Genomic DNA, 48,940 nt, shown 5'->3' on the forward strand with positions numbered 1-48,940 from the left:
CAGTCCCGGACCATCATGTTCCTGCCGCTGGCGCATGTCTTCGCGCGCTTCATCTCGGTCCTGGCCGTGGCCGCCGGCGTCACCGTGGCGCACACCCCCGACATCAAGCACCTGCTGCCCGATCTGCAGAGCTACAAACCGACGTTCATCCTGGCCGTTCCGCGCGTATTCGAAAAGGTCTACAACTCTGCGCTTACCAAGGCAGAGGACGGCGGCAAGGGCGCCATCTTCCACAAGGCCGCCGAGACTGCCATCGCCTACTCCCGGGCACGGCAGGCAGGCGGGGCCGGCCTGGGCCTAAAGCTCAGGCACGCGATCTTCGACAAGCTCGTCTACGGCAAGCTCCGCGCCGCCATGGGCGGCGAAGTGGCCCACGCCGTGTCCGGCGGCGGCCCGCTCGGCGAGCGTCTGGGCCACTTCTTCCAGGGCATCGGCCTGCAGATCCTGGAAGGCTACGGCCTCACCGAAACCACGGCACCCGTCAGCGTCAACACGCCGGAGCGGATCAAGATCGGCACGGTCGGCGCCCCGATTCCCGGCAACAGCGTCCGGATTGCCGACGACGGCGAGATCCTCGTCAAGGGCGCCTGCGTCATGCGCGGGTACTACCAGCGCCCCGACCTGACCGAGGAGTCGTTCGCTGACGGCTGGTTCCGCACCGGCGATATTGGCCAACTCGATGACGACGGCTACCTGCTGATTACCGGCCGGAAAAAGGAAATCATCGTCACGGCCGGCGGCAAGAACGTGGTTCCCGCACTGCTCGAGGACCAGATCCGGGCTGATGCGCTCGTATCACAGGTACTGGTCGTGGGTGATAACCGCCCGTTTATCGGCGCCCTCGTGACTCTCGATGAGGAAGCCCTGCCGGGCTGGCTGCAGCGCCACGGCCTGCCCGCGGACACATCCCTGGGCGACGCCGCCGGCAACGCGGAGGTCAAGGCCGCCGTGCAGGAGCTCATCAACCAAGCCAACCAGTCGGTCTCACAGGCGGAGGCCATCAAGTCCTTCCGGATCGTGCCGAGCGACTTCACCGAAGCCTCGGGCCACCTGACCCCGTCCATGAAGGTCAAGCGCGCCCAGGTCATGAAGGACTTCGAAGGCGTGATCGACGAAATGTACAAGTCACCGAAGCCGTCCCGCGCCTAGCCGGGCTGGATCCACGCCCGAGTTTTTGTCCACTTGTCGCGACTTCCGGGGCCTCCAGGGGCCAAAGTGGACAAAAAATCCCGACGGCGGGGCCTTAGGTCTGCTGCAGCTCGTCCACCACCAGCGCGGCCAGCTCCACGGCGGCGGCGCGGGTGGCCGGCTTCAGCTGGCCGAGGCGGATCTGCGAGCCTTCCGCCAGGTGCCGGTCGTGCGGAATCCGCACCACGTTTTTGACCCGGGACAGGAAGTGCTGCTCGATTTCGTCGATGTTGACCAGGGTGCGGTCACCGGCGGCCATGTTGATGACCACTGTTGCCTTGGCCACGAGGTCCTGGCGGCCGTGGGCTTCAAGCCAGGACAGCGTTTCGGATGCGAGCCGGGCCTCGTCCACGCTGCCGCCGGAGACCAGGACCACGGCGTCGGCCTTTTCCAAGGTGCCCTTCATGACCGAGTGCACCATGCCGGTACCCGAGTCGGTGAGCACGATCGAGTAGTACCGGCCCAGGATGTCGGTGACGGCGCGGTAGTCGGCGTCGTCGAAGGCGTGGGCAACCATGGGATCGGTGTCCGAGGCGAGCACATCGAGGCGCGAACCGTCCCGCGCCGTGTAATTGGACAGCTGTGCGAACGAGTCCACCGTGAACCTGTCCCTCACCAACTGGCGGGCGGTGAAATCAGCCTTGCCCGGCGAACGATCCGAAAGGGTGCCCCGGTCCGGATTCGCATCCATCGCGATGACCCGGTCCTCGCGCAGCTCCGCCAGCACCATGCCGAGCAGCGTGGTAACGGTGGTCTTGCCCACTCCGCCCTTGCGCGAGAGCACCGGCACGTACCGGGTCCGCTCCCCCAGGCGCATGGCGATGCGGTGCTCCATGGCCCGCTGGATGCGGACCTGGTCCGAATCACCCAGGTTCACGTAGCCGAGGGTCGCCTGATAGAGCCAGCGGCGCCAGCCTGCGACCGGAGCGGCCGAGGCCCTGGTCAGGAGCCGGTCGGCGGTCAGGGCGGCAGCCGGCTCAGGTCCCTCGATTTTTTCCCGGCGGCCGGGGAGATCCTTCGCTTCTTCAGAAGGAGGCTCTGCGCCCGGCGCGCCGGGGCTGGCAGGCTCTGCTGCTTCTGCATTAGATACCACTGTGCCGGCACGGTCTGTGCCGGCCGCCGTGCTGTCCGCCGCGGCTGGGCCGCTCGCCTCGCCGGGGGCGGTGCCGGGTCCTGCGGTCACCACGGGCATGGCCGCCGTCGCCATGCCCGGCTGCACCACGCCATTGACTGCGGAGAGCGAGCCGGCGGAGGTGCGGTCCTGGGCGTCTGACACAGTCACCACGCTGATGTCCCCCGTCGGCGCCGTGCCGGCGGCATCTGACGGAGACAAGTCCGCGGCGTCCACCGGAGACACGTCCGCAACGTCGGAGGGGGATGCGTCCGCGGCGTCCGCCGGAGACACGTCCGCAACGTCGGAGGGGGATGCGTCCGCGGCGTCCACCGGAGACACGTCCGCAACGTCGGAGGGGGATGCGTCCGCGGCGTCCGCCGGAGACACGCCGCCGGGACCGGTTCCGGCCTCCTCCGCAACGTCGGCGACGCTGTGCTCGGAGATCGAGGGGCTCCGGTCGGGGCGCGGGCCGGGCTTGGGCGTATTGGTCTGCGTCATGGCTTCCGCTCTGTCTTGTACTGGCCGCCGGTCGGGTTCCGGCTGCCGGTGTGGTTCGGAAATGGCTGTGGGGGCGGCTTGGCGCCGTCCCCACAACCTTTTTCTGTTTTCCACCCTACCTGCAGGGCAGCCACCGGCCACCCCGCGGACAGATCAGCGGTAACTACCGCCGTTTATTCAACAACGATCAGCAGGTCGCCACCCTGGACCTGTTCCACAGCGGAAATGGCCAGCCGCGTCACCTTGCCGCCCACCGGCGTCGTGATGGAAGCCTCCATCTTCATCGCCTCGATGGTGGCAATGGTGTCGCCCGCATTGACGGTGTCGCCCGCCTTGACGGTGACCGTCACGGCGCCCGCGAAGGGAGCGGCAACGTGGCCCGGGACGGACGGGTCAGCCTTCTCGGCCGTCTTCACGTTGCTGACGACGGACTTGTCGCGCACCGAGACCGGGCGGGACTGACCGTTCAGCGTGCACATGACCGTGCGCATGCCCTTCTCGTCAGGCTCTGACACGGCTTCCAGGGACGCGATGAGGCGCACACCCTTTTCGAGCTGGATCACGTGCTCCTCGCCGCGCTGCAGGCCGTAGAGGTAGTCACGGGTGTCCAGGACCGAGACGTTGCCGTACGTCTCCCTGCTCTTGAGGTAATCCTTGGTGGGACCGGCGAAGAGCAGCCGGTTCAGCGTCTGCTGGCGGGTCTTCGAGTCGCCTCGGAGGGCTGCGCTGTCCTCGGCGGACAGCTCGGCGTCGCGCACCTTGATGGCCCGGCCCTGGAGGGCCTTCGTGCGGAACGGTTCCGGCCAGCCTCCCGGAGGATCGCCCAGCTCACCGGACAGGAACCCGATGACAGAGTCCGGGATGTCGTAGTTCTGCGGGTTCTCCTCGAAGTCGGCCGGGTCTGCGTTCAGGCCCACGAGGTGCAGGGCGAGGTCGCCCACCACCTTCGACGACGGCGTCACCTTGACCAGATGGCCCAGGATCCGGTCGGCGGCGGTGTACATGTCTTCGATCGCTTCGAAGCGCTCGCCCAGTCCAAGCGCGATGGCCTGCTGGCGGAGGTTGGACAGCTGCCCACCAGGGATTTCGTGCTGGTAGACGCGGCCGGTCGGGCCCGGCAGGCCCGACTCGAAGGGTGCATAGACCCTGCGCACGGCCTCCCAGTACGGCTCGAGGGAGCTGACGGCGGCCAGGCTGAGGCCGGTGTCACGTTCCGTGTGGGCCAGGGCGGCAACCAGGGCCGACGCCGACGGCTGGCTCGTGGTGCCGGCCAGGGATGCCGAGGCGACGTCCACGGCGTCCACGCCTGCATCGACTGCCGCGAGCAGCGTGGCGAGCTGGCCGCCGGCCGTGTCGTGGGTGTGCAGGTGGACCGGGAGGTCGAAACGGTCCCGCAGTGCCGAGACCAGCTTCGCGGCGGCTGCCGGACGGAGCAGGCCCGCCATGTCCTTGATGGCGAGGATGTGGGCGCCCGCTTCGACGATCTTGTCCGCCAGGCCCAGGTAGTAGTCCAGCGTGTAGAGCTTCTCCTCCGGGTCCAGCATGTCGCCCGTGTAGCACAGTGCCACCTCGGCGACGGCGGTGCCGGTGGCCCGGACGGCGCGGATGGCAGGCGCCATCTGGCTGACGTCGTTCAGCGCATCGAAGATGCGGAAGATGTCGATGCCGGTGGCCGCTGCCTCGTTGACGAAGGCCTCGGTCACCTCCTCCGGGTACGGGGTGTAGCCCACGGTGTTGCGGCCGCGGAGCAGCATCTGCAGGCAGACGTTCGGCAGGGCCTTGCGCAGCGCGGCAAGCCGGTCCCAGGGGTCCTCGCCGAGGAAGCGCAGGGCAACGTCGTAGGTGGCGCCGCCCCAGGCCTCGACCGAAAGGAGTTCGGGCAGGAGGGTGGAGACGGCGGGTGCGGCGGCGAGCAGGTCCCTGGTGCGGACGCGGGTGGCCAGCAGGGACTGGTGGGCGTCGCGGAACGTGGTGTCGGTGACGGCGACGGCGTTCTGCTCGCGCAGGGCCTTGGCGAAGCCCTCCGGGCCGAGTTCCAGCAGCCGCTGGCGGGAGCCGGGGCGCGCCTCGGCGCCGGCGACGGCGGGGAGCTTGTCCGCGGGGTCGGTGCGGACCGGCAGTTCGCCGTTGGGCTTGTTCACGGTGACCTCGGCGAGCCACGTCAGCAGCTTGGTGCCGCGGTCGGCAGAGACGCGGGCCTTCAGCAGTTCGGGCCGCTCGTCGATGAAGGAGGTGGCCACGTTGCCGGCGATGAAGTCGGCGTCGTCAAGGACGGCCTGCAGGAAGGAGATGTTGGTGGAGACACCGCGGATACGGAACTCGGCCAGCGCGCGGCGGGCCCTGGCGACAGCGGTGGGGTAGTCCCGGCCGCGGCAGGTGAGCTTTACCAGCATGGAGTCGAAGTGCGGGCTGATCTCGGCACCCGAGTAGACGGTGCCGCCGTCAAGCCTTACACCGGCGCCGCCGGCGGAGCGGTAACCGGTGATCTTTCCGACGTCGGGCCGGAAACCGTTGGCCGGGTCCTCGGTGGTGATGCGGCTCTGCAGCGCGGCGCCCCGCAGGAAGACGGTCTCCTGGGAAAGGCCCAGGTCGGCCAGGGTCTCGCCGGCGGCGATGCGCATCTGCGCCTGGACGAGGTCGACGTCGGTGACCTCTTCCGTGACGGTGTGCTCCACCTGGATGCGGGGGTTCATTTCAATGAAGACGTGCTGGCCGGCGCGTTCGCCCACGGTGTCCACGAGGAACTCGACCGTTCCGGCGTTGACGTAGTTCAGGGCCTTGGCGAACTTCACGGCGTCCCGGTACAGGGCCTGGCGGATGCCTTCGTCCAGGTTCGGGGCCGGGGCGATCTCGATGACCTTCTGGTGGCGGCGCTGGATGGAACAGTCACGCTCGAAGAGGTGCATGACGTTGCCCTCGGCGTCGGCCAGGATCTGGACCTCGATGTGGCGCGGGCGGAGCACGGCCTGTTCGAGGAACATGGTGGGGTCGCCGAAGGCTGCGTCGGCCTCGCGCATGGCGGACTGCAGCGCCTCGGGCAGGGCCTCGCGGGTGTCGACGCGGCGCATGCCGCGCCCGCCGCCGCCGGCTACGGCCTTGGCGAAGATGGGAAAACCGATTTCATCCGCAGCAGCGATCAGTTCGTCAAGGTCCTTCGACGGCGCGCTGGACTTCAGCACGGGGACGCCGGCTTTGCGGGCGGCCTCCAGTGCGGCCACCTTGTTGCCGGCCAGTTCCAGGACCTCCGCGGGCGGGCCCACGAAGGTGATGCCCGCGGCCTTGGCTGCATTTGCCAGGTCCGGGTTCTCGGAGAGGAAGCCGTAGCCGGGGTAGATGGCGTCCGCACCGGACTCCTTCGCAACCCGCACCACCTCGTCAACGTCCAGGTAGGCGCGGACGGGGTGTCCCTCTTCGCCAATCAGATACGCCTCATCGGCCTTCTGGCGGTGGATCGAGTTACGGTCCTCGTTGGGGAACACGGCGACTGTCTTGGCGCCCAGTTCGTAGCCAGCGCGGAAAGCACGGATTGCGATTTCTCCGCGGTTGGCCACCAGAATCTTGGAAAACATACTTCTCCTGCATCATTGCGGGTGGATCGGTGAGTGGTCACAGTGTGTAAGACGGGCCGGACGAAACACAAATCATTGTGTCTACCATCACAGAATTATCCGTCATGTCCGGGCCATATTCACCGTCGTCCCGTATTTAGTGCAGTTCTTTAGCCACCCCTTGCTCCGGCGGCACTGCCGCTATTGCTTCTTTTGAACGACGACGCCGGACCGGCCGGCGGGGAAGGCATGCCCGGATCCCGATAAGAAGGGATTCCGGCCGAGGTCAACATATGATGAATGGGGCGGCGGAAGCCTGCCCCTGTTCCTGCGGCACCATCCGGCAGCACCGGAACGGAACGTACCCCAACACGGCAACCGGCGTTAGGTATTGGTTTATCAAGTGCAAGTAGTCAGCATCAGCAGCCTCAAGGGCGGTGTCGGCAAGACATCCGTTACAACCGGACTGGCGTCTGCGGCACTGGCCGCAGGCATCCCAACCCTCGTAGTTGACCTCGATCCCCATGCCGACGCCACCACCGCCCTCGGGGTGCAGCCCAGCGACAAGCTGGACATCGGCAGGATGCTGAAGAATCCGCGCAAGGCCAACATCGCCGGGAACGTGGTGCCCAGCGGCTGGATCAGCCGGGTGGCCGTCAACGGTTCCGGCCCCGCGGTGCTCGATGTCGCCGTCGGGTCCGCCTACACGGGCATCTACGACCGGCCCGACCTCGGAAAGCGCGATCTGCGCAGGCTGTCCGCGGTGCTCGCCGGCACGAATAGCTACGAACTCATCCTGGTGGACTGCCCGCCGTCCCTGAACGGCCTCACCCGCATGGCCTGGTCCGCGAGCACCAAGGTGGCCCTGGTGGCCGAACCCGGGCTCTTCTCCGTGGCCGGGACCGAACGGACCATGCGGGCCATCCAGCTGTTCAGGCAGGAATTCGCGCCGAACCTCTCCCCCGCCGGCATTGTGGCCAACCGGGTGCGCTCCGGTTCCTCCGAGCACGCGTTCCGGCTCGCCGAGATGCAGGCGATGTTCGGGGACCTCCTGCTGGCCCCGCACATCCCGGAGCAGGCCAACTGGCAACAGATCCAGGGTGCGGCGCATTCCGTCCACCACTGGCCCGGCGACTCCGCCAAGGCCGCGGCCGGGCTTTACGACACGCTGCTGGAAAACCTGATGGCCACCACCAAGACCAGCCGCAGCCGGGTAGCCCGCTAACAGCTTGCTGGTCCACCGGAACGCATGAAGGCCGCCTCCTTGACGGGAGGCGGCCTTTTGTCTGGGTCTGCTAGCCGATCTTGCGCGCTGCGCGGCGCTTGCTGAGTTCGTCGTCCGGGAAAGTCTGTTCGCCGGCGTGCTCGCTGGGCAGCGAGGCGAGGCTTCCCTCGACTTCGCGCCACACGCGGCCGACGGCGATGCCGAATACGCCCTGGCCGCCCTGGACAAGATCGATGACCTCGTCCGCGGACGTGCATTCGTAAACGCTGGCGCCGTCGCTCATGAGGGTGATCTGGGCAAGGTCCTCGACGCCCCGTTCACGGAGGTGCTCCACGGCGCTGCGGATCTGCTGCAGCGATACGCCGGTGTCCAGCAGGCGCTTGACCACCTTCAGCACCAGGATGTCGCGGAAACCGTAAAGCCGCTGCGACCCGGAGCCTGCTGCGCCGCGGACTGCAGGCTCCACCAGGCCGGTGCGGGCCCAGTAGTCGAGCTGCCGGTAGGTGATGCCGGCAGCCTTGCAGGCGGTGGGCCCGCGGTAGCCGGCGTCCTCGTCCAGAACCGGGAGATCCTCAGTGAAGAGAAGGCCCTGAGCACCGCTCGCGGGCACGGCAACGCCGGCCGTCGAGGGTTGCTTCAGCTCGCCTGCTTCGCCTTTCGGACTCACGTGGATCCTCCTTGTCATGAGCTCCCCTGAGGAAGTTGCCGCAACAGCTGCTACGCGCATGAAGTCCGGATGAAATTCATGCTTGTAATTCGGCCGGAGTAGCACTTTCCAGTGTGACTTGCGCCGCTGTCGTATGCAATGGGAACTTGGTACCTTCGACGTTAGGCCTGCCACGGCCCAAGGTCAAAGACGTTCGCATGATTAGTGGGGCGTGTCGAAAGTTTCAGCCTTAACTTTAACCTTAACGTGACCTTAGCCGTCGAAATCCTCGGGCTCGACGTCGTCCAGGAACTCCCGGAACCGGCGCAGCTCACGCTCTTCCTCCACGGTGGGGCCGGGCTCCGTGTCCTCGCCCTCGTCATGCTCGGTGATGCGCACGCCGGCCTCGTCCATGACGGAGTCGGCGCACCAGATCCGGCATTTGGCCCGCAGTGCGATGGCCAGGGCGTCCGATGCCCTGGAGCTCACCGTGGCCCCGTTGTCGAACTGGAGCTGGCCGTAGAAGATGTTGTCCTCCACGGCCACGATGTTCACGCTGACCACGGAATGGCCAAGGGTCTCCACGACGTCAACCAGGAGGTCGTGCGTCATGGGACGCGGCGGCACCACGCCCTGCTGCGCCAGCGCGATGGCGCTTGCCTCAGGAGTTCCGATCCAGATGGGAACGTGCCTTTCCCCGTGCATCTCGCGGAGCAGAACCAGGGGCTGGTTGGAGGGCAGTTCAATGCGGACGCCCACAATCTCGACTTCGATCATCAGATTTCCATCCGCGAGATACGGTCCTGGACAAGCGCCCGGTGCAGGGTGAGGCAAAGGTCGCTGATTTCCCGGGCGGCTTCCGCCGCGCGGGCCTGTGACGCAGCGTCCCTGCGCGAGGTGAGGGTGGCTACGGCGCGTTCAACGAGTCCGAACTCGCGCTCCGCGGCCGCCTGGAAGGGGCGGAGGTGCCGGGGCTCCAGGCCGTGGCTCTCCAGCTGGACGCAGGCGCGGGCCACCTGGAGTGCGTGCTCGTCGAACTTGCCGTCGGTGTGCCCGATGAGGCCGAAGCTGAGCAGGGACTGCAGCAGCGGCACGCTGGCACCCGACTCCGCGCGCAGCTGCTCCTCGCTGAGCCTGCGTGCCTTGTTCTGCAGTTCCGCGGCCAGTTCGTCCGAGACGATCCGCGGGGAGACGGTAACCCCGGGCGGAAGGTTCTCGGGCCGCTCGCCCCGGTCGATGGCGTCAAGGTAGTCCTTGATGACCTTCAGCGGCAGGTACTGGTCGCGCTGCAGCGACAGGACGAAGCGCAGCCGTTCGACATCGCTGTCCGAGTACTGCCGGTAGCCCGCGGGTGTACGCCGCGGGTTGATGAGCCCTTTTTCCTCAAGGAACCTGATTTTCGACGCCGTCATGCTCGGAAAGTCATCGCTCAGCTGAGCGAGCACTTCCCCGATGTTCAGGACCAGCGGTCCCCGGCGCTCCGGTTGTGCCATTGCCACAGGCAGCCGCTCCGAATCAGACGCGTCCTGCTGCGCGGGCAGGGCTCAGGTAGAAGGTGAGGCGGAACTTGCCAATCTGGACTTCGTTTCCGGACCTCAGTTCCACGCTGTCCACGCGGTCATGGTTGACGTAGGTGCCGTTCAGGCTTCCGGTGTCCACCACCTCGAAGCTCCGCGGCGTGCGGCGGAACTCAACGTGGCGGCGGGAGACCGTCACGTCGTCGAGGAAGATATCAGCGTCCGGGTGCCGCCCGGCCGTGGTGACATCGGAGTCAAGGAGGAAGCGGGCACCCGAGTTCGGCCCGCTGTGGGCCACGAGCAGCGCGGAGCCGGCAGGCAGTGCCTCAACGGCCGAGCGTTCCTCCGGAGAGAGCTTGGGTACGATCGTGGGCTCTTCACGAACCGGAGTGAGGTTGATCGAGGTGGTTTCCGAGGCCCTGCCCGCACCTGTGCCGTAATCGCCGTGGGTGTGGTTCTGTTCGCCGCCAACCATGGATTCCTCCTCCTTCGTTGCAGATGTCCCCCTGCAATCAACGCGTACCGTCCGGAACTGCCTGGCAGCCCCGGTATACCGCCCGCCGTCCGGCCCTTGGACTCCATTGCTGGACTCCTGTGGCCGGGCAGCGGGACCGGTTAGCTTTAGCCTACCTGTTGTTCGTACTCCGATGCACTGAGCAGGGAATCCACTGCATCAGGTTCGGCTAGCTTGACCTCGATGAGCCAGCCGTCGCCGTAGGGATCGGAGTTGATGAGTGCGGAATCGGTGTCCAGTGCCTCGTTGCGGGCCACGATCTCGCCGGAGACAGGCGCGTAAATATCGGAGACGCTCTTGGTGGATTCCACCTCACCCACGACGTCGTTTGCCTTAACAGTGGTGCCAACTTCGGGCATCTGGGCGTAGACGACATCCCCGAGGGCGTCCTGGGCGAAGTCAGTGATCCCCACGCGGACCACACCATCGGCGTTCGGTGCTGTCACCCATTCGTGTTCGGCGGTGTAGGACAGATCAGAGGGAATGTTGCTCATCAGGGGCCTTTCATCGGGTCAATCACCAATGTCAACGGAGGCGCAGGAAACAGCCACCGGTTGAAAGTATATGCACAAGTCCCTGGCCGCCGGATGTGCCATTATGCCCCGCGTGAACCGCCCAATCCGGCATCCCGTGTGGCAAAGTGGTGCCATGCCGGAACTACCCGAGGTGGCCGCACTGAGCACGTTCCTGGACACACGGCTGCGCGGCGCAGTGCTGGAGAAGCTGCAGGTGCTGTCCGTGGCAGTACTCAAGACGGCCGACCCACCCTACACGGCCCTCGCGGGCCGGACCGTCACCGGCGTGGAGCGGTTCGGGAAGTTCGTCAGCATCGACGCCAACGGCCTGTATTTCGTCTTCCACCTCGCCAGGGCGGGCTGGGTCCGTTTCACCGAAAAACCCTCGCCGGATCCGCTCCGGCCCGGAAAGGGTCCCATCGCGGCGCGCCTGCACCTTGCCGGGGCGGACGGCGGGAAAATGGGGATCGATCTGACCGAGGCCGGCACCAAGAAGGGCCTGGCCATCTACGTGGTGCGCAAGCCCGACGACGTTCCCGGCATCGCGGGGCTGGGCCCCGACCCGCTGATCCCCGCGTTCAGCCGCGAGATGTTCGCCGAGATCCTGGCCGGTCATCCGCACCAGATCAAGGGTGTGCTGCGCAGCCAGAGCGTCATCGCCGGCATCGGAAACGCCTACAGCGACGAAATCCTGCACGCGGCGAAGATCTCCCCCTTCGCCATGGCCAATTCCCTGGAGCCGGCGAAGGTCGGGATCCTGTTCGACGCCATCCACAGCGTTCTAGGAGCCGCGGTGGCCCAGGCCCAAGGGAAGGCGCCGGCCGACCTCAAGGATGCGAAACGGAGTGGCATGAATGTGCATGGCCGCGCCGGCGAGCTGTGCCCGGTCTGCGGGGACACGGTCCGCGAGGTGTCCTTCGCGGACACCGCGCTGCAGTACTGCCCCACCTGCCAGACCAACGGCAAGATCCTGGCCGACCGCAGGACATCCCGTTTCCTCAAATAACACGGGCCGCCTGAGCAGCACCCGCCCCGAAAAGCACGTACCGCCGTCGTCCGGGCAACAAAAAACCCCGCCAACCCAGTTGGGTTGGCGGGGTATTGTTGCGGTCGGGCTGACAGGATTTGAACCTGCGACCCCTTGACCCCCAGTCAAGTGCGCTACCAAGCTGCGCTACAGCCCGTCAGTTCCGCCGTTCTCCGCCAGATGATGTTCCGAAGAATTTCATCTAAGCAGTCCGGCCGAACCACCTAGAAGAGCTTACACGATTCCGGAGGGTGCCAGTGACACTTTCCGGCATTCGCCGCCGGGTGTGTCGTAATTAACGCTTCTTGCCGCGCTTTTCCCGCACACGCATGCTGACCTCGATGGGTGTTCCCTCGAAGCCAAAGGTTTCCCGCAGGCGCCGGGTGATGAACCGGCGGTAGCCGGGGTCCAGGAATCCCGTGGTGAACAGAACGAATTTCGGCGGCCGGCTGGAGGCCTGCGTGCCGAAGAGGATGCGGGGCTGTTTGCCGCCCCGGACCGGGTGCGGGTGCGCCGCCACCAGCTCGCCCAGGAAGGCGTTGAGCCTTCCGGTGGGAATGCGCCGGTCCCAGTTTTCCAGCGCAAGTTCCAGCGCCGGCACCAGGCGGTCCTTGTGCCAGCCGGTCTTGGCGGAGATGTTGACGCGCGGTGCCCACTCCACGTGCGCCAGGTCCTGCTCGATTTCGCGTTCCAGGTACCGGCGGCGTTCGTCATCGAGCAGGTCCCATTTGTTGAACGCGAGCACCAGGGCACGCCCGGATTCGATGGCCAGCTGCAGGATGCGGACGTCCTGTTCGCTAAGCACCTCGTCAACAGCAAGAAGAACGACGGCGACCTCCGCCTTTTCCAGCGCGCTCTGGGTCCGCAGCGAGGCATAGAAATCGGCGCCCTGCGCCATGTGCTGGCGCCGGCGGATGCCGGCGGTGTCCACGAAGCGCCAGGTCTGGCCGCCGAGCTCGATGAACTCGTCAACAGGGTCGCGGGTGGTGCCGGCGGTGTTGTCCACCACCACGCGCTCCGAGCCCGCCAGCTTGTTCAACAGCGAGGACTTGCCGACGTTGGGGCGGCCGATCAGGGCGATCCGGCGCGGGCCGCCGGAGCGTTCGACGCCCTCGACCGTGGAGAACTCCGGCAGGGTGTCCATGACGTGGTCCAGCAGGTCGGCCACGCCGCGGCCATGCAGCGCGGAGACGGGATACGGCTCGCCGAAGCCCAGGCCCCACAGGACTGCGGAGTCGGCTTCCTGTGCGAAGTCGTCCACCTTGTTGGCGACGAGGATGACCGGCTTTTTGCTCCGGCGGAGCATCTTCATGACGGCCTCGTCGGTGGCGGTGGCCCCGACGGCCGAGTCCACGACGAACAGCACGGCGTCAGCCAGCTCCACGGCCATTTCGGCCTGTTCCGCCACCCGGGCGTGGATGCCGCGGGCATCGTGTTCCCAGCCGCCGGTGTCCACCAGGGTGAAGTTCCGGCCGTTCCAGTTCGCCGAGTACATGACTCGGTCGCGGGTCACGCCGGGGGTGTCCTCCACGACAGCTTCGCGGCGGCCGAGGATGCGGTTGACGAGGGTGGACTTGCCGACGTTCGGGCGGCCGATGATGGCGAGTACGGGGTCCAGCTTCAGCGGGCCCTCGAGCTCGTCCTCGTCGTGCAGGCCGCTGAGGAGCACGGCGTCTTCCTCGTCGAGTTCGTAGTCGTCCAGACCGGCGCGGAGGGAGGCGGCGCGGAGCTCCGCCTCGTCGTCGTCCATGGCCGCCAGATGTTCAGCCACCTGGTCGGTGCCGGTGGGCGTGTATTCGTCTTCGCCGGCGCCGGAGTGGCCGGAGGTTTGAGTCGTATCGCTCATTGCACTTTCCTTAATGGTGGTCTGCCGGCTGTCCGGCTACTGCGGTGGAACGTTGGTGCGGATGTTCCGCGGAGGGCAATGACAGCCCGCTGAGCCGGACGGTGGTCCGGACGTGCGCGGCCAGGGTGTCACGGATTTCCGTGGCCGCCCTGTCCATTGAAGCACGCCCGGTTTCACCCGGATTCCGGCGGAGTGAAAGGGGTTGGCCAAAGCTGACATGCAGCCGGCGGCCGGGTTTCGGGATGCTGTCCAGGTGTTCGCCGCCCTGCCGTGTGCCCAGGATGGCCACCGGCACCACGACGGCGTCGGAGTTCAGGGCAAGCCATGCCACCCCGTTGCTGATGCCGGCTGCGGTGCCGCTCCCCCGGGTTCCCTCGGGCAGGATACCGACGCAGCGGCCGGCGTCGAGCACGTCCTTGCTGAGCTGCAGGACCGAGCGGTCGCCGGCCCTGTCAACGGGAAGCTGGCCCGAGGCCCTCAGCACGCGGCCGAGGAAGCCCTTGAACATCTCCTTCTTGACGAGGATGTGCATGGGCCGGGGTGAGGCGCCGAACATGACGGGCCCGTCGAGGAAGCTGATGTGGTTTCCTGCGAAGATCACCGGCCCCGAGGCCGGAACGTTGGAGCGCCCGGTGACGGAGGTGCGGTAGACGGCGTTGTTCAGGAACCGGCCGACGGGCCGGCTCCACACCATGGTCCAGGCACCCGGGAGAGGTGTCCCCCGAACCGGGGTGCCCGGCTCTCCGGTATCCGGTTTCCGAACGCCCTGGGGCCGGGTGACCGGTTTCCTGGCGGTATCACTCATGGTTGATGACCTTGGTGACGATGCGCAGCGCGGCGGCCACGGTTTCTTCGAAATCCAGCTCGGACGAATCCAGTGTCACCACGCCGTCCGCCGCCTGGGTGAAGTTGACCACGGTGGAGTCCTTCGCGTCCCGCTGGGTCACCTGGGCAGCCAGCTGCTCGGCGCTCTGCGTTCCGCCGAGCTGGATGCCGCGGCGGCGGAGCCGGGCTTCCTCACTGGCCGTCAGCAGCATGCGGACCTGGGCAGCCGGGGCCACGACGGTGGTGATGTCGCGGCCCTCCACCACCATGCGGCGGTTGTGCTTTTCGATCAGAGCGCGCTGGCGCCGGATGAGTTCCGTCCTGGCACCGAGCGTGGTGGCGACGGCGCTGACGGCCGAGGAGATGCCGGGTTCCCGAATGGCGTCGGTGACGTCTGTGCCATCGACCCGCACATACTCGAGGTGCGGGCTGGTGCTGATGTCCAGCGGGAGTTCTTCGGCGGCCAGCTCGACGGCGGAGGCGTCAGCGAGGTCCGTGCCGCGGTCGAGGCAGTACCAGGTGAGGGCACGGTACATGGCGCCGGTGTCCAGGTAGGCGAGGCTGAGGCGGCGGGCCACTTCCTTGCTGACGCTGGACTTTCCGGAGCCGGACGGGCCGTCGATGGCCACCACGAGCGGGCGGCCCAGCCGGAGGGCAGGCAAAGTTTCGGTCAGTTCCTGTGTCATTACTGCAGTACCCGCCATCCACGGTCGCTTAGTGCTTCTACCAGGAGGTCATGCGCGCTCGGCAGCACGGAGATCTCCACCATGCCCACATTCTGCCCCGAGGAGTGGTCCAGGCGGAGATCCTCGAGGTTGACGCCAATCTCGCCGATCTCGGTCAGCAGCCTGGCGATCTGGCCGGGGCGGTCGTCCACGAGCACCGTGAGCCAGGAATAGGCCTGCGGCGGTCCGCCGTGCTTGCCCGGAATCCGGGCCTGCCCGGCGTTGCCTTCGCTCATAAGCTGCGCCAGGTCAAGGCGGGCGCCGGCGGCCGCGGGGTCTTCCAGGGTTCCGATCAGCCGGTTGAGGTCATCGCGCACACCGTAGAGGATCTCCACCACCTTGCCGGCATTCGCACCCAGGATCTGGACCCACAAAGTGGGGTCGCTGGCAGCGATGCGGGTGGTGTCGCGCAGCCCGTTTCCCGCGAGGGAGAGGGCGTGCATCGGGGTGTCCTGCAGCCGGGTCGCCAGCAGCGAGGACATCACCTGCGGCAGGTGGGAGACCAGGGCCACGGCCCCGTCATGTTCCTCGGCGGTGAACTGCGAGACGAGGGCACCGAGGTCGGTGGCCAGCGCCCGCGCAGCCTGGACCGCTCCGGCCGAGGACTCCTCGGTGGGGCACACGACCCACGGCATGGACGTGAAGAGCTCCCCGCGGGCTGCAACCGGGCCGGACTTCTCACGCCCGGCCATGGGGTGGGTGCCGACGTAACGGCTGAGGTCCGCACCACGGCTGCGCAGGTCACGCAGGATCGCAGCCTTGACGCTGGCAATGTCGACGACGGTGGCGTCCGGGTAGTCTGCCAGCGCCCGTTCCACAACATCGGCCGTCACGTCCGGCGGCGATGCGACCACAACCAGTTCAGGACTTTCGTCCCCCATGGCCGCCAGCGGAAGCCCGGCTCCGATGTCGACGGCGACTGCCTGGTTGGTGGGCGACGGATCCGACAGGTACACGGCAACGCCGCGGCCGCGCAGGCCGAGGCCGATGCTGGTGCCGAGCAGGCCGGTGCCAATCACGACGACCGGCCCGTTCAGGTGTCCGCGGCCGTGCGTACGGAAAGCCGACATCCCTTACAGCCCCACGGATGCCAGCAGGTGGCCGACTTCCTGCTTGCCGAGATTGCGGATGCTTCCCTGGCGCTGGTCACCCAGGCCGATGGGACCGACCTTGACGCGCACCAGGCGCAGCACCGGGAAACCGACGGCGTCGAACAGTCGACGGACAATGCGGTTCTTACCGGAGTGCAGCACGACCTCGATCAGGACGTGGCCCGGGGTCGAGTCCACCAGACGGAAGGAGTCGACGGACGCGAAGCCGTCCTCGAGTTCGATGCCATCCTTGAGCTGGGAACCGATGCCCTGGGGGAACGGTCCGCGGACCTGGACCAGGTACGTTTTTGGGACCTCGTAGGACGGGTGGGTCAGCCGGTTGGCCAGCTCGCCGTCGTTGGTCAGCAGCAGCAGCCCTTCGGTGGCAACGTCAAGTCGCCCGACGTGGAAGAGCCGTTCACCCTGGTTGTTGCGGATGTAGTCGCTGATGCACGGCCGGCCCTCCGGGTCCTCCATGGTGGACACCACGCCCTTGGGCTTGTTGAACACCATGTAGACCAGCGTGTCATCGAGCTGGATGCGCAGGCCGTCCACGTGGATGACGGCGGTCTTGGGGTCGACTCGGACGCCGAGCTCGGTGACGATCTTGCCGTCGACCTCCACGCGCCCCTCGGCAATCATCTCCTCGCAGACGCGGCGCGACGCGACGCCGGCGGAGGCCATGACCTTCTGCAGGCGGACGCCGTCGGCGTCGTGGACTTCGGACTGCGGCACCTCGGCGCGGGGACCGCGCGTGCGGGAGGGCCTGCGGACCGGTCCCAGGTTCTGGCCAAAGCGTTCGCTGCCGAAGGCGCGCGACCCCGCGGCCTTGGGGGCGCCCGATTTGGGCTTCAGCGCGCCCGGGGTGCCGGGGGCCCTGTTGGCCCCGGGCTTCCGGGCAGCGGCGGCATTGCGCGCACCGGCCTTGGGTGCACCTGTCCTGGGTGCGGGAGCCTTGGCGCCCGGCTTCCAGTCGCCCGCGGGCCGGCGGCCGGCAGGTGCCTCGCCGGGATCGACGAATCGCTCCTCGCGGGGCTTGGCCTTGTAGGTGCGGTCGCCGAAGGGGCGGTCGCCGCCCTTGGGGAAGTCGCGCTTCCCGGCGCCTGCGCCGCGGCCCTGTACTGCCCCGCGGCCTTGTGCCGCGCCGCGCGTGGCGTTGCGCTCCGGACCTTTACGTCCGGAGCTGTTACGTGGTGAACCCTGGCGTCCCGCCTGTGTCATGACCCGTCCTCTGTGATTTTGACCGGCAAAGGTTGTCCAAAGACAACACTAGCCAGCCGTGCAGAATAAATCTGCCCTGGTAAAAACTGCGTCGCAGGCGTGCCGCCTACATTCTTCCGGCGTCGTAGAACTCTTCAATTCCTTCAAGCCCCGGAAGGTGCGGTGAAAGCTGAGGCAACTCAGCCACCGAGCCGATTCCCATGCGTTCAAGGAAATACGACGTCGTGCGGTACAGGACAGCGCCCGACTCCGGATCCGTTCCGGCGTCCTCGATCAGCCCGCGCTGGGTCAGCGTCCGCACAACAGAGTCAACATTGACTCCACGAATTGCAGACACCCTTGCCCGGGATACCGGCTGCCGGTACGCGATGACGGCGAGTGTCTCGAGCGCCGCCTGGGTCAGCCTGGCCGTCTGCCCCTCCAGGACGAAAGCACCGACGACGTCGGCGAATTCAGCCCGCGAGTAGATGCGCCAGCCGCCGGCGACGTTCCGCAATTCAAAACCCCGGGGGCTGGAAGCGGCATCAGGCTTAGGTCCGTTACTGCCAGTTTCCCTATCCGGGGCTTTAACAGTATAGCCGTCATAGTCGCGTTGCAGGTCCAGCAGCAGCGCCTCGACGGCGGCCACCGTCAGGTTGAGTCCGGCGGCCAGATCGGTGGCAGAAGTGGGCTCGTCCAGCACCATCAGCACCGCCTCAAGCGCGGCGCGTTCCCGGCCCTCAAATGGATCCGTCATTGCTGCTCCTCGTATTCCTCGCTCAGGTGCTCCGCGGTCCAGCCGGTGCCGGCCGCAGTCCACCGCACTGTCAGGTCTCCCAACGGCGCCAGCTGATCGAAGGCCACCACCTGGTCCCTGAACAGCTCCAGCAGTGCCAGGAAGCGGGCCACCACGACAAGGGTGGATTCGGCGTCGGCTATCAGGGCCCGGAAGGTCAGGGGCCTGCCGTCCTGCAGCCTCAACCCAATCAGCTCGGCCTGCTCGCGGACGCTCACCGCACTCCCGTGCAGGTGGGCCACACCTACCTCCGTCGGCGCCGGGTCCTTCGGTTTGAGCGCGGCCTCGGCCAGCGCCGCGAACTGTGCGGGGCTGTGCTTCCAGACCAGTTCCGGAAGCATGGCGGCGAAGTGTTCCTCGAGGGCGACCTGCCGCGGATAGCGCCGGGCTTCGAGTTCCAGTGTGGCGTCCATCAGCGCGGCAACCTGCTTGAAGGCCTTGTACTGCAGCAGCCGGGCAAAGAGCAGGTCCCGTGCCTCCAGGAGGGCGATGTCGTCGTCGTCCTCCACCTCGCCTGCGGGCAGCAGGCGCGCTGCCTTCAGGTCCAGCAGGGTGGCTGCGATGACGAGGAACTCACTGGCCTCGTCAAGGGCCCACTCCTCCCCCAGCTCCTGCAGGTTCCGGATATACCGGATGAACTCGTCGGTGACCGTGGCAAGCGCCACCTCGGTGATATCCAGCTGGTGTTTGGTGATGAGCCCCAGCAGGAGGTCGAAGGGGCCGCTGAAGTTGGCCAGGCGTACTTCGAAGCCGGACCGCCTGGCCTCGGCGGGGGGCGTTGCCGGCTCTGCGGTCATTCCAGCTAGGGCGCGCCGCCGCGCGAAATGAGTTCCTTGGCCAGGCGGCGGTAGGCATCGGCACCGACGTGGTTTCCGGCGTAGCTCGTGATGGGCTCGGCGGCCACGGTGGCGTCGGCGAACTTGATGGAGCGCTTGATGACGGTTTCGAAGACTTTGTCCCCGAAGGCTTCCACCAGCCGGCTGATGACCTCGCGGCTGTGCAGGGTCCGGGCGTCGTACATCGTGGCCAGCACGCCGTCCACCTGCAGCCGCGGGTTGAGGCGGTCCTGGACTTTGTCGATGGTTTCGACCAGCAGGGCCACTGCCCGCAGGGCGAAGAATTCGCAGATCAGCGGGATGATCACGCCGTGGGCCGCGGTGAGGGCGTTAACGGTGAGCAGGCCGAGGGAAGGCTGGCAGTCGATGAGCACGACGTCGTACTCGTCCTCGACCTTCTTCAGCGCCCGGTCAAGGACCTGCTCGCGGGCCACCTCGTTGACCAGCTGGACTTCGGCCGCGGAGAGGTCGATGTTGGCGGGCAGCAGGTCCACGTTCTCCACGCCGGTCTGGTGGATAGCTTCGCGGATGTCGGTCTTGCGGTCCATCAGGACGTTGTAGACGGTCAGATCCAGTTCGTGGGGGTTGATGCCGAGGCCGGCGGACAGTGCGCCCTGCGGGTCGAAGTCCACCAAAAGCACGCGGCGGCCGTATTCTGCGAGCGCTGCGGCAAGGTTGATGGTGGAGGTGGTCTTACCCACCCCGCCTTTCTGGTTAACCATGGCTATGACGCGGGCCGGTCCATGGGAGGACAGCGGCGCGGGCTCCGGAAAATCGCGGTGGGGGCGGCCTGTGGGACCCATGACGGCGTCTTCCAGGTCGAGTTCCGTGCCTTCCAGAGTTGCTGAACCCTGTTCGCTGCTCACGTATCAATCCACACTTTCGATGACGGTGATTTTCTGCCGCTGTCTGCCAGCGCCCCTGCTTCTTCCACCCCAAGGCTACAGCGCCCGACACGGCATTCCATGGACCTTGACTTTTGATGGCGTTTGAGCCTTTACCTTGTACCTGAGGTCGAAGGTTGGTTTCAGGCGGCAAAGAAAACCGCCCGCACAGGCTGGGCCTGTGCGGGCGGATTCGCTCCCATTGTATGGAGCCGCGGTCTTGGACCTTATGCCTTGGCCGGAACGGCGGGCTCGGCAGTCTCGCCCAGGCCACGGTGGTGGGCCACCATGGTCTGCTCGTCGAACGGTTCCTCGCCGGACAGCACCCGGTTGACCTGTTCGCCGTCGACCTCCTTGACCCAGGTGCCGATCAGCAGGGTGGCGACGGCGTTGCCGGTGAAGTTGGTCAGTGCACGGGCTTCGGACATGAAGCGGTCGATGCCCACGATCATGCCGACGCCGCCCAGAAGTTCGGGCCGGTGCGCCTGCAGGCCTGCGGCCAGCGTGGCCAGGCCTGCGCCGGTGACGCCTGCCGCGCCCTTGGACGCGATGATCATGAAGACCAGCAGGGAGATCTGCGCGCCGAGGTCCAGCGGGGTGCCCATGGCGTTGGCCACGAAGAGCGATGCCATGGTCAGGTAGATGGCGGTGCCGTCAAGGTTGAAGGAGTAGCCGGTGGGGACCGTCACGCCGACAACCGGCTTGGAGACGCCCAGGTGCTCCATCTTGGCGATGAGGCGCGGCAGGGCGGCTTCGGAGGATGACGTCGAGAAGATCAGCAGGTACTCGCGGGCCAGGTACCTCATGAGCTTGAAGATGTTCACGCCGGTGACCACCTGCAGGAGGCCGCCGAGGATGACGACGATGAACAGCGCACAGGTGATGTAGAACGCGATCATCAGGGTGAACATGCTGATGATGGCCTGGAAGCCGGTGGCGCCAACAACTGCGGCGATGGCACCGAAGGCACCCAGCGGGGCAAGCCACATGATCATGATCAGGATGCGGAAGACCAGTGCCTGGCCGTGGCCGATCGCCTTCAGGATCGGCGCGCCCTGCGGGCCCATCTTCTGCAGCGCGAAGCCGACGAGGATGGCGGCGAGCAGGGTGGGAAGCACCGGAATGTCCCCGGGAATAATGCCCAGCAGGAAGTCGACCGTGCTGTCCGTGGCGGCCTTCTTGTTGGGATCGTAGGGTGCGAGCTCCAGCCCTTCACCCGGGTGGATGATGTTGCCGACGACGAGGCCGATTGCCAGTGCGAAGGTGGACATAATGACGAAGTAGCCAAGTGCCAGTCCGCCGACCTTGCCGACGGTGGCGGCCTTGGCGATGGAGCCGATGCCCAGCACGATGGTGCAGAAGATGACCGGGGCGATCATCATCTTGATCAGCTTGATGAAGCCGTCACCGAGGGGCTTGAGTGATTTTCCGACCTCGGGGAACAGCAGTCCCACCAGGGCTCCGAGAATGACCGCGGCGATAACCGCGATGTACAGGTAATGGGACTTGTCGAGTCCCTTACGCTCGGCTTTAGCCGGCGCTGCCGACTCTCCTCGTTGAGAAGCCATCTTGTTTCTCCTTATGGATAATCTGGAAGACGCTTCGGCACAATCTCTGGGCTCCGCGCGTCGGTCCTTTGTGACTTCCATCATTGGCCACAGAGTGACTTGGCTCACCGTTGCGTTCATATTGGTCATGGGAGGTGTTGATGATCCACCGCTGGAGCATCGCGAGGCGGCTGTTCGTTGCGAACCTGCTGTTCATGCTGGCCCTCACGGCCATCGTCGGGACGGCCGTCTTCGTGGACGCCCGGGACCACGCCTACGAGGAGGCCGGCCGCCGGATGGGCGCCCTGGCGACGTCCATCGCCGATAACCCGCTGGTTCTTCAGGCCGCCGTGACCGCGAATCCGTCGGCGCAGCTGCAGCCCTACGCCCTGAAGGTCATGGCGGACTCAGGCGCCGATTTCATCACCATCATGGCGCCGGACCGGACGCGGTGGACCCACCCGCTGGACCAGGAGCTGGGCCGCCCCTACATCGGTTCGATCGAGCAGGCTCTCCAGGGCCATGTGTTCACCGAGATCACCGCCGGAACGCTGGGACCGTCGGTGCGGACGATCGCCCCGGTGAAGGATGCCCGCGGCGGGGTCCGCGCGCTGGTGGCGGCCGGCGTGACCGTGAACACGGTGGACGTGGCCGTGTCCGGCAGGCTGCCGGCGCTGCTGGCTGTATCAGGATCGCTGCTGGCCGGCGGATCGCTCGCGTCATGGTTTCTTGGCCGGTACCTGCGGCGGGTGACCAGGGGGTGGGGTCCAGAGCAGCTGGCCCAGCTCTTCGCCTACTACGAATCGGTGCTGCATTCGGTTCGGGAAGGTGTGGTTCTCATTGACCCGGCCGGAAGGGTGGTGATCTACAACGACCAGGCGGCGGAACTGCTGGGCCTGGAACCGCGGGAAGCGGAGGACGACCATGCCGCGACGCCGCTGCTCGCCGAGCTGCCGCTGGCGCCCAGCCTGAAGGAGCTTTTTGAATCGGGGCGCACTGCCCACGACGAAATCCACCTCACCCATGACGGCGTGCTGGTGGTCAACCAGCGCCCTGCGGTGGGGCCGGGATCCTCCACCGAACGGCCGCGGGGACAGTTGTTTGGCACCGTTGCCACCATCCGCGACCGTACGGAGATCGAATCCCTGGGCACGGAGCTGGAGAGCATGCGGACACTTTCCGATGCCCTCCGTGCGCAGACCCATGAGCACGCAAACCGGCTGCACACCATGGTCTCCCTGATGGAGCTGGGCCGGACTGAGGAGGCCCTGGACTTTGCCACGAAGGACCTGGAGCTGAGCCAGCAGCTGACGGACGACGTGATCGGTTCGGTTCAGGAGCCGGTGCTGAGCGCCCTGGTGATGGGCAAGGCGGCAGAAGCGCACGAGCGTGGCGTGGAGCTGGTGGTGCGGGCATCCGGGCCGGCCCTCAGCGGCGAGCTGGCCGTCCAGGACCTCGTCACGGTACTGGGCAACCTGCTGGACAATGCCATCGACGCCGCCGCCGACGCCCCTGCACCCAGACGGGTGGAGCTGCTGGTGGACACAGCGCGCGGCGGCCTGAACATCACGGTGCAGGACTCGGGCAAGGGCATCGATCCAACAGCAGTCGACGACGTGTTCCGCTACGGGTACAGCACCAAGACGGCCGGGCCTTTTGGACGGGGCCTTGGCCTTGCACTGGTAAAACAGGCCGTCCAGCGCCTGACCGGTACCATGACCATCAGCAACTCCAGCGCCGGCGGGGCGCGCTTCGACATCGCATTGCCGGCCGACGTCACTTCCAGCGAAGTGTCCTCAGACACCTTCCCGCCAAGCACATCGCCGTCCAGCACACTGCCGTCCAGCACACTGCCGTCCAGCACGGCCACACCAAGCCTCCCGGAGGAGCACACGTGACAGATATCCGAGTCCTCGTCGTCGAGGACGAGCCCGTCGCAGCTGCGGCACACGCCGCCTATGTGGGCAGGGTGGACGGCTTCACGCTGGCGGGAACGGCTCCGGACGGACAGTCGGCGCTCCGCATGCTCACCGAGTTCTCGGCGGCCGGCAGCCCGGTGGAACTGGTGCTGCTGGACATGAACCTGCCGGACCTGCACGGCCTCGACATCGCCCGCCGGATGCGCTCCGCCGGGCACTTCGCCGACATCATCGCAATCACAGCCGTTCGGGAACTGGCCATTGTCCGCAGCGCCGTATCCATCGGCGTCGTGCAGTACCTCATCAAGCCGTTCACGTACGCGACGTTCGCGGACAAACTGGAGAGTTACCGGCAGTTCCGCGACCAGCTCGCGGGACCCGAGGCAGGGTCAGCGAAGGCAGCGGCGTCGCAGAGCGACGTGGACCAGGCATTCGCCAGCCTGCGGGCGCCCTCGGAGCTTCCGCTGCCGAAGGGCCTGGCCCCTTCAACGCTCGACGCCGTCCGCGACTTCATCAAGGAACAGCCCGGTGCCGTCTCGGCCACCGAAGTCATGACTGCCCTGGGAATGTCGAGGGTAACCGCCCGCCGCTACCTTGAGTACCTTGCCGATGCCGGAACGGTCTCCCGTACGGCACGGTACGGCGCGCCGGGCCGCCCCGAGAACGAATACCGCTGGTCCCGCGCCTGATCACCAGCAGGCACCTTGGTGCGCTGTGCACTGATCACCACCTGGGGCCTCTTCGGGGCAGCCCCTTATAAGCCAGCCGTATATAACCCAGCCGTTTACAACCCAGCCGTTTACAACCCAGCCGCTTTTTGGAGAGCAGTACATAGGACACCCGTACAGCGGGTAGCCCCTCAGGCATTCCGACGTTTACACAGGCATATAGAGCAGACTTTGGAATGGAGACCTGCCCTCACGCGGCCGCGGGCCAGGACCAGTAGGGCCAGGGATCCAAAGGCAGTGGTGGATTCAGGTCGTCGGGTCTGTCCGGCGGCCCCACCCAGTCCTCCGGATCCAGCCCGTCCTCCGGCTCCGGCCAATCCTCCGGTTCCGGCCCGTCCTCCGGCTCCGGCCAATCCTCCGGATCCAGCCAATCCTCCGGCTCCAGCCCGTCCTCCGGTTCCGGCCGATCCTCCGACACCTGTCTCTCCTGGCCAGGTGCTGGTCCGGGCCAGTCTTGGCCGTGCGGCAGTTCATGCCATTCCTGCCCCGGCGGCAAATCCTGCCAATCCAGACCAGGTGGCAGTTCCCGCCGGTCCTGGCCGGGTGGCGGTTCTGGCCAGGTGGGTGGTTCCCAGTCCTGGTACTCGGCCTTGTAGGACCGGCCCGACGGTGAGATCCAGCCCGGTGGGGTGGCGCGGGTGGCGCCGGCTGGTTGCCAGGCCGTGTTGTGTTTGAGTTTGTGGTGTTTGGGGCAGGGTTGGCCGAGGTTGGCGACGCCGGTGCCGCCGCCGTCGGCCCAGGCGAGGATGTGGTCGGCGTCGTTGTCCAGGGAGTGGTTGTTGCAGCTGGGGAATGTGCACTTGGCGTCGCGGAGCCGCAGCCATTGCCGCATTGGTTTGGTCAGCCGGTAGCTGGTGCGTCCGATCTCCAGCGGTGCCCCGTCGCGCGGGTCAACAAGCACCCGGTGGAAAGAGGTGGCGCCCTCGGCGACGAGCCGGCGGGCCATCGACGGCGGGATCGGCCCGTACCCATCCAGTGTGGCCGGTTCCTCGGACAGGCCAAGCAGGGAGAAAACCGGCACCGTGACCAGGACCTGCGCCCCCGGCGACGGCACATCACCACCGGGCAGTCCCGCGGCAGGCGTTCCACGGGCCGGCACGTCACCGGCCCGCGCAGAGCCTGCGGCACCGGCCCGCCCGCATCCTGCGAACGGGATATCGCTAGGCGGGGGAACTGCGGGAAGCGGCTTACCGTGCAGCGCAGCGTCTGAGGGCCGATCATCCACGGGCAGGGACCCTGCCGGCAGGGAACCCGTCGACGGGAGATCCGTGGGACAGAATTCTGTGGGAAAGAATTCCGCAGGCGGCGCAGCAGCGCCGCCCACTGCCGGTGCCGGGCCGAGCAACCAGCTGGCGAACGCGTCGACGCGGAGCTGGGTCAGGGTCCGGGTTTCGGCCGGGCCCTGCAGGGCGCGGGCGGCGGCGGTGGCGCGGTTCCAGATCCCGGCTGCCTGGTCCGCGGGCAGATAGGCCGACAGCCACGCCATGCCGTCCCGGTCCGGGGCAAACTCCAGCCGCCGGTCCTCCACACACCGGCCATGCCGTTTTTCCATGCTGACCGGGTGATGCCGTTCCCGCCAATACCGGGCCTTGGCCCGGAACCTTGCCGGGGTCAGCTCCCCCGCCGGGCAACCCCGGGCCGGGTTTGGTGCGTCCGGGTCCAGGAAATGCGCCTCAAACGCCGCCGCAGCAGCCGGATCCAGCCCCTCGGTCTCGTCACACATGATCCGCCCGTGCTGCCAGGAGAGGGTTCCCGACCCGAGCGCGGCAAGAGTCAGCGGCAGATCCCTGGTGAGTTTGGCGGATTCGTCCAGCAAGCGTGCCGCCGCCCCCTCGCTCACGCTCAGCGCGAAGGCGACCTCAGCGGTCACCGACATCTCCAACGCGTCCCGCTCCGACACGGACGCACCAGGAGCCACCAACGCCGCCGCGGCAGCAGCGAAACCAGCCGCGGCCTGGACCTTCAACGCAGCCACCCGGGCCTCCAGCCTGGCCGTCCCGGCCAGCACATCCAGCCACGCATCCGCCTCATCCCGCAACGGATCACCACCCGCCCCAGGACCCACACCGCCAACGGAACCGGCACCAACAACCGAATCAGCACCGGCAACGGAGCCAGCAGCGGTCAAAACCCCAGAACCGGTCACCGCCACAGAACCGGCCTCGGCGCCCGCGGCCTCACGGACAAAACCAGCCAGCACAGCAACAGAGGACTCCACGCCCTCCACCGTCTGCACCGCTGCCGTCGCATCCATACCCACAGCATGACAGGGGGCTACGACAATTTAGGGGTGTCGTGGGCCTGCTGCGGGCCCGCTCGCAAAATATTCTTTTGAGCCACCCGGGAACGAGAACCAGGTGACCGCTCAGGGGGCTCCCAGCATTGAGAAAGCCCTGATCTGGACGCAGTGGGGCGCTGGGACATTCCGGCGCTCTGAACCGCCGCTCCAGGCATTCCGTCCCAAACGACAGACGGCTGGGCCTGTAAACCACGTCCTAAGTCATCCACGCTTGTATACACGCATCCCGCATGGTCCAAAAATTTCGTCCCTGAGGTAGGCAAGAACCCTATCTGTGTATACACTCGAAGACCAGATGAAGCCACGGGAAAGGAGGCAGGATGCGTGCCAGCGACAGGGCCTATGCTGCACTGCGCGATGACATCATCGAGTGGCGGCTCCTGCCCGGCACGGTACTCGCCGAAGTGGAGCAGTCCGCCCGGCTCGGTGTCTCAAGGACGCCCCTTCGGGAAGCGCTGGGCCGCCTGACGGCCGAGGGGTTGACGGCGGCGGGTGGCCGTGGCGTCGTCGTGACCGATATTTCACTTGACGACATCGACGAGCTGTTCGAGCTCCGCGAAACGCTTGAGGGGAAGGCTGCCGCACTGGCAGCCCAGCGCGGCGATGCCGCCGTTTTCCGGAGGCTGCAGGAAGAACTGCAGGACGCGCCAGCGCTGCTGGACTCCACTGACCCTGCCCGGCACGATTACTACGAGCTCGTCGGCCGCCTGGATGCCGCCATTGACGCGGCGATCTCCAACTCTTACCTTGCCCAGGCCATGCGAAGCCTGCGTGTCCATCTGGTGCGGGTCCGCAGGCTGGCCGCCGACGACCAGCCCCGGCTCACGGCCGCCGCAGCCGAACATGCTGCCATCGCCGAGGCGATAGCTGCCGGCAACCCCCGCCTGGCCGAAGCGGCCACCACGCTCCACCTGCACCGCAGCCTTTCCCACGTCAAAGCCGTCCACACATCCGCCCAAAAGGAGTCCCATGGTTAAGGAACACCACGTCCGCGTGTACAAGAGCGAGGAAAACCTCCCGCGCGAACAGCAGCTCGCCCACAAGATCGCCGTGGTCGCCGCAGATCCGGTGGAAGTAACGCCCGACGTCACGGACATGGTCATCAACCGCATCATCGACAACGCCTCCGTGGCCATTGCCTCGCTGAACCGCGCCCCCATCGTCGCGGCCCGGGCACAGGCCCTCACCCACGCCCCGTCCAGCGGCGGCAAGGGCGCCAAGGTCTTCGGCATCGGCGAGCGTGTCTCTCCGGAGTGGGCGGCGTGGGCCAATGGCGTGGCTGTCCGTGAACTGGACTACCACGACACCTTCCTGGCCGCGGACTACTCGCACCCCGGGGACAACATTCCGCCGATCCTCGCCGTCGCGCAGCATGTCGGCTCCAGCGGCAAGGACCTGATCCGCGGCATCACCACCGGCTACGAGGTCCAGGTAAACCTGGTGAAGGCGATCTGCCTGCACAAGCACAAGATCGACCACGTCGCCCACCTTGGACCGTCGGCGGCCGCCGGCATCGGCACGCTGCTCGGCCTGGACGTGGAGACGATCTTCCAGTCCGTTGGCCAGGCCCTGCACACCACCACCGCCACCCGCCAGTCCCGCAAGGGCGAGATCTCCACGTGGAAGGCGCACGCCCCGGCGTTCGCGGGGAAGATGGCGGTCGAAGCGGTGGACAGGTCCATGCGCGGGCAGACCTCGCCGGTGCCGATCTACGAGGGGGAGGACGGCGTGATCGCCTGGCTGCTGGACGGCCCCGGCGCCTCCTACGAGGTCCCGCTGCCGACACCGGGCGAGGCGAAGCGCGCCATCCTGGACACCTACACCAAGGAACACTCCGCCGAATACCAGGCCCAGGCCTGGATCGACCTCGCCCGCAAGCTCAACCGCGAGCACCCCGAAGCCACCGACCCGGCAAACGTGAAGTCCGTCCTCATCAAAACCAGCCACCACACCCACTACGTGATCGGCTCCGGCGCCAACGACCCGCAAAAGTACGATCCGACGGCCAGCCGGGAAACCCTGGACCACTCCATCCCGTACATCTTCACCGTCGCGCTGCAGGACGGGGCCTGGCACCACGTGAACTCCTACTCCCCCGAACGCGCCGCCCGCCCCGACACCGTGGAACTGTGGCAAAAGGTCTCCACCGTGGAGGACCCGGAATGGACCCGCCGCTACCACTCCCTCGACATCTCCGAGAAGGCCTTCGGCGGCTCCGTGGAAATCACCCTCACCGACGGCACCGTCATCACCGACGAGATCGCCGTCGCGGACGCCCACCCCCTCGGCGCCCGGCCGTTCACCCGCGAACAGTACGTCAACAAGTTCCGCACCCTCGCCAAAGACCTCGTAGAAGACGCGGAGATCGAACGGTTCCTCGCCGCCGTCGAACGCCTCCCCGAACTGGCCGCCGGCGAACTGGACCAGCTCAACATCACCGCCGCGCCCGGCGTCATCGACCTCAGCGCCGCGCCCAAGGGACTGTTCTAAATGCTCTACTCAAAATCCACCCCGGAACAGAAGCGAATCACGCTCCGGGAACTGCTGGCTTCCGGAACCATCCAGCAGTTCCCCGGCGCCTTCAACCCACTCTCCGCGCGGCTGATCGAGGAAAAGGGCTTCGCCGGGGTCTACATCTCCGGCGCCGTCCTGGCCAACGACCTCGGCCTGCCCGACATCGGCCTGACCACCCTCACCGAAGTCGCCACCCGGGCAGGCCAGATCGCCCGCATGACCGACCTGCCCTGCATCGTCGATGCGGACACCGGCTTCGGCGAACCCATGAACGTGGCCCGCAGCATCCAGGAACTCGAAAACGCCGGCCTCGCCGGCTGCCACATCGAAGACCAGTTCAACCCCAAACGCTGCGGCCACCTCGACGGCAAAAACGTCGTAGACCTGGACACCGCCACCAAACGCATCCGGGCAGCGGCCGACGCGAGGCGGGACCCGAACTTCCTGATCATGGCCCGCACCGACATCCGCGCTGTCGAAGGGCTGGACGCGGCAAAGGACCGCGCCAAGGCCCTCGTCGAGGCCGGCGCAGACGCCATCTTCCCCGAAGCAATGGCCACACTGGAGGAATTCCGGGCCATCCGCGACGCCGTGGACGTGCCGATCCTGGCCAACATGACCGAGTTCGGAAAAAGCGACCTCTTCACCGTCGATCAGCTCCAGAACGTGGGCGTGAACATGGTGATCTACCCGGTGACCCTGCTCCGTAGTGCCATGGGGGCAGCGGAGCGTACGCTGGACTCAATTAAGGCCGACGGAACGCAGGAGGCACAGGTAGGAAGCATGCTGACGCGCGCGCGGTTGTACGACCTGGTGGATTATGAGGCCTACAACCGCTTTGACACCGGCGTCTTCAACTTCCGGATCCCCGGAACAGACTGACGCCCAAATTTCCCGCAGGACCACCGGCCCTTCCGGCCGGTAACCGGACGCAAGGAACGAAGGAGTTCAGCATGGCTGAAGAAGAGATCAAGAAGGGCCTCGCTGGCGTCGTGGTGGACTACACCGCCGTCTCGAAGGTCAATCCCGACACGAACTCACTGCTCTACCGCGGCTACCCCGTCCAGGAGCTCGCCGCCCGGTGCAGCTTCGAAGAGGTCGCCTACCTGCTGTGGAACGGCGAGCTGCCTACGCAGGAGGAGCTGGCTGAGTTTACGGCCCGCGAGCGCGCCGGAAGGGCTCTGGATCCTGTGGTCAAGCAGGTGATTGATGCCCTGCCGACGACGGCGCACCCCATGGATGTCTGCCGCACCGCCGCGTCGGTGATGGGCGCCCGCCACGAGCTCGCGGAGGATTCCTCCCGGGATGCCAACATGGCCAAGGCGACGGACCTGTTTGCTGCGATGCCGGCCGTGGTGGCGTACGACCAGCGTCGCCGGCGCGGGCAGGAGCCTGTGGAGCCGAGGGATGACCTGGGCTACTCCGCCAACTTCCTCTGGATGACGTTCGGCGAGGAGGCCGTTGCGGAAGTGGTGGAGGCCTTCAACGTCTCCATGATCCTTTACGCAGAGCACTCCTTCAACGCCTCCACATTCGCCGGGCGCGTCATCATGTCAACGCTGTCCGACCTCCATTCGGCAGTGACCGGCGCCATCGGCGCACTCAAGGGACCGCTGCACGGCGGCGCCAACGAGGCCGTCATGCACACGTTCGACGAGATCGGGATCCGTCCCGAGGAGTCACTGGAGGAAGCTGCGGACCGCGCCAAGGCCTGGATGGAAAACGCCCTGGCCCAGAAGAAGAAGGTCATGGGCTTCGGCCACCGGGTCTACAAGCACGGCGACTCCCGCGTCCCCACCATGAAGGCCGCCCTCGACAAGATGATCGCCCACTTCGGCCGGCCCGAGTTGCTGGGCCTGTACAACGGGCTCGAATCGGCCATGGACGAGGCCAAGGGCATCAAGCCGAACCTCGACTACCCGGCCGGGCCCACGTACCACCTCATGGGCTTCGACACCAACATGTTCACGCCGCTCTTCGTCGCCAGCCGCATCACCGGCTGGACCGCCCACTTCATGGAGCAGCTGAACGCGAACTCGCTCATCCGCCCGCTGAGCGCTTACAACGGTCCGGACGAACGGCACGTGCCGTAGCCGGTCGCCCTTAACGTCCATAAGAGAGTACGACCTTAAGGCCCTTAAGAGAGTACGACGCCGGGCCGGTCGCCTTTCGGTGGCCGGCCCGGTGTTGTTTTATGGGAGGGTCCGTTTTGGGGCGGCGTTAGGACGTGACCTTCAGGCTCTGGATCATGGCCTTCAGCTTCTTATACACGGGCGTCTCCACGTACGCCCTTGCCTCGCCCATGGTGGCGAAAGTCGGCTCGGCGGGGCCCTGGCCGGCCTGGGCCGCGAAGGACAGGATACCCATGGGGGTACCGGTCACCACGGAATACATGAGGCAGCCGTCGCTGACAGAGCCACTGTCCTTGTCCACCAGCCCCAACTGGTAGCTGAAACCCTGGCCGAGAGAGGTCTTGTCCATCACCCGATAGGAGAACCGCACCCCGCGCTCCATCGCCCACGGGTCGCGGATGGAAGAAGTACCGCTATCGAGTTCGGTGATTTTGTAGGTTCCTTGCGTGCAGGCCCCGCCGAGGCCGCCCGCAGCACTCTGCTGGAAACTCGCCACCGTCTTACCTGCTTCGTCGGACACTGTGATTCCCACGCCCGGGTAGTCCGGCGTCCCGGCGGGGACATCCTTCGCGGTCCAGCCCTCGGGGAGGACGAAGCTGGCCTTTCCGTCTTGGCTGACGAAGCGCGGGCTCGTGGCAGGCGCTTTGGCCGGCTGCAGGGCCAGGGAGATCAGCATGCGCTTGACGTCCTGGTACTCCTGAGTTCCCATGTACGCCTTCGCCTCGGCAATAGAGTCGAACGTCAGCGGAGCCTCTTTACCGTCCGCTGTGAGCCACACGGCATCGCCAAATTGTGCAATGGGAACGTTGTCCGGCCCCAGAATGCCGTTGTACAGGCCACAGGTCGAGGTCTGAGCAGCCAGATCTCGGTCGGCCAGGGCGAGCGACCCATACACCTTGTCTCCCTTGACCACCCGGAAGACAAAGGCGGACGGACCTTGCCGGTGTTCCCTGAGTTTGGCCGCCTTCTGCGGAATATCGACGACCACCGAGTCGAGGGTCTGGTATGGCTTCGGGTCCGGGCACACCGGGCCACCCGCGACGTCGTAGACCAAACGCAGGGTGGCCATGGTCTTGCCCGCGCCGTTCTTCACTTCGACGATGTTGTACTCACCGCCGTCGATGGTTTGCGGCTCCTGGGACATCGTCCACCCCAGCGGGTGTTCGAAGGTGGCCTGGCCGGTGGCGTCCGTGAAGGTGGTCCATGTAACTGCGGCGGCAGGAGGGGTTGGCGCCGGGGTCCCCGCCGGCGTTGCTGTCGCCGTTCGAGTTGCGGTGGGCGTCGCCGACGGAGTTAGCGTGGCCGGCACGCTGGATTTGGACGGCGACGGGACAACGGTACCCGCGGGTTCAGGAGCAGATACCAGCGTTCCGAGGTTCGCCGCCACGAGCACGCCGGCGGTAACCGCCGCTGCCGTCAGAGTCAGTACACCGGCAACACGCGCCCGCCGCCGCTTCCGGTCCTCAAACCGCAGTACGTTCGGCGGCAGGCTGTCCGTGAACATCGGGGCTTCAGTGGTCACGCGCCGCAGGGCATCGTCGGCGTCCGGCACCGCGGCTGGATCGTTGCGGAGCGGGTCAGACCCGGAAATCAGGTTCTTGATCGGATCCATCTCATGCACCCATCTTTTGTGTAACCGAGTTCTGTTTGCCCGTATTCTGTTTGCCCGTTCGGGCGGCCACGGGCATCTGCTTGCGGAACGCGGCCCGGGCACGGTGCAGGCGGACCTTGGCTGCTGCTTCGCTGCACTGCAGAACGCCGGCGATCTCGGCCATGCTCAGCTCATCCCAGTAGGCCAGTTGCAGGATGTCGCGCTCACTGTCGCGCAGCGCGGCCATCGCGTCGTGAACCCGCAGGTCCTCGGAATCCGCACCGGAGCGTAGCTCCGCGGACGCCCGGAGTTTCGCCTGCAATGCCACGAGCCGGTCGCGGCTCCGGTACGCATTGCCGATCAGGTTCCGCGCCACTGTCAGCAGCCAGGCGATATCCGGGTGCGGCTGGTCCTGCCATTTTTGCCAGGCGACGCGGAACACGTCCGCCGCGAGCTCTTCTGCGAGCTCAGGCGATTCCACCCGCCGCCGCACATATCTGTAAACCCGCGGGTAGCTGTCCCTGTGAACGGCGACGAACGCCCGTTCGCGTTCCGAATCCACGCATCCCCCAAACGTAAGAAGTTCTTCCTGACCAGGCAGGCTAACCGTATAGTTTCCGGCGCGGAACGGGCGGTTACAGGGCGCGGAAAGAATATTCGGCGGACGCCACTGTCTCGTTGTCCTCGTTTAGGGTGATGACGGCGTCGACGGCGTTCCCGGCCAGCGCCAGCGGCAGCCAGTGCTCCGCATCCTGCCACATGCGCTCCAGCGGAAGGCCGGAAACCAGGAACCACTCCGGAATGATCTCGGAGCTCTCGATCGGTTCGCCGGCCCACCGGCGGGTGGTGAACAGGCGGGTGGACATGTTCCAGTCCGGCCGTGCGGGGAAGACGAACTCCACCTTTCCGGCGTCGAACAGGTCCTCCTCGAGGACCACGACGCCGGCCTCCTCCAGCACCTCCCGGCATGCCGCCTGGGCGTCGGTTTCGCCGGCCTCAACGTGGCCGCCGAGTCCGACGATCTTTCCGGCTCCGAAGCCGGTCCGCTTCAGGCCCAGCAGCACCTCGGGCCCAACCTCCGGGCATTCCCGTAGCAGGAAGCACAGGGTGACGGGCACGGAAGTCATGCAGACCAGCCTAGCGGTCCCGTCGCTGTCCGGACGCCTGTCCCAAGGCCCGGGATTAACCCAAATGCCGGTGTTTATCCCAGTGCCCGCGGATGCGCCGCCGCGTAGACTTCCCGCAGCGTGTCGGCGGTGACGAGGGTGTACACCTGCGTGGTGGTCACCGAGGCGTGCCCCAGCAGTTCCTGGACCACGCGGACGTCCGCGCCGCCTTCGAGCAGGTGGGTGGCGAAGGAGTGCCGGAGCGTGTGCGGGGAAACATCCTTGGCGATGTTGGCCTTGTCCGCCGCGGCCTTCAGGATGGTCCAGGCGCTCTGGCGGCTGATGCGCCCGCCCCTGGCATTGAGGAACAGCGCAGGGGTGCCCTTGCCCTTCCCCGCGAGCAGCGGCCGGCCCCGGACCAGGTAGGCGTCCAGGGCGCGGGCCGCGAAGGAACCCAGCGGCACGAGGCGCTCCTTGGAGCCCTTGCCGAACAGCCGCACGATCGCCGGTCCGGATTCGGCGGCCTGCACGGACAGGTCGTCCACGTCCAGGCCCACGGCTTCGCTGATCCGCGCTCCGGTGGAGTACAGGAACTCCAGCAGCGCCCGGTCCCGGAGGCCTGTTGCGGTGTCTGTGCCCGCTGCCTCCAGGATCCTGGTGACCTCGTCCACGGTGATGGCCTTGGGCAGCCGTTTACCGGGCATTGGCGGGTGGACATCGCTGGCGGGGTCTGCCGTCGTCGTCCCTTCCAGCGCCCAAAAGCGGTGCAGCCCGCGGACGGCCACCACAGTCCGCGCCGCGGAGCGCACACCGAGCGGAGTGCCGCCGTCGGCGCCGTCGGAGAGCGCCTGGGCAAAGCCCGTCACGTGGTGGCGGGTGATGTCAGCCGGGCTGCTGAGGCCCTGCCCGGCCAGGTAGGCCGAATAGCGGGCGAGGTCGCGGCGGTACGCGGACAGGGTGTTTGCGGCGAGGCCACGTTCCACTCCCATGTGCTGGAGGTAGTCGGTCACGCCGCGGTCAATCGCGGTGCGCGGCCGTTGCGGTGGGGCCGTTTCCGCTCCATCTGTCGGCTGGGGTGCCGACGTGGCCGGAGATTCCTCCGGTGCCGCCGTGTCCGCGGACATCAGCGCTGGCTGGGGTGCGCCGGCCAGGGGGCGTCGCCCGGCCGTAGTCCGCTGAAGCCGTCCGCCTTCGCGGCTGCCGCAGCAAGGATTCCGACGACGGCGGACGGGTTGTGCAGGCGACCCTCCAGCACCGCGGCAACGGCGTCCTCCAGCGGGATCCAGTGCAGCTCGATTTCCGCTTCTTCGTCCGTGCGGACGTGCAGTTCGTGGTGCGGGACCTCGGTGAGGCCGCGGGCGAGGTAGATGCGGATGGCTTCGCTGGAGGAGCCCGGCGAGTTGAAGAAGTCTGCCAGGACGTTCCATTCGCTGGCGATCAGGTCCGCTTCCTCGGCCAGCTCCCGGCTGGCGCCCACCACGAAGTCCTCACCCTCGACGTCGAGCAGGCCTGCGGGAATCTCCCATAGGTCCATGCCGACCGGGTGGCGGTACTGCTTGATCAGCAGCACCTCGCCGTCGTCGTTCATGGGGAGCACAGCGACGGCGCCGGGGTGCTCAATGTAGTCCCGGACGAGGGGGTCACCCTCGGCGGTCAGCTTGAAGCTGTCGCTGACAACGTCCCAGATCCTGCCGTTGTAGACCCTTTCCCTGGAAAGCAGACGGCGCGGGCTCGGCGCATCCGAAACCTGCCGGTCAGCAGGGGTGTCTTCAGATGTACCGGGCATCGCGCCGTCCTTACTCTATGGGTGTTGTGGGATGACTCTGCAGGTGTTCTACTCTGCGGGGGCTTCGCCGGAGGCGGCCGCAGCGGGTTCGAAACCGGTGACGTCGCTTCCGCTCTGGTGGTCCAGGGCGGCCTTCACCAGGCCGGCAAAGAGCGGGTGCGGCCGGGTGGGCCGTGAGCTCAGTTCCGGGTGCGCCTGGGTGGCCACGTAGTAGGGGTGCACCTCACGGGGCAGCTCCACGTATTCCACCAGCTTGCCGTCCGGGGACGTCCCGGAGAACACCAGGCCCTCGGCGGCAATCTGTTCGCGGTACTTGTTGTTTACCTCGTACCGGTGGCGGTGGCGTTCGCTGACGGTGGTTTTGCCGTAGGTCTCGGCGATGACCGAGCCCTCGTCCAGCTTGGCCTCGTACAGGCCCAGGCGCATGGTGCCGCCGAGGTCGCCGCGCCCCTCAACGAATTCCAGCTGCTCTTCCATCGTGGCGATGACCGGGTACTTGGAGTCCGGCTCAAACTCGCTGGAGGAGGCGCCCTCCAGGCCGACGACGTTGCGGGCGTACTCGATGACCATGCACTGCAGGCCAAGGCAGAGGCCCAGCACGGGCAGGCGGGATTCGCGGGCAAACTTCAGCGCGCCCAGCTTGCCTTCCAGGCCGCGGATGCCGAAGCCGCCCGGAACGCAGATGGCGTCGACGCCCTCGAGGGAACGCACTGCGCCCTCGTGGGTTTCGCATTCGTCGGACGGCACCCAGCGGATCTTGACCTTGGCGTTGTTGGCGAATCCGCCGGCGCGCAGGGCCTCCGTGACGGAGAGGTAGGCGTCCGGAAGGTCGATGTACTTGCCCACCAGGGCAACCTCAACCTCATGCTTGGGGTTGTGGACGGCTTCGAGGAGCTTGTCCCAGCTGGTCCAGTCGACGTCCTTGAACGGCAGGTCCAGCGCCCGGACGATGTACGAGTCCAGGCCCTGGGTGTGCAGGGTCTTGGGGATGTCGTAGATGCTGGGCGCGTCGGCGGCGTTCACCACGGCGTCGATGTCGACGTCGCACATGCGGCCGATCTTCTCGCGCATGGCGTCGGGGACTTCGCGGTCCGAGCGGATCACGATGGCTTCCGGCTGGATGCCGATGGAGCGGAGGGCGGCCACGGAATGCTGCGTGGGCTTGGTCTTCAGTTCCTGCGAAGGCCCGATGTACGGCACCAGCGAAACGTGGAGGAAGAAGACGTTGGTCCGGCCGATGTCCTGGCGGACCTGGCGTGCGGACTCGAGGAAGGGCTGCGACTCGATGTCGCCCACCGTGCCGCCGATCTCTGTGATGATGACGTCCGGCGCGTTCTTGCCCTCGGAGGGAAGCCGCATCCGGCGCTTGATCTCATCGGTGATGTGCGGGATGACCTGGACGGTGTCCCCGAGGTACTCGCCGCGGCGTTCCTTGGCGATGACCGTGGAGTAGACCTGGCCGGTGGTCACGTTGGCCGAACCCTCGAGGTTTTCGTCGAGGAAGCGCTCGTAGTGTCCGATGTCGAGGTCGGTTTCGGCGCCGTCGTCTGTGACGAAAACCTCGCCGTGCTGGAAGGGGTTCATCGTGCCCGGATCCACGTTCAGATAGGGATCGAGCTTCTGCATAGTTACTGACAGGCCGCGTGCCCGCAGCAGGTGGCCGAGGCTGGAGGCCGTCAGTCCCTTGCCGAGTGAGGACGCCACACCGCCGGTGACGAAGATGTGTTTGGTCGTCTTGGAGGAGCCCGGGAACCGGGAATTTACACGGGAATTTGATCGCTGCACCACGGAATTCGAGCCTATCATCAATTGAGCCTTCCACGGATCGGGTATGCGGTCCCCAAAGGGCTCAGTTTTCCCTGTCCACGGCCCGCAGGCAATACCCGCAGGCGATAGCAGAGCCGCCAGGGCCTGCCGAGGGGCGGGCCGGTTCAGCTCATGCCCGAGGCCAGCGGCTCAGGCCTGCTGCGGCAGGAGCTTGGCGTCGTCCAGAAGCTCCTGGGCGTGCGCCTGAGCGGTTTCGGAGTCTTCCTGGCCCGCCAGCATCCTGGCGAGTTCCCGGACGCGTTCGGCCTCGTCCAGGAGCTGGACGTCGCTGGAGGTGAAACCCTTGGCCGTGGAGCCGTCGGAACCGCGCACCGAGGTCTTGGTCACACGGATGTGCTGGTCGGCGAACGCCGCGACCTGCGGCAGGTGCGTCACCACCAGGACCTGGACGTGGCGGGCCAGCATGGCCAGCCGCCGGCCGATCTCGACGGCGGCGCGGCCGCCCACACCGGCGTCCACCTCGTCGAAGACGAACGTGGGCACGGGGTCCACCGCGGCCAGCACCACCTCGATGGCCAGCATGACCCTGGAGAGCTCACCGCCGGACGCGCCCTTGCCCAGCGGCCGGGCCGGTGCGCCGGAATGCGGCTGCAGCAGGAAGGAGATCTCGTCCGCGCCGTGGGGTCCCAGCTGGGCTGCGGCCTCGATGGTGATCACCAGGGTGGCGTCCGCCATGGCCAGGGCCTTCAGTTCGGCGCTGACCCGGGCGGAGAGGTCCTTGGCGGCCTTGGCGCGGACCTTGCTGATGGCCGCGGCCTGCTTCTTCAGCTCGGCCGAGGCCCTGGCCACCTCGGCTTCCAGGTTCTCGATTCGGGTCGAGTCTCCCTGCAGTTCGTCAAAGCGCGCCCGGGCGTTCTCGGCCCACTCGAGGACCTCGTCGATGCTCGGCGCGTATTTCCGGACCAGCTTGGCCAGGGACGCGCGGCGTTCCTCGATTTCGGCCAGGCGTTCCGGCCCCTCCGAGTCCAGCCCTGCCTGGTAGCTTGCTAATTCGGTGGCGATGTCGTTGAGCAGGAACCCCACCTCCGCGAGGCGGGCTGCTGCCGATCCGAGTTCCTCGTCGTGCTCGGCCACGTGTTCCAGGGTCCGCTTGGCCGCGTCCACGAGTGACGTGGCGTCGCCGGCCTCGCCGAAGTCCTCGGCAATCAGGGCCTGGTGTGCGGTGGTGGCCGCAATCCGGAGTTCCTCGACGTTGGCCAGCTTCACGGCCTCAGCCTTCAGGGCCTCGTCCTCCCCGGCCTGCGGTTCCACGGCATCGATCTCCGCCAGCGCGGCCTCCAGGGATTCGGCCTCGCGGAGCCGCTCGCGTTCCGCGCTGCGCAGTGAGTCCAGCTCGGCCTGGCTGGATTTCCAGGAGCTGTAGAGGTCCTGGAATCCGGCCAGCGTCGAGGCCAACCCGTCCCCCGCGAACTTGTCGAGGGCCTCGCGCTGTGCCGCGGCGCCCTTGAGCCGGATCTGGTCAGTCTGCCCGTGCACCACCACGAGCGACTCGCCGATCTCGGCCAGCACGCCCACCGGGGCTGCCCGGCCGCCGAGGAAGGCCCGGCTGCGTCCGTCCGCGCCCAGGCGTCGTGAGAGCAGCAGTTCCGCGCCGCCGTCGAACTCTTCAACCTCGGCCCCGGCGTCCCTGGCGCGCTCCAGGGCGAGGTGCCCGGATTGCAGCTGCACAACCGCTTCGGCGGAGGCGCTCTTGGCGCCGCTGCGCACGGCCCCGGCGTCCGACCGGGCTCCCAGCAACAGCCCGACGGCGGTGACCACCATGGTCTTGCCGGCGCCGGTTTCGCCGGTCACCACGCTGAGCCCGGGGCCCAGCGGCAGCGTGGCGTCGGTGATGACGCCGAGATCGCGGATTCTCAGTTCTTCAAGCATGGTTCACTTTTCAGTCGGAGGATCGGATTCTGAACCGGGTTCGTATGGCTGAAGGCCCGAGGGAGGGGCCATGGTCCGCGGCGTGCGCACGATCGGCACCGGACCGGTGTGGATCTGCTCGGACTGCGGCACAGGGCCGCGCCAGCCGTGGATGGGAAGCTCGAACTTGCGGACCAGCCTCGCCGAGAACGGGGTCTGGTGGGTGCGGGCCAGGCGGACCGGGGTGGTGGACCGGGTGACCTCCACGCGGGCGCCGGGAGGCAGGTCCACCGAACGCCTGCCGTCGCACCACAGAACGCCGAGAGCGTCTGTCCGGTTGAGGACTTCCACCGCCAGCCGGGACCGGGGCGAGACCACCAGCGGCTTGGCGAAGAGGGCGTGCGCGCTGATGGGCACGATGAGGAGGGCTTCCACCTCGGGCCACACGACGGGCCCGCCGGCAGAGAAGGCGTAGGCGGTGGATCCGGTGGGCGTGGCCAGCACCACCCCGTCGCAACCGAAGGAGGTCAGCGGGCGCTCGTCCACCTCGGTGACCAGTTCGAGCATGCGCTCCCGGTCACCCTTTTCGATGGCGGCCTCGTTCAGGGCCCAGGTGTGCCAGATCTTCTGGCCGCGGACCCAGACCTGGACGTCGATGGTCATGCGCTCCTCCACCGTGTACTCACGGCTGGCGATCCATTCCACTGTCTGGGCGAGGTCCGCACGCTCGCTCTCGGCGAGGAACCCGACATGGCCGAGGTTCACGCCCAGCAGCGGCACGTCCACTTCGCGGACCAGTTCCGCCGCACGCAGGATGGTCCCGTCGCCGCCCAGCACCATGACCAGTTCCACGTCCGGAAGCTGGATGTGGTCGTGGAGGATTTCGACCGGCTGGTCCATGGCGCCGAAGAAGCCCTCCATGTCGGCCAGTTCGGACTTCTGCATGACGGGGATGATGCCGGAGGCGTGGAGCTGGGCGCACGCCTCCCAAGCCGCCTTTAGGGATTCCTCGCGGCCGGTATGGGCAAGTACCAGTACACGCCTGCTCATCGGGTTCCGCTCTCTAGTGGTTCGGCCAGATCTTTCCCAGCAACGCAGCAACGGCTGCGTCCCGCTCTTCGATCTTAGGCAAGTCTTCGGACATTCTTTGCGTTATCCACAGGAAGTATTCGACATTTCCGTCCTGGCCCGGCAACGGGCTGATGGCCAGCCCCCGCAGTTCCAGGCCGGCGTCGAGCGCTGCCCCCGCCACTTTACCGACAGCCAGGCGCCGTTCGCGTTCCGACGTGACCACTCCGGTGCGGGCGAGCCGTTCCTTGCCGATCTCGAACTGCGGCTTGACCATGAGGACCAGGTCGCCGCCCGGAGCGGTGCACGCTGCCAGCGGGGCCAGCACCAGCGTCAGGGAAATGAAGGAAAGGTCGGCAACCGTGACTTCTGCCCGGCCGCCGATCTGTTCGGGGCCCATGTAGCGGACGTTGAGCCCTTCGTGCACGCTCACGCGCGGGTCGCTGCGGAGCTGCGGCACCAGCTGGCCGTGCCCGACGTCGACCGCCACCACGTGCGCGGCGCCCCGCCGCAGCAGGACGTCGGTAAAGCCGCCCGTGGAGGCTCCGGCGTCAAGACACCGTTTACCGCCGACGGCGACCCCGGGGAAGGCGTCCAGCGCGCCGGCCAGTTTGTGGCCGGCGCGGCTGACGTACGCGTCCGCCGCGTCTTCCGCGACGTTTAGTTCACGGTCGTCGCCCACCTGCAGCGACGCTTTGGCGAGGATGTCGCCTGCGGAGGACACCTTGCCCTCGGCGATGAGCCGGGCGGCGTGCGTGCGGGACCGCGCCAGTCCCCTGCTGACGAGCAGTTGGTCGAGTCTGGGCATGGTCAGGCAGCACCCGGACCGTGCTGCGGCTCTTCGTGCTGGGCCTCTTCCTTCAGGGGCTCTTCGTTCAGGGGCTCTTCGTTCAGGGCTTCCAGCAGGGCGTCGTGCATGCCTGCATAGGCGGCCGGGTGCTCCGAAACCGGGAGCCCGGGGACCTCGCGGACCCTGTCCAGGATGGCAAGCACCGCCGGGTCTGCGGTGCCGGCATCGCCCGCGCGGCCGCCGGGCACGGTCAGCTCCGGCCAGGCGGTATCTGACACTGCGGTATCTGACACTGCGGTATCTGACACTGCGGCGTCCGACGATGCAGCGTCAGACACTGACCCGTCCGGAGCGGTGTTGTTCAACTCGGGCATGGCACCAGTCTATTGATCCGGCCACTCGAGTTCGGGAGCCGTGGGGACGTCGGCGTCGGCACGGGCCGTCCACCACGCGGCACACGCAGCGCGCCACGAATCGAGGTCGTCCTTGGATCCGGAGATGCGGATGACGTCTCCGGCCACCGTTGCCGTGGCGTTCCCGCAACGGAACGTCCCGCCGTCGTTATCAATTTCCGGATATGCCTCGTAAAGGCCGGCCAGGTCCCGGATGATGTAGCCGGGCCGCTCCTCGGTCCGGGCCGCCAGCATGGTTTCCAGGGTGTCGATGCCAGTCAGCACGGCCACAGTGGCGAAGCCTGCGCGGTTGCCACCCAGGATGTCGGTGTCGAGGCGGTCGCCCACCACCAGCGGCCGGTCCGAAGAAAGCCGCTTGGCCGCGGCGTGGAACAGCGGGGCCTCCGGCTTGCCGGCGACGAGGGGCTGCCGGCCGGTTGCGGCCGCCACGGCGGCCACGAGGGACCCGTTGCCGGGCGCGGTTCCGCGGGTCTGCGGGAGCGTCATGTCAGTGTTCGTCGCAACCCACAGCACGTCACCGTCCGCCAGGACGAATGACGCTTCGGCGAGGTCCTTCCAGCCGATCGCAGGGTTGAAGCCCTGCACGACGGCCACCGGGTTCTCCTCGGCGCTGTGCACCGGCTTCAGGCCAACAAGCTCGACCTCGTGGGCCAGCGCCGGGCTGCCGGTGATCAACACCGCGGCGCCCGGGGAAAGCAGGGACGCCAGCAGGTCGGCACCGGCCTGGGAAGAACTCACCACCTGGTGGTCTTCGGCGGGGGCGCCAAGCTCGCGGAGGTGGGCCGCCACTTGGGCCGGGGTACGGGAGGCGTTGTTGGTCACGTAACCGAGGCCGACGCCGATGCCGGCCAGCCGCTGCAGGGATTCCACCGCTCCGGGGATAGCGTGGGGGCCCTTGTAGACCACTCCGTCCAGGTCAGCCAGCAGCGCGTCGAACCGCGAAATCAGTGGTGCTTCACTCATGCGCGTTCAGTCCTCCGAGCCGTTCTGGCGGCGGTCGGCATCCTGCTCACCGGTGTGCGAGGCTTCTACTTCCCCTTCAGCGTCATCATCCTGTTCGGCGGAGTCCTCGTCGGACTCGGCGTCGTCGGATTCGAAGTAGTCCGCTTCGGCGTCGTCCAGGTTTTCTACCGCTGCGCTGTCTGCCGGCCGCTGCGCGGCAGCTTCCTCAGCGGCGCTGATGCCGGGGGCCTGGTTGTCGGAAGACTCGCCTCGGTCCTGCGCCGCCGTACCCGCTGCCTGCGCAATCCGCTTCCGGCGTTCGGCCTCTTCCCTGGCTTCCTCTTCCTCGTCCCAGCCGAGATCGATGATGTCGGGTTCCTCTGCCATGCCCAGGCCCAGGGCTTCTTCGGCCACGACAGCCTGGCGCTGCCACTTCCCGGCTTCGGTTTCGCGGCCGGCGGCGGTCAGGGCGTCAGCATACGCGCGGAACAGGCGCGGGCTGTAAGAAAAGGCGCGGTTGATGTCCAGTTGCGGGATCTCGAGCTCGGCCACGGCGGCGTCCGGCTGGCCAAGGTCGGCGCGGGCACCGGAGGCGACAATCGCCAACTCCACCTTGCCGGGCGCGTCGAGGTCCTGGGCCTCCTCGGAGCGGACAACGTCCAGGGCGCGGTCGGGCCGGCCCAGGCCGCGTTCGCAGTCGGCCATCACTGGCAGGTGGACGTTGGAACCGCTGATCCGCCGGTAAGTGCGGAATTCGCGCAGGGCTTCGCCGTAGTGTCCGGCGGCATAGGCCGTGAGGCCCACTGCCTCGCGGACAGCGGCCAGGCGTCCGCCGCGGCGGCTGGCGGCAAGGGCGTGCTGGAACGCCAGTTCCGGTTCCTCGTCGATAAGCCGTCCGGCCATCACGAGGTGGCGGGCAACCCATTCCGCGCTGTTGGATTCGAGGGTCTTGATCTGGTGCTGCGTTGCGCGGTCGAGTTCCTTGCCCGTGACGTCCTCGTCGATTTCGGGCGAACGCTCACGGTCCGGGCGGTTGGCGCTGCGGAGGTCGCGGGCGTTGGGGACGCGGGCCGGGCGGTCCTCAGCCCTGTCGCGGCCGAACTGGCGGGGGCCGCGGTCCTGCCTGTCGCCGCGGTCCTGCCAGCCGGCGCGGCCTTCGCGGGGTGCACGGTCCTCGCGGGGTGCACGGTCCTGCCGGTCACCGAAGGGCCGGCGGTTGTCTCCGCCACCAAAGCTGCGGCGATCGCCCTCGCCCTCGCGGCGCGGACGGTCACCAAACGGCTTACGGTCACGGTCACCAAACGGCTTACGCTCACCGCCGCCGAAACCGCGGCGGTCACCCTCACCCTCACGGCGCGGACGGTCAGAGAACGGCTTACGGTCGCGGTCACCAAAGCTGCCGCGGTCACCCTCGCCGTCGCGGCGCGGACGGTCAGAGAACGGCCTGCGCTCACCGCCACCGAAACCGCGGCGGTCACCCTCACCCTCGCGGCGCGGACGGTCACCAAACGGCCTGCGGTCGCCGTCGCCAAAGCTGCGGCGGTCGCCGTCGCCCTCACGGCGCGGACGGTCAGAGAACGGCTTACGGTCACGGTCACCAAACGGCTTACGCTCACCGCCACCAAAACCGCGGCGATCGCCGTCGCCCTCACGGCGCGGACGGTCACCAAACGGCTTACGGTCACGATCACCAAACGGCTTACGCTCACCGCCACCAAAACCGCGGCGATCGCCGTCGCCCTCACGGCGCGGACGGTCAGAGAACGGCTTACGGTCAGGGTCACCGCCGAAACCGCGTCCGTCACGGGCGCGGAAGCCCCGCGGATCGCCGCCGGAATTATTGGTCCCCCTAAAAGGGCCCCCCTGCCGCCCCCGGTTGCTTCCCGAGTCGCCCCGGTCATTTCCGCCGCGGTAACTGCCGCCCTTGTGCTCAGCCATGGTGGATTCCTCCTGTAGTGAGCCGACCACTGGCGCAATGTGCAGCCGCTCTTGTCCGTGTTTGGTTGTCCTGCGCGACCCGTGGTGAAGCATCCGGTGTCCGCATATCTCTAGCAATTCTAGGTGAGAGCCGGAGCCAGCAACTAACGGCGAGGCCCTTCAACAGGCTGGCGTGTGCATCCTCACAGGGTCGCGGGCCAGTCATCTGCCGCGGGCCGGAGCGCCCGTTCGTGCCGCCGGGCGTAAGGCACAGTGCAACAACCCACAGGAAAAATCCAAGGACGCGTGGCAAGACTGGCTCCCACAGCATTCGCCAAGGGGGAACCATGAAGACATCACGGACGAAGCCGGTGGCCGTTACTGCCATGATCCTGTGTTGCGGGCTGCTGGCACTGTTCCTTGCCTACTCGACCGAGGCCGGCAGGGAAGCTGCATTCCTGGACCGGACCGGCGCAACGGTCATCTGGGGGCTTCCTGTTGCCAAACTTGTTTTCAACGTTGCGGCCGCCGGCACTCTCGGGCCACTTATCCTCGCGCTCTTCGCCCTTCCCCCAAAGGGAAAAGCGTTCTCGAAGGCACTGGTCATTGCCGGTATCTCCGGTGTGCTCTGGACGGCCGCCGCAGCCGCGATCAGTGTCCTCACCTTCCATTCGCTGGCTAACCTGCCCCTGTTTTCCGAAGGATCCGGGACCATCTTTGTCAGCTTCCTGACCGACGTTGACGCCGGCCGGAGAAGCGCCCTGGCAGTAGTGCTTACGGCAACCGTGGCGCTCCTGTGTTTCGGGGTGCAGAGCCAGCGGGCCGTCGCCATCACGGCCGTTCTGGCTTCCACGGGGCTGATCCCCCTGGCCCTGAACTCCCATGCCGCGGGCGGCGCCGGCCACCCCGACAGCACCGTGTCTGTCGTCACGCACATGGCCGCGGCGGCCGTCTGGATCGGCGGCCTGGCAACGCTTGTCCTGCTGCGGCGTACTCTGGGGACGGAGCTGCTGGCCGTGGTCCGGCGTTACTCGACATTGGCGCTGCTGTCCTTCCTTGCCCTGGCCATCTCGGGCATCGCGGCTGGTGTGACGAGCATCGGAACGCTTGACGGGCTGGCCTCGCAGTACGGCCTGATCCTCGTGGCCAAGACCGCGCTTCTGGGGGTTCTGGGCGTGTTCGGGGCATTGCACCGGAAGTGGATTCTCACAAAGCTGGAAGCAGTCCCGGGCAGGGCACGGACTGCTTTCACCGCTCTGGCGGTGGCCGAGCTTGCCGTCATGGCAGCCGCCTCAGGACTCGCGGCCGCCCTGGCGCGCACCCCGCCGCCCACGGTTTCGCAGGCAGCGCCCGCCCCCGTTTCGCTGCGCCTTCCCGGCTTTGTGGATATGTTCAGCAGCTGGAAGCCCGACGCCCTGTGGATCTTCCTCTGCGCCGTCGCTGTGTTCCTGTACGCGGCCGGAGTACAGCGTGTCCGGAACCGGGGCGGGCACTGGCCGGCCTCCCGCGCCGGCTTCTGGTTCGCCGGAGTTGCGCTGTTGTTCCTGGTCACCAACGGAGGGCTCCGGTTCTACCAGGAGTACCTGATCAGTGCCCACGTCATGACGCAGATGCTTCTGATGGCCGTCGTTCCGCTCCTGCTGGTTCCCGGTGCGCCGCTGACCTTGGCCAGGCTCGCCGCCATGCCCAGGCAGGACGGAACGATAGGCGGCGGAGAAGCCATCACCCTTACGCTGCGTCCGGTTCTGAATGCTGCATCGGCTCCTTACGTGGCGGCCGCTGGCCTGGCCGCCGTGCTGGCAGCCCTGTACTACACGCCTTTGCTCGAGTATTCGTCACGCACCCAGTTCGGCTACCAGGCCATGGCCCTGCTGGCATTGCTCTCCGGTTGCCTGTTTGCGGCCTCCCTGGCCCATGGAGCCAGGGGCCGCGCGCCTGGACCGTCAGTGGCCGGCAGGCTCGTCACGATAGGTGCCGTGGCGGCGCTCTACGGGGTCCACGGCTGGGCCCTCGCCCAGCAGGCAGACCAGCTGCCGGATGCGCGGCGGCGGGAATGGCTGATTACCGTGGGCCAGCCCTGGGACCAGCCGGTTCTGGCGGTCGTGGAGCCGGCGGGCGTGGCCATGTGGGTCATCGCGGCCGGCACGCTTTTCGTAGCGGCAGCGGTTGTCGTGTACCGGGCTCGCCGGCGCCGTACCCAGGGTACGGGGCGACGGTTCCGTTCCGCTTCGGAGCCCGCCCACGACCTGGTGATGTCCTCGGAGCCCTGATGGGCACCCTTCCCCAGGAGAGCTTGCCATGGGTGGCTTTCCACCCAAAGAAGGCCGCCGGAAGCCCTGTCTCCCTCAAGGTTTCCGCAGGGTAGGTATTACACCCTTCAACTAAATCAATTGGACTTTCTAGCGACGTCGGAGGTAGTCGTGTCAGTTACACGCCGTCAGGCACTGCAAATAGGTGGAGTGGGGATCATCGGCGCTTTCGGTCTGGCTGTGCCCTTGACCTCGGTCAACGCCAAGTCGGCAAGCCAGTTGGCATCCCGCAACATGCCGAAGCCCTATCAGCGGACACTTCCGATTCCGGAGATACTCAAGCCCAGCAGCACGGTGGTGGACCCCGACGGCCACAAACGGCACCTGTACAAGATCGAGCAGAAAGCTGCGCTGGCCAACATCGTGCCCGGCCTCAGCACACCTATCCTCGGCTACAACGGGACCTTTCCGGGCCCGACCATCAAGGTGAATCAGGGCGAACGCATCACTCTGGAGATGGACAACGTCCTGCCTCTGTTCCACCCGCAGTGGGGGTACCGGCTTGATACCTCGACGCACCTGCACGGGTCTGCGTCGCTTCCACAGTTTGACGGCTACGCCAACGACCTCACCGGCCGGGACTACTGCAAGGACTACGAATACCCCAACTTCCAGCCGGCACGGACCCTGTGGTACCACGACCATGCCGTCCACAACACGGGCCAGAGCGTCTACTCCGGCCTGGCCGCCCAGTACCACCTGCACGACGAAGTGGAAGGCAACATTCTTCCGCAGGGAAAGTTCGATGTGCCGCTCACTGTGTCCGACGCGATGTTCGCCGCCAACGGCTCCCTGGGCTACAACGACAACACCCACTCTGGCCTGTGGGGCGACGTCATCCTTGTCAACGGGGCGCCCTGGCCGGTGATGAAGGTCCAGCGAAGGATCTACCGCTTCCGTATTCTCAATGCCTCCATAGCCCGTTCCTACCGTTTCTCCCTGAGCACAGGGGATGCCATGACCATGGTCGCCACGGACGGCGGCCTGATGCCGGCCGCCCAGCAGGTGACATCCTGGCGGCACGGCGGCGCCGAGCGCTACGAGGTTCTTATCGACTTTTCCAAGTACCCCGCCGGCAAGCGGGTGGAACTGCGCAATCTGTCCAACAAGAACAATGTGGACTACGACTTCACCGGCAAAGTCATGGCCTTCGACGTGACGGACGAGCCGGTCGACACGTCCGGACCCGGTGCCAGGGTGCTGCCGACGGTTCTAGCCCCGAGCCTGACGATGAGCCTGAAGGCCTCGGATTCTTTAAAAACCAGGCACATGCGGGTGAAGCGGGACAACGGTACCTGGACTATCGGGGGGATGACGTGGGACGAGGTGGTCAAGAGTGGCTACCGGAAGGTCCTTGCCAATCCCGACCTCGACGATGTGGAAATCTGGGAGATCGAAAACAGCTCGGGCGGCTGGTTCCATCCGGTCCACATCCACCTGGTGGACTTCCAGGTCCTCAGCCGCAATGGGCAGGCCCCCTTCGCGCACGAGAAGGGGCCGAAGGACGTGGTCTACGTGGGCGAAGGGGAAACAGTCCGGCTGCTCATGAAGTTCGAGCACAACCGTGGCAGGTACATGATTCACTGCCACAACCTGCCCCACGAGGACCACGACATGATGGCCCAGTTCAGCGTCGGCATCGACACGAACGACCCCGACCCCAACCATCCGGTTGACGCCGTACGGCCGCACCTGATCAATCAGCCTGCGCCGGCCCAATCTGCTCCCGAGGAGGGGACGGCGGACGTGGCGGCACCGCCGGTCACCCCGCCGGCAGAGGCGGCTGCGCCGGTTACGACTGCACCGGCCACGTCACCGGCCGCGGCAGCTGCGGGACAGAAGGACGTTGTGGCCATCACCACCGCCCGGCACCGGCTGAAGAAGGACATGACTTTCGCCGGAACCTCCAGGTTCACGGGCTCGACGGCGCCCACCTCGGCCACCGTCGTGCTGTACGACGTCACACCGGGGCGTGCCGCCACCCGCTTGGGTACGGTAACGGCCAACACCCTGGGAGCCTGGACGCTGACCGTCAAGCCCGGACCCGCCAAGCAGGTCACCGCTGTCAAGGCCGAATCGAGCGCTGGCGGGAGCGCGACGGCGAGTGTAAGGACCGGCTAGGTGGCAGTGTTGGGTTAAATGCGGGAGAGCCCCAACCGTGTGGTTGGGGCTCTCGACCTAATGGTTGTCCGGCGGTGACCTACTCTCC

The 48,940-nt window shown here is 66.9% G+C and carries 41 protein-coding genes and 1 tRNA gene (1 of these 42 running past the window's edge); 12 read left to right on the top strand and 30 right to left on the bottom strand.

The window, feature by feature from the left end; genetic code table 11:
- Positions 1–1,149, top strand: partial view of an AMP-dependent synthetase/ligase gene (locus tag ACFTSA_RS19015; RefSeq protein ID WP_377953253.1) — the 3' portion only. 672 nt of this gene lie to the left of the window's left edge; 1,149 of the gene's 1,821 nt are visible here — the last part of the coding sequence; the start codon falls outside the window, past its left edge; the stop codon is at positions 1,147–1,149.
- A 94-nt stretch (positions 1,150–1,243) separates the two neighbouring features.
- On the opposite strand, the gene ACFTSA_RS19020 is transcribed toward ACFTSA_RS19015, so the two are convergent.
- Positions 1,244–2,800 (bottom strand): hypothetical protein, encoded by a 1,557-nt coding sequence (locus ACFTSA_RS19020; RefSeq protein ID WP_377953254.1) that lies wholly within the window; start codon positions 2,798–2,800, stop codon positions 1,244–1,246.
- A gap of 173 nt (positions 2,801–2,973) precedes the next feature.
- On the bottom strand, positions 2,974–6,369 hold the full coding sequence (locus tag ACFTSA_RS19025; protein ID WP_377953255.1) for a pyruvate carboxylase: 3,396 nt from the start codon (positions 6,367–6,369) through the stop codon (positions 2,974–2,976).
- Positions 6,370–6,751: 382 nt separating this feature from the next.
- Here ACFTSA_RS19025 and ACFTSA_RS19030 point away from each other — a divergent pair, with 382 nt between their 5' ends.
- Positions 6,752–7,573: a ParA family protein gene (locus ACFTSA_RS19030; protein ID WP_377953256.1), complete on the top strand. Its 822-nt coding sequence runs from the start codon at positions 6,752–6,754 to the stop codon at positions 7,571–7,573.
- Positions 7,574–7,643: 70 nt separating this feature from the next.
- Here the strand turns inward: ACFTSA_RS19030 and ACFTSA_RS19035 are convergent, their stop codons facing one another.
- From ACFTSA_RS19035 to gcvH, 5 genes are all read right to left on the bottom strand, one after another.
- Positions 7,644–8,240, bottom strand: coding sequence for a MerR family transcriptional regulator (locus ACFTSA_RS19035; protein WP_003801807.1), 597 nt, complete (start codon positions 8,238–8,240; stop codon positions 7,644–7,646).
- 252 nt (positions 8,241–8,492) lie between these two features.
- Positions 8,493–8,996: a bifunctional nuclease family protein gene (locus tag ACFTSA_RS19040; protein WP_076798054.1), complete on the bottom strand. Its 504-nt coding sequence runs from the start codon at positions 8,994–8,996 to the stop codon at positions 8,493–8,495.
- A complete protein-coding gene (locus ACFTSA_RS19045; RefSeq protein ID WP_043418625.1) occupies positions 8,996–9,712 on the bottom strand; it encodes a MerR family transcriptional regulator in 717 nt (238 codons plus the stop codon). Before ACFTSA_RS19045 ends, ACFTSA_RS19040 begins: the two co-directional genes overlap by 1 nt.
- A 22-nt stretch (positions 9,713–9,734) precedes the next feature.
- Positions 9,735–10,211 (bottom strand): FHA domain-containing protein, encoded by a 477-nt coding sequence (locus ACFTSA_RS19050; RefSeq protein ID WP_377953257.1) that lies wholly within the window; start codon positions 10,209–10,211, stop codon positions 9,735–9,737.
- 146 nt (positions 10,212–10,357) lie between these two features.
- Positions 10,358–10,744 (bottom strand): glycine cleavage system protein GcvH, encoded by a 387-nt coding sequence (gene gcvH / locus ACFTSA_RS19055; protein WP_377953258.1) that lies wholly within the window; start codon positions 10,742–10,744, stop codon positions 10,358–10,360.
- Positions 10,745–10,898: 154 nt separating this feature from the next.
- On the opposite strand from gcvH, the gene ACFTSA_RS19060 reads away from it, so the two are divergent.
- The gene (locus ACFTSA_RS19060) at positions 10,899–11,771 is read left to right on the top strand and encodes an Fpg/Nei family DNA glycosylase (protein WP_377953259.1); all 873 of its coding nucleotides are present in this window, start codon (positions 10,899–10,901) and stop codon (positions 11,769–11,771) included.
- Positions 11,772–11,875: 104 nt separating this feature from the next.
- Here ACFTSA_RS19060 and ACFTSA_RS19065 read toward each other — a convergent pair.
- The 10 genes from ACFTSA_RS19065 to ACFTSA_RS19110 all read right to left on the bottom strand — a co-directional run bounded on the left by ACFTSA_RS19065 (position 11,876) and on the right by ACFTSA_RS19110 (position 21,563).
- Positions 11,876–11,949 (bottom strand) — tRNA-Pro (locus ACFTSA_RS19065).
- 138 nt (positions 11,950–12,087) lie between these two features.
- Positions 12,088–13,638 (bottom strand): ribosome biogenesis GTPase Der, encoded by a 1,551-nt coding sequence (der, locus tag ACFTSA_RS19070; RefSeq protein WP_377953260.1) that lies wholly within the window; start codon positions 13,636–13,638, stop codon positions 12,088–12,090.
- 10 nt (positions 13,639–13,648) lie between these two features.
- The gene (locus tag ACFTSA_RS19075; protein WP_377953299.1) at positions 13,649–14,332 is read right to left on the bottom strand and encodes a lysophospholipid acyltransferase family protein; all 684 of its coding nucleotides are present in this window, start codon (positions 14,330–14,332) and stop codon (positions 13,649–13,651) included.
- Positions 14,333–14,435: 103 nt separating this feature from the next.
- Positions 14,436–15,149: a (d)CMP kinase gene (cmk, locus tag ACFTSA_RS19080; RefSeq protein WP_377953262.1), complete on the bottom strand. Its 714-nt coding sequence runs from the start codon at positions 15,147–15,149 to the stop codon at positions 14,436–14,438.
- Positions 15,149–16,258: a prephenate dehydrogenase gene (locus ACFTSA_RS19085; RefSeq protein ID WP_377953263.1), complete on the bottom strand. Its 1,110-nt coding sequence runs from the start codon at positions 16,256–16,258 to the stop codon at positions 15,149–15,151. The genes cmk and ACFTSA_RS19085 overlap by 1 nt, the downstream gene beginning before the upstream one ends.
- 3 nt (positions 16,259–16,261) lie before the next feature.
- Positions 16,262–17,500: a pseudouridine synthase gene (locus ACFTSA_RS19090; RefSeq protein WP_377953264.1), complete on the bottom strand. Its 1,239-nt coding sequence runs from the start codon at positions 17,498–17,500 to the stop codon at positions 16,262–16,264.
- A gap of 106 nt (positions 17,501–17,606) precedes the next feature.
- The gene (locus ACFTSA_RS19095) at positions 17,607–18,236 is read right to left on the bottom strand and encodes an SMC-Scp complex subunit ScpB (RefSeq protein ID WP_377953265.1); all 630 of its coding nucleotides are present in this window, start codon (positions 18,234–18,236) and stop codon (positions 17,607–17,609) included.
- The gene (locus tag ACFTSA_RS19100) at positions 18,233–19,072 is read right to left on the bottom strand and encodes a segregation and condensation protein A (protein ID WP_377953267.1); all 840 of its coding nucleotides are present in this window, start codon (positions 19,070–19,072) and stop codon (positions 18,233–18,235) included. Before ACFTSA_RS19100 ends, ACFTSA_RS19095 begins: the two co-directional genes overlap by 4 nt.
- A 5-nt stretch (positions 19,073–19,077) precedes the next feature.
- Positions 19,078–19,977, bottom strand: coding sequence for a ParA family protein (locus ACFTSA_RS19105; RefSeq protein ID WP_377953268.1), 900 nt, complete (start codon positions 19,975–19,977; stop codon positions 19,078–19,080).
- Positions 19,978–20,222: 245 nt separating this feature from the next.
- On the bottom strand, positions 20,223–21,563 hold the full coding sequence (locus ACFTSA_RS19110; RefSeq protein WP_377953269.1) for a cation:dicarboxylate symporter family transporter: 1,341 nt from the start codon (positions 21,561–21,563) through the stop codon (positions 20,223–20,225).
- A gap of 140 nt (positions 21,564–21,703) precedes the next feature.
- On the opposite strand from ACFTSA_RS19110, the gene ACFTSA_RS19115 reads away from it, so the two are divergent.
- Both ACFTSA_RS19115 and ACFTSA_RS19120 read left to right on the top strand, forming a co-directional pair.
- A complete protein-coding gene (locus tag ACFTSA_RS19115; RefSeq protein ID WP_377953270.1) occupies positions 21,704–23,440 on the top strand; it encodes an ATP-binding protein in 1,737 nt (578 codons plus the stop codon).
- On the top strand, positions 23,437–24,150 hold the full coding sequence (locus ACFTSA_RS19120) for a response regulator (protein ID WP_377953271.1): 714 nt from the start codon (positions 23,437–23,439) through the stop codon (positions 24,148–24,150). The genes ACFTSA_RS19115 and ACFTSA_RS19120 overlap by 4 nt, the downstream gene beginning before the upstream one ends.
- A 229-nt stretch (positions 24,151–24,379) precedes the next feature.
- On the opposite strand, the gene ACFTSA_RS19125 is transcribed toward ACFTSA_RS19120, so the two are convergent.
- Positions 24,380–26,443, bottom strand: coding sequence for a DUF222 domain-containing protein (locus ACFTSA_RS19125; protein WP_377953272.1), 2,064 nt, complete (start codon positions 26,441–26,443; stop codon positions 24,380–24,382).
- A gap of 365 nt (positions 26,444–26,808) precedes the next feature.
- Between ACFTSA_RS19125 and ACFTSA_RS19130 the strand changes: the two genes are divergently transcribed.
- The 4 genes from ACFTSA_RS19130 to ACFTSA_RS19145 all read left to right on the top strand — a co-directional run bounded on the left by ACFTSA_RS19130 (position 26,809) and on the right by ACFTSA_RS19145 (position 31,095).
- On the top strand, positions 26,809–27,465 hold the full coding sequence (locus ACFTSA_RS19130; RefSeq protein ID WP_377953273.1) for a GntR family transcriptional regulator: 657 nt from the start codon (positions 26,809–26,811) through the stop codon (positions 27,463–27,465).
- A complete protein-coding gene (locus ACFTSA_RS19135; protein WP_377953274.1) occupies positions 27,458–28,978 on the top strand; it encodes an MmgE/PrpD family protein in 1,521 nt (506 codons plus the stop codon). The genes ACFTSA_RS19130 and ACFTSA_RS19135 overlap by 8 nt, the downstream gene beginning before the upstream one ends.
- On the top strand, positions 28,979–29,884 hold the full coding sequence (prpB, locus tag ACFTSA_RS19140) for a methylisocitrate lyase (RefSeq protein ID WP_377953276.1): 906 nt from the start codon (positions 28,979–28,981) through the stop codon (positions 29,882–29,884).
- Positions 29,885–29,955: 71 nt separating this feature from the next.
- Complete coding sequence (locus ACFTSA_RS19145; RefSeq protein WP_377953277.1) at positions 29,956–31,095, top strand: bifunctional 2-methylcitrate synthase/citrate synthase; 1,140 nt, start codon at positions 29,956–29,958, stop codon at positions 31,093–31,095.
- Positions 31,096–31,222: 127 nt separating this feature from the next.
- Here the strand turns inward: ACFTSA_RS19145 and ACFTSA_RS19150 are convergent, their stop codons facing one another.
- The 12 genes from ACFTSA_RS19150 to ACFTSA_RS19205 all read right to left on the bottom strand — a co-directional run bounded on the left by ACFTSA_RS19150 (position 31,223) and on the right by ACFTSA_RS19205 (position 43,408).
- On the bottom strand, positions 31,223–32,755 hold the full coding sequence (locus ACFTSA_RS19150; RefSeq protein WP_377953278.1) for a hypothetical protein: 1,533 nt from the start codon (positions 32,753–32,755) through the stop codon (positions 31,223–31,225).
- A complete protein-coding gene (locus ACFTSA_RS19155) occupies positions 32,748–33,287 on the bottom strand; it encodes an RNA polymerase sigma factor (RefSeq protein ID WP_377953280.1) in 540 nt (179 codons plus the stop codon). The genes ACFTSA_RS19150 and ACFTSA_RS19155 overlap by 8 nt, the downstream gene beginning before the upstream one ends.
- Positions 33,288–33,360: 73 nt before the next feature.
- Positions 33,361–33,852, bottom strand: a complete 492-nt coding sequence (locus ACFTSA_RS19160) for an 8-oxo-dGTP diphosphatase (RefSeq protein WP_377953282.1) — start codon at positions 33,850–33,852, stop codon at positions 33,361–33,363.
- A gap of 74 nt (positions 33,853–33,926) precedes the next feature.
- Complete coding sequence (xerD, locus tag ACFTSA_RS19165; RefSeq protein ID WP_377953283.1) at positions 33,927–34,955, bottom strand: site-specific tyrosine recombinase XerD; 1,029 nt, start codon at positions 34,953–34,955, stop codon at positions 33,927–33,929.
- Complete coding sequence (locus ACFTSA_RS19170; RefSeq protein WP_377953284.1) at positions 34,955–35,617, bottom strand: NUDIX domain-containing protein; 663 nt, start codon at positions 35,615–35,617, stop codon at positions 34,955–34,957. Before ACFTSA_RS19170 ends, xerD begins: the two co-directional genes overlap by 1 nt.
- 48 nt (positions 35,618–35,665) lie before the next feature.
- Positions 35,666–37,423 (bottom strand): CTP synthase, encoded by a 1,758-nt coding sequence (locus ACFTSA_RS19175; RefSeq protein ID WP_377953286.1) that lies wholly within the window; start codon positions 37,421–37,423, stop codon positions 35,666–35,668.
- A gap of 150 nt (positions 37,424–37,573) precedes the next feature.
- Positions 37,574–39,313, bottom strand: coding sequence for a DNA repair protein RecN (recN, locus tag ACFTSA_RS19180; protein WP_377953288.1), 1,740 nt, complete (start codon positions 39,311–39,313; stop codon positions 37,574–37,576).
- A 3-nt stretch (positions 39,314–39,316) separates the two neighbouring features.
- Positions 39,317–40,342, bottom strand: coding sequence for an NAD kinase (locus ACFTSA_RS19185; RefSeq protein WP_377953289.1), 1,026 nt, complete (start codon positions 40,340–40,342; stop codon positions 39,317–39,319).
- 13 nt (positions 40,343–40,355) lie between these two features.
- Complete coding sequence (locus ACFTSA_RS19190) at positions 40,356–41,168, bottom strand: TlyA family RNA methyltransferase (RefSeq protein ID WP_377953290.1); 813 nt, start codon at positions 41,166–41,168, stop codon at positions 40,356–40,358.
- A 2-nt stretch (positions 41,169–41,170) separates the two neighbouring features.
- Positions 41,171–41,524, bottom strand: coding sequence for a hypothetical protein (locus tag ACFTSA_RS19195; RefSeq protein ID WP_377953292.1), 354 nt, complete (start codon positions 41,522–41,524; stop codon positions 41,171–41,173).
- 9 nt (positions 41,525–41,533) lie between these two features.
- Complete coding sequence (locus tag ACFTSA_RS19200) at positions 41,534–42,526, bottom strand: HAD-IIA family hydrolase (protein WP_377953293.1); 993 nt, start codon at positions 42,524–42,526, stop codon at positions 41,534–41,536.
- A gap of 6 nt (positions 42,527–42,532) precedes the next feature.
- Positions 42,533–43,408: a hypothetical protein gene (locus tag ACFTSA_RS19205; protein ID WP_377953294.1), complete on the bottom strand. Its 876-nt coding sequence runs from the start codon at positions 43,406–43,408 to the stop codon at positions 42,533–42,535.
- Between ACFTSA_RS19205 and ACFTSA_RS19210 the strand changes: the two genes are divergently transcribed.
- From ACFTSA_RS19210 to ACFTSA_RS19220, 3 genes are all read left to right on the top strand, one after another.
- Positions 43,361–44,461: a hypothetical protein gene (locus tag ACFTSA_RS19210; protein WP_377953295.1), complete on the top strand. Its 1,101-nt coding sequence runs from the start codon at positions 43,361–43,363 to the stop codon at positions 44,459–44,461. The two genes, ACFTSA_RS19205 and ACFTSA_RS19210, sit on opposite strands and share 48 nt — an antisense overlap.
- Before the next feature lie 308 nt (positions 44,462–44,769).
- Positions 44,770–46,692 (top strand): cytochrome c oxidase assembly protein, encoded by a 1,923-nt coding sequence (locus tag ACFTSA_RS19215; protein ID WP_377953296.1) that lies wholly within the window; start codon positions 44,770–44,772, stop codon positions 46,690–46,692.
- Positions 46,693–46,842: 150 nt separating this feature from the next.
- Positions 46,843–48,852, top strand: coding sequence for a multicopper oxidase family protein (locus ACFTSA_RS19220; protein WP_377953297.1), 2,010 nt, complete (start codon positions 46,843–46,845; stop codon positions 48,850–48,852).
- Positions 48,853–48,940: the final 88 nt, after the last annotated feature.

It is taken from the genome of Arthrobacter sp. NPDC057013, from assembly GCF_042674585.1.
GTDB lineage: Bacteria > Actinomycetota > Actinomycetes > Actinomycetales > Micrococcaceae > Arthrobacter.

What these genes read in the sequence shown, in the direction of transcription:
- ACFTSA_RS19020 (WP_377953254.1), bottom strand. Translation starts at nt 2,800, where the DNA reads ATGACGCAGACCAATACGCCCAAGCCCGGCCCGCGCCCCGACCGGAGC.
- ACFTSA_RS19025 (WP_377953255.1), bottom strand. Translation starts at nt 6,369, where the DNA reads ATGTTTTCCAAGATTCTGGTGGCCAACCGCGGAGAAATCGCAATCCGT.
- ACFTSA_RS19040 (WP_076798054.1), bottom strand. Translation starts at nt 8,996, where the DNA reads ATGATCGAAGTCGAGATTGTGGGCGTCCGCATTGAACTGCCCTCCAAC.
- ACFTSA_RS19045 (WP_043418625.1), bottom strand. Translation starts at nt 9,712, where the DNA reads ATGGCACAACCGGAGCGCCGGGGACCGCTGGTCCTGAACATCGGGGAA.
- ACFTSA_RS19050 (WP_377953257.1), bottom strand. Translation starts at nt 10,211, where the DNA reads ATGGTTGGCGGCGAACAGAACCACACCCACGGCGATTACGGCACAGGT.
- gcvH (WP_377953258.1), bottom strand. Translation starts at nt 10,744, where the DNA reads ATGAGCAACATTCCCTCTGATCTGTCCTACACCGCCGAACACGAATGG.
- ACFTSA_RS19060 (WP_377953259.1), top strand. Translation starts at nt 10,899, where the DNA reads ATGCCGGAACTACCCGAGGTGGCCGCACTGAGCACGTTCCTGGACACA.
- der (WP_377953260.1), bottom strand. Translation starts at nt 13,638, where the DNA reads ATGAGCGATACGACTCAAACCTCCGGCCACTCCGGCGCCGGCGAAGAC.
- ACFTSA_RS19075 (WP_377953299.1), bottom strand. Translation starts at nt 14,332, where the DNA reads ATGGTGTGGAGCCGGCCCGTCGGCCGGTTCCTGAACAACGCCGTCTAC.
- cmk (WP_377953262.1), bottom strand. Translation starts at nt 15,149, where the DNA reads ATGACACAGGAACTGACCGAAACTTTGCCTGCCCTCCGGCTGGGCCGC.
- ACFTSA_RS19085 (WP_377953263.1), bottom strand. Translation starts at nt 16,258, where the DNA reads ATGTCGGCTTTCCGTACGCACGGCCGCGGACACCTGAACGGGCCGGTC.
- ACFTSA_RS19090 (WP_377953264.1), bottom strand. Translation starts at nt 17,500, where the DNA reads ATGACACAGGCGGGACGCCAGGGTTCACCACGTAACAGCTCCGGACGT.
- ACFTSA_RS19095 (WP_377953265.1), bottom strand. Translation starts at nt 18,236, where the DNA reads ATGACGGATCCATTTGAGGGCCGGGAACGCGCCGCGCTTGAGGCGGTG.
- ACFTSA_RS19100 (WP_377953267.1), bottom strand. Translation starts at nt 19,072, where the DNA reads ATGACCGCAGAGCCGGCAACGCCCCCCGCCGAGGCCAGGCGGTCCGGC.
- ACFTSA_RS19110 (WP_377953269.1), bottom strand. Translation starts at nt 21,563, where the DNA reads ATGGCTTCTCAACGAGGAGAGTCGGCAGCGCCGGCTAAAGCCGAGCGT.
- ACFTSA_RS19115 (WP_377953270.1), top strand. Translation starts at nt 21,704, where the DNA reads ATGATCCACCGCTGGAGCATCGCGAGGCGGCTGTTCGTTGCGAACCTG.
- ACFTSA_RS19125 (WP_377953272.1), bottom strand. Translation starts at nt 26,443, where the DNA reads ATGGATGCGACGGCAGCGGTGCAGACGGTGGAGGGCGTGGAGTCCTCT.
- ACFTSA_RS19130 (WP_377953273.1), top strand. Translation starts at nt 26,809, where the DNA reads ATGCGTGCCAGCGACAGGGCCTATGCTGCACTGCGCGATGACATCATC.
- ACFTSA_RS19135 (WP_377953274.1), top strand. Translation starts at nt 27,458, where the DNA reads ATGGTTAAGGAACACCACGTCCGCGTGTACAAGAGCGAGGAAAACCTC.
- prpB (WP_377953276.1), top strand. Translation starts at nt 28,979, where the DNA reads ATGCTCTACTCAAAATCCACCCCGGAACAGAAGCGAATCACGCTCCGG.
- ACFTSA_RS19145 (WP_377953277.1), top strand. Translation starts at nt 29,956, where the DNA reads ATGGCTGAAGAAGAGATCAAGAAGGGCCTCGCTGGCGTCGTGGTGGAC.
- ACFTSA_RS19160 (WP_377953282.1), bottom strand. Translation starts at nt 33,852, where the DNA reads ATGACTTCCGTGCCCGTCACCCTGTGCTTCCTGCTACGGGAATGCCCG.
- xerD (WP_377953283.1), bottom strand. Translation starts at nt 34,955, where the DNA reads ATGTCCGCGGACACGGCGGCACCGGAGGAATCTCCGGCCACGTCGGCA.
- ACFTSA_RS19170 (WP_377953284.1), bottom strand. Translation starts at nt 35,617, where the DNA reads ATGCCCGGTACATCTGAAGACACCCCTGCTGACCGGCAGGTTTCGGAT.
- ACFTSA_RS19175 (WP_377953286.1), bottom strand. Translation starts at nt 37,423, where the DNA reads ATGATAGGCTCGAATTCCGTGGTGCAGCGATCAAATTCCCGTGTAAAT.
- recN (WP_377953288.1), bottom strand. Translation starts at nt 39,313, where the DNA reads ATGCTTGAAGAACTGAGAATCCGCGATCTCGGCGTCATCACCGACGCC.
- ACFTSA_RS19185 (WP_377953289.1), bottom strand. Translation starts at nt 40,342, where the DNA reads ATGAGCAGGCGTGTACTGGTACTTGCCCATACCGGCCGCGAGGAATCC.
- ACFTSA_RS19190 (WP_377953290.1), bottom strand. Translation starts at nt 41,168, where the DNA reads ATGCCCAGACTCGACCAACTGCTCGTCAGCAGGGGACTGGCGCGGTCC.
- ACFTSA_RS19195 (WP_377953292.1), bottom strand. Translation starts at nt 41,524, where the DNA reads ATGCCCGAGTTGAACAACACCGCTCCGGACGGGTCAGTGTCTGACGCT.
- ACFTSA_RS19200 (WP_377953293.1), bottom strand. Translation starts at nt 42,526, where the DNA reads ATGAGTGAAGCACCACTGATTTCGCGGTTCGACGCGCTGCTGGCTGAC.
- ACFTSA_RS19205 (WP_377953294.1), bottom strand. Translation starts at nt 43,408, where the DNA reads ATGGCCGGACGGCTTATCGACGAGGAACCGGAACTGGCGTTCCAGCAC.
- ACFTSA_RS19215 (WP_377953296.1), top strand. Translation starts at nt 44,770, where the DNA reads ATGAAGACATCACGGACGAAGCCGGTGGCCGTTACTGCCATGATCCTG.